The sequence below is a fragment of the Actinomycetota bacterium genome, assembly GCA_035697485.1.
GTDB lineage: Bacteria > Actinomycetota > UBA4738 > UBA4738 > HRBIN12 > JAOUEA01.
In genome coordinates, this window is the sequence record DASSCU010000056.1 from 53,360 (window position 1) to 110,472 (window position 57,113).

Annotated in this window: 54 protein-coding genes (2 of these 54 running past the window's edge); 36 read left to right on the plus strand and 18 right to left on the minus strand. The window is 70.0% G+C overall.

All coding sequences use genetic code 11. From position 1 onward, the window contains the following. The 6 genes from VFI59_13905 to VFI59_13930 form a co-directional block, all read left to right on the plus strand. Positions 1-846: the 3' portion of an ATP-binding cassette domain-containing protein gene (locus VFI59_13905; protein HET6714790.1), read on the plus strand. 120 nt of this gene lie to the left of the window's left edge; 846 of the gene's 966 nt are visible here — the last part of the coding sequence; its start codon lies beyond the left edge, outside the window; the stop codon is at positions 844-846. Further along, the gene (locus tag VFI59_13910) at positions 843-1,664 is read left to right on the plus strand and encodes an ABC transporter permease (protein HET6714791.1); all 822 of its coding nucleotides are present in this window, start codon (positions 843-845) and stop codon (positions 1,662-1,664) included. Before VFI59_13905 ends, VFI59_13910 begins: the two co-directional genes overlap by 4 nt. Positions 1,665-1,743: 79 nt before the next feature. Continuing rightward, on the plus strand, positions 1,744-2,139 hold the full coding sequence (locus tag VFI59_13915; protein HET6714792.1) for an SHOCT domain-containing protein: 396 nt from the start codon (positions 1,744-1,746) through the stop codon (positions 2,137-2,139). Between the two features lie 74 nt (positions 2,140-2,213). Next, complete coding sequence (locus VFI59_13920; protein HET6714793.1) at positions 2,214-2,888, plus strand: response regulator transcription factor; 675 nt, start codon at positions 2,214-2,216, stop codon at positions 2,886-2,888. A 3-nt stretch (positions 2,889-2,891) separates the two neighbouring features. Beyond that, the gene (locus tag VFI59_13925) at positions 2,892-4,295 is read left to right on the plus strand and encodes a HAMP domain-containing sensor histidine kinase (GenBank protein HET6714794.1); all 1,404 of its coding nucleotides are present in this window, start codon (positions 2,892-2,894) and stop codon (positions 4,293-4,295) included. A 15-nt stretch (positions 4,296-4,310) separates the two neighbouring features. Further along, a complete protein-coding gene (locus VFI59_13930; protein ID HET6714795.1) occupies positions 4,311-4,955 on the plus strand; it encodes a YdeI/OmpD-associated family protein in 645 nt (214 codons plus the stop codon). Here VFI59_13930 and VFI59_13935 read toward each other — a convergent pair. The 4 genes from VFI59_13935 to VFI59_13950 all read right to left on the minus strand — a co-directional run bounded on the left by VFI59_13935 (position 4,898) and on the right by VFI59_13950 (position 7,699). Further along, a complete protein-coding gene (locus VFI59_13935; protein HET6714796.1) occupies positions 4,898-5,356 on the minus strand; it encodes an SRPBCC domain-containing protein in 459 nt (152 codons plus the stop codon). The two genes, VFI59_13930 and VFI59_13935, sit on opposite strands and share 58 nt — an antisense overlap. A gap of 43 nt (positions 5,357-5,399) precedes the next feature. After that, complete coding sequence (locus VFI59_13940) at positions 5,400-5,741, minus strand: metalloregulator ArsR/SmtB family transcription factor (GenBank protein HET6714797.1); 342 nt, start codon at positions 5,739-5,741, stop codon at positions 5,400-5,402. 81 nt (positions 5,742-5,822) lie between these two features. After that, positions 5,823-6,689 (minus strand): universal stress protein, encoded by an 867-nt coding sequence (locus tag VFI59_13945; GenBank protein HET6714798.1) that lies wholly within the window; start codon positions 6,687-6,689, stop codon positions 5,823-5,825. Then, positions 6,686-7,699 (minus strand): TerC family protein, encoded by a 1,014-nt coding sequence (locus VFI59_13950; GenBank protein HET6714799.1) that lies wholly within the window; start codon positions 7,697-7,699, stop codon positions 6,686-6,688. Before VFI59_13950 ends, VFI59_13945 begins: the two co-directional genes overlap by 4 nt. A 262-nt stretch (positions 7,700-7,961) precedes the next feature. On the opposite strand from VFI59_13950, the gene VFI59_13955 reads away from it, so the two are divergent. The 7 genes from VFI59_13955 to VFI59_13985 all read left to right on the plus strand — a co-directional run bounded on the left by VFI59_13955 (position 7,962) and on the right by VFI59_13985 (position 14,032). Beyond that, positions 7,962-9,413, plus strand: a complete 1,452-nt coding sequence (locus tag VFI59_13955) for an AlkA N-terminal domain-containing protein (protein HET6714800.1) — start codon at positions 7,962-7,964, stop codon at positions 9,411-9,413. An 81-nt stretch (positions 9,414-9,494) separates the two neighbouring features. Beyond that, positions 9,495-9,743, plus strand: coding sequence for a hypothetical protein (locus tag VFI59_13960; protein HET6714801.1), 249 nt, complete (start codon positions 9,495-9,497; stop codon positions 9,741-9,743). A 124-nt stretch (positions 9,744-9,867) separates the two neighbouring features. Next, positions 9,868-11,169 (plus strand): APC family permease, encoded by a 1,302-nt coding sequence (locus VFI59_13965; GenBank protein ID HET6714802.1) that lies wholly within the window; start codon positions 9,868-9,870, stop codon positions 11,167-11,169. 10 nt (positions 11,170-11,179) lie between these two features. Beyond that, a complete protein-coding gene (locus tag VFI59_13970; GenBank protein ID HET6714803.1) occupies positions 11,180-12,478 on the plus strand; it encodes an ATP-binding protein in 1,299 nt (432 codons plus the stop codon). Continuing rightward, the gene (locus VFI59_13975) at positions 12,475-13,101 is read left to right on the plus strand and encodes a response regulator transcription factor (GenBank protein ID HET6714804.1); all 627 of its coding nucleotides are present in this window, start codon (positions 12,475-12,477) and stop codon (positions 13,099-13,101) included. The genes VFI59_13970 and VFI59_13975 overlap by 4 nt, the downstream gene beginning before the upstream one ends. A gap of 65 nt (positions 13,102-13,166) precedes the next feature. Next, positions 13,167-13,544 carry a hypothetical protein gene (locus VFI59_13980; protein HET6714805.1) on the plus strand — a complete coding sequence of 126 codons (378 nt, stop codon included), beginning with the start codon at positions 13,167-13,169 and terminating at the stop codon, positions 13,542-13,544. A 56-nt stretch (positions 13,545-13,600) separates the two neighbouring features. After that, positions 13,601-14,032: a hypothetical protein gene (locus tag VFI59_13985; protein HET6714806.1), complete on the plus strand. Its 432-nt coding sequence runs from the start codon at positions 13,601-13,603 to the stop codon at positions 14,030-14,032. Positions 14,033-14,115: 83 nt separating this feature from the next. Here the strand turns inward: VFI59_13985 and VFI59_13990 are convergent, their stop codons facing one another. Next, a complete protein-coding gene (locus tag VFI59_13990) occupies positions 14,116-14,466 on the minus strand; it encodes a metalloregulator ArsR/SmtB family transcription factor (protein HET6714807.1) in 351 nt (116 codons plus the stop codon). Positions 14,467-14,473: 7 nt separating this feature from the next. Next, positions 14,474-14,920: an SRPBCC domain-containing protein gene (locus VFI59_13995; GenBank protein HET6714808.1), complete on the minus strand. Its 447-nt coding sequence runs from the start codon at positions 14,918-14,920 to the stop codon at positions 14,474-14,476. Between the two features lie 161 nt (positions 14,921-15,081). Here VFI59_13995 and VFI59_14000 point away from each other — a divergent pair, with 161 nt between their 5' ends. Next, complete coding sequence (locus VFI59_14000; GenBank protein HET6714809.1) at positions 15,082-16,701, plus strand: oligosaccharide flippase family protein; 1,620 nt, start codon at positions 15,082-15,084, stop codon at positions 16,699-16,701. A 169-nt stretch (positions 16,702-16,870) separates the two neighbouring features. After that, positions 16,871-17,188, plus strand: coding sequence for a hypothetical protein (locus tag VFI59_14005; GenBank protein ID HET6714810.1), 318 nt, complete (start codon positions 16,871-16,873; stop codon positions 17,186-17,188). Between the two features lie 320 nt (positions 17,189-17,508). On the opposite strand, the gene VFI59_14010 is transcribed toward VFI59_14005, so the two are convergent. Then, the gene (locus VFI59_14010) at positions 17,509-17,985 is read right to left on the minus strand and encodes a TIGR00725 family protein (GenBank protein ID HET6714811.1); all 477 of its coding nucleotides are present in this window, start codon (positions 17,983-17,985) and stop codon (positions 17,509-17,511) included. Between the two features lie 103 nt (positions 17,986-18,088). On the opposite strand from VFI59_14010, the gene VFI59_14015 reads away from it, so the two are divergent. Further along, positions 18,089-18,562 (plus strand): hypothetical protein, encoded by a 474-nt coding sequence (locus VFI59_14015; protein ID HET6714812.1) that lies wholly within the window; start codon positions 18,089-18,091, stop codon positions 18,560-18,562. Then, entirely contained in the window at positions 18,559-20,280 is a 1,722-nt protein-coding gene (locus VFI59_14020; protein HET6714813.1) for an alkaline phosphatase family protein, read from the plus strand. Before VFI59_14015 ends, VFI59_14020 begins: the two co-directional genes overlap by 4 nt. Here the strand turns inward: VFI59_14020 and VFI59_14025 are convergent. The 5 genes from VFI59_14025 to VFI59_14045 form a co-directional block, all read right to left on the minus strand. Next, positions 20,271-21,632 (minus strand): alkaline phosphatase family protein, encoded by a 1,362-nt coding sequence (locus VFI59_14025; protein ID HET6714814.1) that lies wholly within the window; start codon positions 21,630-21,632, stop codon positions 20,271-20,273. The two genes, VFI59_14020 and VFI59_14025, sit on opposite strands and share 10 nt — an antisense overlap. Before the next feature lie 106 nt (positions 21,633-21,738). Beyond that, entirely contained in the window at positions 21,739-24,021 is a 2,283-nt protein-coding gene (locus VFI59_14030) for a DEAD/DEAH box helicase (protein HET6714815.1), read from the minus strand. A 36-nt stretch (positions 24,022-24,057) separates the two neighbouring features. Beyond that, positions 24,058-25,431: a sodium:proton exchanger gene (locus tag VFI59_14035; protein HET6714816.1), complete on the minus strand. Its 1,374-nt coding sequence runs from the start codon at positions 25,429-25,431 to the stop codon at positions 24,058-24,060. 28 nt (positions 25,432-25,459) lie between these two features. Then, entirely contained in the window at positions 25,460-26,407 is a 948-nt protein-coding gene (locus tag VFI59_14040) for an LCP family protein (protein ID HET6714817.1), read from the minus strand. Next, a complete protein-coding gene (locus tag VFI59_14045; protein HET6714818.1) occupies positions 26,404-27,129 on the minus strand; it encodes a hypothetical protein in 726 nt (241 codons plus the stop codon). Before VFI59_14045 ends, VFI59_14040 begins: the two co-directional genes overlap by 4 nt. Positions 27,130-27,255: 126 nt before the next feature. Here VFI59_14045 and nhaA point away from each other — a divergent pair, with 126 nt between their 5' ends. After that, on the plus strand, positions 27,256-28,692 hold the full coding sequence (gene nhaA, locus VFI59_14050; protein HET6714819.1) for a Na+/H+ antiporter NhaA: 1,437 nt from the start codon (positions 27,256-27,258) through the stop codon (positions 28,690-28,692). Here the strand turns inward: nhaA and VFI59_14055 are convergent. Further along, complete coding sequence (locus tag VFI59_14055; protein HET6714820.1) at positions 28,686-29,180, minus strand: NUDIX domain-containing protein; 495 nt, start codon at positions 29,178-29,180, stop codon at positions 28,686-28,688. The genes nhaA and VFI59_14055 overlap by 7 nt on opposite strands. A 137-nt stretch (positions 29,181-29,317) precedes the next feature. On the opposite strand from VFI59_14055, the gene VFI59_14060 reads away from it, so the two are divergent. From VFI59_14060 to VFI59_14100, 9 genes are all read left to right on the plus strand, one after another. Beyond that, positions 29,318-31,612, plus strand: a complete 2,295-nt coding sequence (locus VFI59_14060) for a sodium-translocating pyrophosphatase (protein ID HET6714821.1) — start codon at positions 29,318-29,320, stop codon at positions 31,610-31,612. A gap of 28 nt (positions 31,613-31,640) precedes the next feature. Continuing rightward, on the plus strand, positions 31,641-32,006 hold the full coding sequence (locus tag VFI59_14065; protein HET6714822.1) for an OB-fold nucleic acid binding domain-containing protein: 366 nt from the start codon (positions 31,641-31,643) through the stop codon (positions 32,004-32,006). A gap of 238 nt (positions 32,007-32,244) precedes the next feature. Further along, complete coding sequence (gene kdpF / locus VFI59_14070; GenBank protein HET6714823.1) at positions 32,245-32,331, plus strand: K(+)-transporting ATPase subunit F; 87 nt, start codon at positions 32,245-32,247, stop codon at positions 32,329-32,331. Continuing rightward, the gene (gene kdpA / locus VFI59_14075) at positions 32,331-33,995 is read left to right on the plus strand and encodes a potassium-transporting ATPase subunit KdpA (protein HET6714824.1); all 1,665 of its coding nucleotides are present in this window, start codon (positions 32,331-32,333) and stop codon (positions 33,993-33,995) included. Before kdpF ends, kdpA begins: the two co-directional genes overlap by 1 nt. Then, the gene (kdpB, locus tag VFI59_14080) at positions 33,996-35,984 is read left to right on the plus strand and encodes a potassium-transporting ATPase subunit KdpB (protein HET6714825.1); all 1,989 of its coding nucleotides are present in this window, start codon (positions 33,996-33,998) and stop codon (positions 35,982-35,984) included. Continuing rightward, positions 35,985-36,548, plus strand: a complete 564-nt coding sequence (gene kdpC / locus VFI59_14085) for a potassium-transporting ATPase subunit KdpC (protein HET6714826.1) — start codon at positions 35,985-35,987, stop codon at positions 36,546-36,548. Next, the gene (locus VFI59_14090) at positions 36,545-39,100 is read left to right on the plus strand and encodes a DUF4118 domain-containing protein (GenBank protein ID HET6714827.1); all 2,556 of its coding nucleotides are present in this window, start codon (positions 36,545-36,547) and stop codon (positions 39,098-39,100) included. The genes kdpC and VFI59_14090 overlap by 4 nt, the downstream gene beginning before the upstream one ends. Next, complete coding sequence (locus VFI59_14095) at positions 39,097-39,783, plus strand: response regulator (protein HET6714828.1); 687 nt, start codon at positions 39,097-39,099, stop codon at positions 39,781-39,783. Before VFI59_14090 ends, VFI59_14095 begins: the two co-directional genes overlap by 4 nt. Further along, complete coding sequence (locus VFI59_14100) at positions 39,780-40,613, plus strand: DUF4118 domain-containing protein (protein ID HET6714829.1); 834 nt, start codon at positions 39,780-39,782, stop codon at positions 40,611-40,613. The genes VFI59_14095 and VFI59_14100 overlap by 4 nt, the downstream gene beginning before the upstream one ends. Here VFI59_14100 and VFI59_14105 read toward each other — a convergent pair whose 3' ends face one another. Both VFI59_14105 and VFI59_14110 read right to left on the minus strand, forming a co-directional pair. Continuing rightward, the gene (locus tag VFI59_14105) at positions 40,614-41,333 is read right to left on the minus strand and encodes a TrkA family potassium uptake protein (protein HET6714830.1); all 720 of its coding nucleotides are present in this window, start codon (positions 41,331-41,333) and stop codon (positions 40,614-40,616) included. Beyond that, entirely contained in the window at positions 41,333-41,995 is a 663-nt protein-coding gene (locus tag VFI59_14110) for a TrkA family potassium uptake protein (GenBank protein ID HET6714831.1), read from the minus strand. Before VFI59_14110 ends, VFI59_14105 begins: the two co-directional genes overlap by 1 nt. Before the next feature lie 102 nt (positions 41,996-42,097). Between VFI59_14110 and VFI59_14115 the strand changes: the two genes are divergently transcribed. Both VFI59_14115 and VFI59_14120 read left to right on the plus strand, forming a co-directional pair. Continuing rightward, positions 42,098-42,232: a hypothetical protein gene (locus VFI59_14115; protein HET6714832.1), complete on the plus strand. Its 135-nt coding sequence runs from the start codon at positions 42,098-42,100 to the stop codon at positions 42,230-42,232. A 2-nt stretch (positions 42,233-42,234) separates the two neighbouring features. After that, entirely contained in the window at positions 42,235-42,789 is a 555-nt protein-coding gene (locus VFI59_14120) for a Crp/Fnr family transcriptional regulator (GenBank protein HET6714833.1), read from the plus strand. A gap of 83 nt (positions 42,790-42,872) precedes the next feature. Here VFI59_14120 and VFI59_14125 read toward each other — a convergent pair whose 3' ends face one another. Beyond that, on the minus strand, positions 42,873-43,235 hold the full coding sequence (locus VFI59_14125; GenBank protein HET6714834.1) for a hypothetical protein: 363 nt from the start codon (positions 43,233-43,235) through the stop codon (positions 42,873-42,875). Positions 43,236-43,554: 319 nt separating this feature from the next. Between VFI59_14125 and VFI59_14130 the strand changes: the two genes are divergently transcribed. Genes VFI59_14130 through VFI59_14150 form a run of 5 tightly spaced genes read left to right on the plus strand, consistent with a single transcriptional unit; the run spans position 43,555 to position 51,112 of the window. Continuing rightward, a complete protein-coding gene (locus tag VFI59_14130; GenBank protein HET6714835.1) occupies positions 43,555-45,099 on the plus strand; it encodes an ATP-binding protein in 1,545 nt (514 codons plus the stop codon). After that, the gene (locus VFI59_14135; GenBank protein ID HET6714836.1) at positions 45,096-45,785 is read left to right on the plus strand and encodes a response regulator transcription factor; all 690 of its coding nucleotides are present in this window, start codon (positions 45,096-45,098) and stop codon (positions 45,783-45,785) included. Before VFI59_14130 ends, VFI59_14135 begins: the two co-directional genes overlap by 4 nt. Positions 45,786-45,831: 46 nt before the next feature. Continuing rightward, a complete protein-coding gene (locus VFI59_14140) occupies positions 45,832-48,198 on the plus strand; it encodes an APC family permease (GenBank protein HET6714837.1) in 2,367 nt (788 codons plus the stop codon). 9 nt (positions 48,199-48,207) lie between these two features. Further along, a complete protein-coding gene (locus VFI59_14145; protein ID HET6714838.1) occupies positions 48,208-50,574 on the plus strand; it encodes an APC family permease in 2,367 nt (788 codons plus the stop codon). Between the two features lie 58 nt (positions 50,575-50,632). After that, complete coding sequence (locus VFI59_14150; protein HET6714839.1) at positions 50,633-51,112, plus strand: GNAT family N-acetyltransferase; 480 nt, start codon at positions 50,633-50,635, stop codon at positions 51,110-51,112. 5 nt (positions 51,113-51,117) lie between these two features. On the opposite strand, the gene VFI59_14155 is transcribed toward VFI59_14150, so the two are convergent. Beyond that, complete coding sequence (locus tag VFI59_14155; GenBank protein ID HET6714840.1) at positions 51,118-52,008, minus strand: SdiA-regulated domain-containing protein; 891 nt, start codon at positions 52,006-52,008, stop codon at positions 51,118-51,120. A gap of 103 nt (positions 52,009-52,111) precedes the next feature. Further along, on the minus strand, positions 52,112-52,792 hold the full coding sequence (locus VFI59_14160; protein ID HET6714841.1) for a DedA family protein: 681 nt from the start codon (positions 52,790-52,792) through the stop codon (positions 52,112-52,114). A gap of 185 nt (positions 52,793-52,977) precedes the next feature. On the opposite strand from VFI59_14160, the gene topA reads away from it, so the two are divergent. Next, entirely contained in the window at positions 52,978-55,515 is a 2,538-nt protein-coding gene (topA, locus tag VFI59_14165) for a type I DNA topoisomerase (protein ID HET6714842.1), read from the plus strand. Positions 55,516-55,521: 6 nt separating this feature from the next. Beyond that, positions 55,522-57,113 carry the 5' portion of a dTMP kinase gene (gene tmk / locus VFI59_14170; GenBank protein HET6714843.1) on the plus strand. Its footprint extends 448 nt past the window's final position, so the window shows 1,592 of its 2,040 coding nt (coding positions 1-1,592); its start codon is at positions 55,522-55,524; its stop codon lies off the right edge, out of view.

Sequence of the window (57,113 nt, forward strand, 5' to 3'; positions counted from 1 at the left end):
GGCGCGGGCAAGACCACGGCCGTGCGCGTGCTCGCGACGATCCTGCGCCCGGACGCCGGACGCGCCGAGGTGCTCGGTCGCGACGTCGTCCACGAGCCGGCGGCCGTACGTCGACGCATCGGGCTCGCCGGTCAGTACGCGGCCGTGGACCCGAACCTCACCGGCCGCGAGAACCTGCGGATGGTGGGCATCCTCGGTCAGTTGCCGCGGGCCGCGATCGCACCGCGCGCCGACGCGCTGCTTCGGCGCTTCTCGCTCGCCGATGCGGCCGACCGCCCGCTCCGTACGTACTCGGGCGGCATGCGTCGACGTCTCGACATCGCCGCGTCGCTGGTGCCGGAGCCGCCCGTGCTGTTCCTCGACGAGCCCACGACGGGACTCGACCTGACGAGCCGCAACGAGCTCTGGGACATGATCCGCGAGCTCGTCGGCGAGGGCACCACCGTGCTGCTCACGACGCAGTACCTGGAGGAGGCCGACCAACTCGCCGGTCGGGTCGCCGTGATCGACGGCGGCCACGTGATCGCGAACGACTCGCCCGCCCGGCTCAAGGCGAACCTCGGCGACACCGTGGTCGAGATGGACTTCGCCGACGATGCGCTCGCCGAGCGCGCGCGCATGTTGCTCGGTGGCGATGGGCTCGGCACGGTCGAGCGTGAACACCGCACGGTGAAGGTCTCGTCGAACCGTGGCGCGCACGTGCTGGTCGATGTCCTGCGACGGTTCGATGGCGACGGCATCGAGCCCGACACGCTCTCGGTGCGTGAGCCGAGCCTCGACGATGTGTTCCTTGCGCTCACGGGTCATCGCGCAGTGACGGAGGGATCGGAGGGAGGAGACGCGTGAGCGTTCCCGCCGTCGAGACCCGGATGGATGTCGCCCTCGACCGCCATATCCCGATGGGGGTGGTCCGCGACACGGCCGCGATCATCCAGCGGAACCTGATCGCCTATCGGCGGGTCCCGCAACTGCTCGTGTTCTCGACGATCCAGCCCGTGGTGTTCGTGGTGATGTTCCGGTACGTGTTCGGCGGCGCGCTCTCGGCCGCGCTGCCGCCCGGCGTCCCGTACGTCGACTACCTGATGCCCGGCATCTTCGTGCAGACCGTGGTCTTCGGTGCGATCGCCACGGCGATCGGGCTTGCGACCGACATGAAGAGCGGCCTGATGGAACGGTTCCACGCGCTCCCGATGGCCCGATCCGCGGTGCTCAGCGGTCGAACGCTCGCCGACACCGTGCGCAACGTGTTCGTCGTCGCGCTGATGATGGCCGTCGGGTTCCTCGTGGGTTGGCGCGTCCACACCGACGTCTGGGGTCTCCTCGCCGGCGCGGGGCTCGTGGTCCTGTTCGGGTTCTCGATGTCCTGGCTGTTCGCGACGGTGGGTCTCGCGGTCGGCGACCCGGAGACGGCCCAAGCGGCCTCGTTCCCCGTGCTCGCGCCGCTCGTGTTCGCCTCGTCGGCGTTCGTGCCGGTCGAGACGATGCCTGAATGGCTCCAGACCTTCGCCGAGCATCAGCCGGTATCCGTCACGGCCTCGGCCGTGCGGGCCCTCACGCTCGGAGGCCCCGCGGCGGGTGATGTGATCGCCTCGATCGTCTGGAGCGTGGGGTTGATCGCGATCTTCGGCACGATCTCCGTGCGCCTCTACCGTCGGGCGGTCTGAGGCAGGGCCTCGTCCGTTCCCAGCCCGTTCCCAGGCGTGCGTGCTCTCCTGGACGCGGGACGCCTCAGAAGGAGCGTCCATGAGAGAGGAGGTGATCGCGATGCCGACGCACGACATCGGTCCCGGATTCCGCGACGGTATCGAGCGAGGCTTCGACGGCGGGTTCCACTGGTTCGGCATCGTGCCCCTGCTGCTCTTCGCGGCGCTGATCGGCGTGATCGTGTGGGCGGTGATTCGGCTCACGCGAGAGGGCGGCGCCAGCGCCCTCGTCGGCGCCGGGGCCACCGGCGGCGCGATGGCCGCGCCGATGCCCGTCGCCCGGCCCGACGGTGCCATCGAGGAACTGCGGCTCCGCTACGCTCGCGGCGAGATGACGCGGGAGGACTACACGCAGCGGTTCGCGGACCTCGGAGGCGACCCGGCCGCTCGCGAACCGGCGACCGCTCCGCCCGAGACCCCGCCGGACGCCGCGTGAGCGACGCGGGCACGCGCGGCGACGCGGGCACGCGCGGCGGCGCGGCGGAGCCCTCGACCGATGGCCTCGCCCGCGTGCTCGTGGTCGACGACGAGTCGAACATCACCGATCTGGTCTCGACAGCGCTCCGGTACGAGGGGTTCGACGTCGCCACCGCGCGTGACGGGCGTGAGGCGCTCTCGACCGTCGAGGCGTTCCGGCCGGACCTGATCGTGCTCGACGTGATGCTTCCCGACGCCGACGGCTTCGAGGTGCAGCGCAAGCTGCTCGAGCGTGGCCGACCGACCCCCGTGGTGTTCCTCACGGCGCGCGACGCCACCGAGGACAAGGTGCGCGGCCTCACGATCGGGGGCGACGACTACGTGACGAAACCCTTCAGCCTCGAGGAGCTCGTCGCCCGTATCCGCTCCGTGCTGCGGCGGACCCAAGGAGAGACGCCCGCAGGGGATCGGCTGCGCTTCGCCGATCTCGAGATGGACGAGGGCTCCCACGAGGTGTGGCGTGGCGAGCTGCCGATCGAGCTCACGGTCACCGAGTTCAGCCTGTTGCGTTACCTGCTCGTGAACGCCCGGCGGGTGCTCTCGAAGGCCCAGATCCTCGACCACGTGTGGCAGTACGACTTCGGCGGCGACCCCGCGATCGTGGAGACCTACATCAGCTACCTGCGTAAGAAGGTCGACGTCGTCGAGCCCCACCTGATCCACACGGTGCGCGGGGTGGGCTATGTGTTGCGCCTGCCCCGGGAGTAGCGCGTGTCGCTGCGCGCTCGCCTGCTGCTCGTGACCGTCGGCCTGGTGGCAGCTGGGCTCGTGGTGGCGAACGTGGCCACGTTCCATTTCACGAGGACTTTCCTGGTGCAACGCGTGGACGATCAGCTCGCGGCCGCCCGGCCGTTCGCGGCCCAAGCCTTGATCGACCGCGGACCGTTCGGCGCGCCGCCGCCGGGGGTCGCCGTGCCACCCGGCACCTACGCGGAGTTCCGCGACGAGCGCGGCACCGTGATCGCCGCGACGACGTTCGGGTTCGAGGAGGAGGCGCCCCCGCCGCTGGCAGCCGAGCTGCCACCACCGACCGCGGGCGAGGACGGCGACGAGCGCACGGTGGCGTTCACGGTGCGAGAGGGTCGCTCGGCGTGGCGCGCGCTCGCGACCACCCTGCAGGGTGCGGGCACGCTCGTCGTCGCCGTTCCGCTCACGGAGACCACCGCGACGCTCCGCCAGCTCCTCGGGGTCGAGCTCGTGGCCAGCGTGCTCGTGCTCGCCGCGGCCGCCGGCTTCGCGTTCTGGCTCGTGCGTATCGGGCTGAAGCCTCTCGCCGACATGGGGGAGACGGCCGATGCGATCGCCGCCGGCGACCTCTCACGGCGCGTCGGCACGGCGGACCCCCGGACCGAGGTCGGTCGCCTCGGCATGACCCTCAACGGCATGCTGGCGCAGATCGAGGCCGCGTTCGGGCAGCGGAAAGAGAGCGAGGATCGCCTGCGCCGGTTCGTCGCCGATGCGTCGCACGAGCTGCGGACGCCGCTCACGTCGATCCGCGGCTACGCGGAGCTGTTCCGCCGGGGTGCCGATCAACGTCCCGAGGACCTCGCGAGGTCGATGGCGGCGATCGAGGCCGAGGCCGCCCGTATGGGTGTGCTCGTCGACGACCTGTTGCTCCTCGCGAGGCTCGATCAGGGTCGTCCGCTCGAACTCGAGCCGGTCGATTTCGGGGGGGTGGCGACCGAGGCCGTCGACGCCGCCCGGGCCGTCGATCCCGATCGCGAGGTCTCGCTCGAGATCGACGGCGACGTCGAGATCGTGGGCGACGCCGGGAAGCTGCGGCAGGTCGTCGACAACCTGCTCGACAACGTCCGCGAGCACACCCCGACGGGCACACCCGCGGGTGTGCGGGTGGCGCGCGAGGGCGACGACGTGACCCTCACGGTGGCCGACGAGGGCCCGGGGCTCACCCCGGAAGGTCACGTGCGCGTGTTCGAGCGCTTCTACCGAGACGACGGCGCCAGGTCGCGGGAGACCGGTGGCGCCGGCCTCGGCCTGGCGATCGTGGCCGCGATCGCCGAGGCGCACGGTGGCGACGTCCGCGTGGACGACGTGGATGCCGGGGCAGCGTTCACCGTGCGGCTGCCGGTGCGTGGGTCCCCACCGCCCCCTTGATGCCACACTGAGGCGATGGCCGAGCCGGAACTCGTGGAGGTACCCGATCGCGCCGCCTGGCGCCGGTGGCTGTCGCGTCGCCACCGCGGCGACGCCGGCATCTGGCTCGTGATCCACAAGAAGGGCTCGAGTGCCGGATCGCTCGTGTATGAGGACGCCGTGCTCGAGGCCCTTTGCTTCGGCTGGATCGACTCGAAGGCGAACGCACTCGACCCCGAGCGGTACAAGCTCTGGATGGCCCCTCGCAAGCCCAGGAGCACGTGGTCGGCCGTGAACAAGCGGCGCATCGAGTCCCTGCTCGCCGATGGGCTCATGACGAAGGCGGGCCTCGCGTCGATCGAGGCCGCCGAGGCCGACGGCTCGTGGAACGCCCTCGATCGCAGCGATGCGCTCGAGGTGCCCGACGACCTCGTCGCGGAGTTCCGACGCCACCGTGGTTCACGCGCCAACTGGGACGGGTTCCCCCCGGGCGTCCGCAAGCAGATCCTGGCGTGGATCTACTCCGCCAAGCGCGAGGAGACCCGAAGGAAGCGCGTGGCGGAGACGGCGAGCCTCGCCGCGCGGAACGAGCGCGCGAACCGGTGGAGCCTCACGACGACCGATCAGCCCGCCGCGCCGCCGAAGCGGTCGTCGAAGACGTGGGTCCAGCCGGGCTCGTAGTTCGCCCGATACGCCGCGCCGGCTTCCTCGCCGAGCCGCTCCCAGTGACGGTGGTGCAGGTCGACGCGGGTCGTGCCCTCGGTCGTCGGCGTGAACGTGACCTCCACCTCCGTGTACGGACGATCGGCGGGGCTGGGGTTCCAGTCGATCACCACCCTCGAGGGTGGGTCCCAGGTCGTCACGATGCCCCAGTCGGCCTCGACGCCGTTCGTGAGCACCTCGTAGATGCGTCCGCCCTCGCGTTCCTCGAACACGAGGCGCTCGGTCTTCGTGCCGTCGAACTCATCGGACCGGCCGTGGGTGTCGAGGGGCCACCAGGTGCCCATCCCGGCCGTGAAGAGGTGGAACGCGTCGGCCGGCGCCCTCGACACCGTGATGCTGCGATGGATCGGATCGATCATCGGGTCGCTCCTTTCGTGGTGGCGGCCCTGGCGGTGGCCGCTGTCACGGCCCGGGTCGCGAGACCCGTTCCTCGTGGTCGAGGGTCGCGGCGTAGGCGCCGAGCGCGTCGTCCCACATCGTCTCCAACTCCGCGCGGAGGGCCTCGAGCCCCGTCGGGCGCACGGAGTAGAGGCGTCGCACGCCATCGGGTCGGTCGATCACCAGGGCCGCCTCCTTCAGCACCCGCAGGTGTTGGGAGACCGCGGGCCGGCTCACCGGGAGCTGCGTGGCGATCTCGCCGACCGATCGCTCGCCGGCCCGGAGCATTCGGAAGACCTGCCGACGCGTGGGGTCGCCGAGCGCGTCGAAGGCCACGTCTGCGGCCCCTGACGGTCTGGTCCACATATCGGTAAGCTAACACTTACCGATATGGGTGTGCAAGAGGGTGGACGTCCACGTGGGTCGACCGATCGAAGAACGTCGAGCTCAGCGGCCGACGAGCGTCGCCGGGGCGTGTCGGATCAGGCGGTCGCTGACCGAGCCCATCACCTTGGCGCGGAAGCGTCCGAGCCCACGGGCGCCCACGACCACCAGGTCGGCCTCGCGACGCTCGGCTCCCTCGAGCAGGGCGGCGGCGGCGCCGCCCGCCGAGACCTCGATCTCGACCTGGAACCCCGCCGCACGGAGCACGTCGGCGGCCGTCTCCGCGTGGCGGTTGGCGAGCACCATCTCGTCGTCGGCCACCTCGCGGCCAAGGACGGACTCGCCGGCCGGACCCCCGGGGGGAAGCGCGAGCGGGGCGGCCGCCGTGATCACGGCGACCGTGCAACGGGTGGGGTCGGCCACCGCGGCGAACGCCGCGATCGAGTGCTTCGCTCCCTCGGAGCCGTCGGCCCCCACGACGACGCGCACGAGACCGCCGCCCTCGGGGGGGCGGTGCACCACGAGCACCGGACACGGCGAGCCCTGCAGCACCGAGCTGCTCACGCTGCCGAGCACCACGGAGTCGAGCCAGCTCTCCTTCCCGCTGCCGACGACGACGAGGCCGAAGCCCTCCGTCGCCGCGGAATGCACGATCTCGCTCGCCTCGTCTCCGTCCTCGACGCGCGCCTCGACCTGCTCGAAGCCTGCGTCACGCAGCACGTCAGCGGCCTGATTCGCGGCGCGCCGGGCGGCTGTATGTCCCTCCTCGGTGGAGAAATGCCCTGCCAGCTTGGCCTGGCGCATCGCGACGTCGAAATCGTTCACCGACATCACGACGACGCGGGTGCGTACCGGGTCGGCCAGCCGGGCGAGCATCGCGCCGGCGCGTTCCGACGGGGCCGTCCCGTCGGTCGCGAACAAGACGTTCATCGTGACTCCCGCGGGTCGTCGCCGCCCGGCACCTCGACGGATTCCACACCCGAACCGCCGAGCGCTTCGGGGTGAGCCTCAGCGAAGGCCCCGGCCTGCGCGCCCCTCGTCGAGCGGAGCGACGCGACGATCGAGACCGTGATCGCGACCGCGATGAACGTCAGCGACGCCCAGATCGGGATCTTGTACACGGTGCTCACGAGCATCTTGATGCCGACGTACACCAACACCACGGCGAGCCCGATCTTCAGGTACACGAAGCGGTGGATCATGCCGGCCAGCATGAAGTACAGCGCCCGCAGGCCGAGGATCGCGAACGCGTTCGACGTGAACACGATGAACGGATCGTCGGTGACCGCGAAGATCGCCGGGATCGAGTCGACCGCGAAGAGGATGTCGCTCGTCTCGATCAGCACCAGCACAGCCAGCAACGGAGTCGCGACGCGTCGTCCGGCATCGACGACCGTGAAGTGCTGCCCGTGGTACTCCGACGTCATCGGCACGACGCGCCGGAACAGCTTCAGCGCGGGGTTCCGCTCGGGGTGGACCTCCCCGTCGCGGTGCAGCGCCATCCGGATGCCCGTGAGCACCAGGAACGCGCCGAAGATGTAGATCGTGAAGTGGAACTGCTCGAGCAGGGCCGCCCCACCGGCGATGAACAGCGCACGGAAGACGAGCGCCCCGAGGATGCCCCAGAACAGCACGCGGTGTTGGTAGATCGCCGGCACGCCGAAGTACGTGAAGATCAACGCGAAGACGAAGATGTTGTCGACCGACAGGCTCTTCTCGATCAGGTAGCCCGCGAAGTACTCGCCCCCCGCCTGCGGACCGAGCCAGAAGTACACGAGCACACCGAACGCGAGCCCGAGCGAGATCCAGAAGATGCTGAACTTCGTGGCTTCCTTGAACGTGTCCTCGTGCGCCTCCTTGTGGAAGACGAACAGGTCCAGCGCGAGCAACCCCAAGATGAGGGCGAGGAACCCCGCCCAGGCCCAGATGCCGACGTCCACGCTTCAGACTCCTCTTCGATCGCCGCCCTTGCGCGCGCGAGGGCGTCCGCCTGACCGAAGGTCTCTCCGGTCCCCGGACGCGTGGCTCCGGCGACCGACGCCACCGGGCCGTGAGGCCGGGTTGACGGCGACGTCTGGGGGATACTCCCCCTCGGTTGTCCCTCGAAGGTAACGCATCGACCCGCCGGGTGTCGCGGCGCGAACCTCCGCGTCAGGAAGTCCGAAACCTGCCAGCGCGGTGTCGTCCCAGCGCGCTATACCCATGCCCGTGGACGGCTTCGAGGTCACGTACGCGGCGGTGAAGGCTCGTGAGCGGCGGCTCGACGGCCGCGTCTTCGTCGGTGTGACCTCGACCGGCATCTACTGCCGCCCGGTCTGCCCGGTGCCGATGCCCAAGCGGGAGCACGTCCGCTTCTTCCCCGCGGCGGCGGCAGCCGAGAGCGCGGGGTTCCGCGCGTGCCGCCGGTGCCGGCCCGAGGCGAGTCCGGATTCGCCCGACTGGGACGTGCGCGCCGACCTGGTAGGACGCGGCCTGCGCCTGATCGCCGAGGGCGTGGTCGACCGTGAGGGCATCGACGGCCTGGCCTGCCGGCTGTCGGTGGGCAGTCGCCACCTCCACCGCTCGTTCGTGCAGGAGCTCGGCACGGGGCCGCTCTCGGTCGCACGGTCGCGACGGGCGGCGCTCGCGAACCAGCTCCTCGAGCAGACCGACCTGCTGAGCACGGACTTCGCGTTCGCCGCCGGGTTCTCCTCCTTGCGCTCGTACCACGACACCCTGCGGCGCGTGTACGGTCGCACACCGACCGAGATCCGCCGCCGGCGTCCCGACGACGTCCGATCCGAGGCGCCGGAGCTGCGGCTCGCCTTCCGGCCGCCCTTGGCCGCGGACCGGTTGCTCGCCTTCCTCGCGGCCCGCGCGATCCCGGGCGTCGAGAGCGTGGCGGGTGGTCGGTATTCGCGGGCGGTGCGATCGCCGGCCGGTCGACCGGTCGTACTCGAGGCCGAGCCCCATCCGGTCGAACCGGTCGTGGCGCTTCGGGTGGTCGGCGTCGGCGACGACGTTCCCCAGCTCGCGGCCGTCGTGCAGTCGGTGCGACGCCTGTTCGACCTCGACGCCGACCCGGAGGCGATCGACGCGCGGCTCTGCGCCGATCCCGCCCTCCGCCGGCTGGTGCGTTCGGCGCCCGGGACGCGACTGCCGGGGACTATCGACGGCTTCGAGCTCGCGGTTCGAGCGATCGTGGGCCAGCAGGTCTCGGTGGCCGGCGCCCGCACGACCCTCGGCCGCATCGCCGAGCGGTTCGGGGCGCCGCTGCCCTCGCCGGCTGGACCGATCGTGCGCCTGTTCCCGACGGCCGAGCGGCTCGCCGAGGCTCCCAGCGATGGGTTCGGCATGCCCGTGGCGCGGGCCGACGCGATCGTGGCCGTCGCCCGCTCGGTGGTGGACGGATCGCTCGATCTCTCGGGCAGCGGGGAGCTCGAGCCGACGCTCCGAGCCCTCGCGTCGATCCGCGGCGTGGGGGAGTGGACCACCTCGTACGTGGCGATGCGCGCGTTGCGCGACCCCGACGCGTTCCCAGCGGGAGACCTCGGGGTGCGCCACGGGTTCGCCGCGCTGGGGCTTGCCGACGATGTCGCCTCGATCCGGGATCGCGCCGAGCGCTGGCGGCCGTGGCGGGCCTACGCGGCGATGCACCTCTGGCACGCCCGGTGATCGGCGTGGGCGCCTTACCTCCGGTTGCTGCGGGCCGGGCTGCTCGGGTCGCCCCTCACGATCTGGGCACAGACGATCCGCATGCGCCTCACACCCGAGGAGATGCGGGGCAGGGTCGTCGGCGTGCTGCGCACCCTGATGCAGTCGACCCCGCCGGTCGGCGGCGCCCTCGCGGGTGTGCTGCTCGGCGGCCCGGCGGTGGCCCTGCCGTTGCTCGTGATGAGCGGGGTGATGGCGGTCCGGGTTCGTCGGGCTCGTGACCCCCGGCCTCGCCCGCGACGGAGGGGAGAGCGTTCCCGCCGGCCGATATCGACTGTGTCGCAGCCCTAGTCGTTGGACCCCTCCGGGGCGGACCAAATGGTCCAAAGGGGGTGCGTCGAGCCTTCCTACGCTGGCCGTAGAAGGATCGGTGACGCGTGGAAGGCGGTGCGCCATGAGCACCATTCGAGGTTCGATGACCGTTCGCCAGGCCGCTTTCATCGGAGTGGGTGCCATGGTCGGGGCCGGCATCTTCGCACTGCTCGGCGAGGCGGGCGCCGTCGCCGGCGCGGCGGTCTGGCTCTCATTCTTGATCGCCGGGGCGATCGCCGCTCTCCAGGGCTACTCGTGGGCAAAGCTCGGCACGAAGTTCCCGTCGGCGGGTGGTCTGCTCGAGTACGTCACCAGGGGGTTCGGCGAGGGTCACGTCTCCGGCGCGACGTGCTGGCTCACGTTCGGCTCGAACGTGATCGTGACGGCGCTGGTTTCCGTCTCGTTCGGGAGCTACGCGGCGTCCATGTTCATCGGCGACGATGCGGCGGCGTGGTGGCCGAAGGTCTTCGCGGCGGTGCTGCTCGTCGGCATGCTGTGGATCAATATCGTCGGTTCGAAGGCGGTCGCCCGGGTGCAGAGCGTGATCGTGTGGATCGTCGTCGGCGCCCTGCTGTTGTTCTCAGCCGTCACGATCTGGAACATGGATCCCTCGCTGCTGTCGGTCTCGTCGTACCCGGGCGTGCGGGAGATCATGGCCAGCGTAGCGCTCACGTTCTTCGCGTTCCTGGGCTTCGGCGTGATCACGTTCACGGCCAAGGACCTGTCCGAGCCGACGCGGCAACTGCCGAGGGCGATGTACCTGGCCCTCGCGATCGCGACGGCGACCTACGTGGCCGTCGCCCTCGGGGTCTTCGGCACCCTGACGGTCGACGAGGTCATCGCCTCGGGTGGCACGGCGATCGCGGTCGCAGCCGACCCGAGCCTCGGTCAATTCGGCTTCTGGCTCATGGGCCTGGTCGGTCTGTTCGCGACGGCCGGCGCGACGAACTCGGGCATCTATCCGGCGAAGGGCTTGTCCGAGGAGCTCTCGACCAACGGGCAGTTCCCGCCCGTGATGGGTCGATCCCTCGGGAGAGCACCGATCGGGATGCTGATCATGGTGGCGCTCACGATCGTGCTCGCGGTCGGTTTCGATCTCAACGCGATCGCGAACATCGGTTCCGCCGTCGCACTCCTGATCTTCTCCCTCGTCACGGTCGCCCACCTGCGGATCCGTGGCCAGACCGGCGCACGACTGGTCCCGCTGATCGTCGCCCTGCTGGCGACGACGGTGACGCTCGCGATCTTCGCGGCCACGACCCTCGCCGAGGAGCCCGCAGCCACGGCGGCGCTCGTGGCAACGATCCTGGTGTCGATCGGCCTGGATCTCGGGTGGAAGCACCTGCGTCACAGCCGTGGTCCCGGGACGGAAGTCCCGTCGGGGACCGGGGTCGCGGCGGCGTAGCATCCGTCGCGTGACGTCGCGCTCGGACTCCCTGGCCCGCCCGCTCGCCGTCTTCGCCCTGCTCGCGCTCGTCGCGCTCGGTCTCGTCGCGGGCACCGGCGTCGCGGTGGTGCGCGACGTCGCGACCGACCAGGCGCTCGCCGAGGCCCGTCAGCTCACCGACGTCTCCGCCCGGCTGGTGGAACGCCGCCTCACCGGCGACGGCCTGCTCACGGGCGACGCCGCCGCGAGCGCCGCCGTCGCGCGCGTCGTGTTCGATGCCGTGCTGGTGGAACCGATCGTCCGCGTGAAGCTCTGGACGCGGGACGGCCGCATCGTGTATTCGGACGAGAGCCGCCTGATCGGCTCGGAGTACGAGCTTGACGAGGAGGATCTCGAGGTACTCGACGAGGGCGGTGTCGTCTCCGAGGTGAGCGATCTGAGCGGTCCCGAGAATCGGTTCGAGCGGGCGTTCGGCGAGCTTCTCGAGGTGTACACCCGCGTCGAGACGCCCGACGGGACCCCGTTGCTATTCGAGACCTACCAGCTCGCGTCGAGCGTCGCCGAGCGGCGGCGGGAGCTCGCGTCGACGTTCGTCCCGGTGCTCGTGGTCACGCTCGTGGCGCTTGCCCTGCTGATGGTGCCGATCGCGTGGATGCTCGCCCGACGGGTGCGGACGGCGCAGCTCGAGCGCGAACGCCTGATGCAGCGGGCGATCGAATCGTCGGATCGCGAGCGTCGACGCATCGCCGGCGATCTGCACGACGGCCCGGTCCAGGAGCTCGCGGGGCTGTCGATGCGCCTGTCGGCGTCGGCGGAGCAGGTTCCCGACGATGCGGCCGCCGACGTCTTGCGCGATTCCGCGTCGGCGGTGCGTGGGAGCGTGCGGACCCTGCGGTCCGCGGTCGTCGGCGTTTATCCGCCGAACCTGCAACAGGTCGGGCTCGCCGCATCGCTCTCCGACCTCGTGGCTCGCCTCGGGGCGCACGGCGTCGACGCCACGGTCGAGATCGATCCCGAGGCGACGTTCGGGCAGGAAGCCGACGCGTTGCTCTACCGTGCCGCGCAGGAGGCCGTGCGCAACGTCGAGGAGCACGCCGGCGCGAACGCGGTCAGCATCCGGGCGCGGGCGGAGGGACCGCTCGCGGTGCTCGAGGTCGAGGACGACGGGCGAGGCATCGACCCCGAGCGCGTGGAGCAGGCGAGAGGGGAAGGGCACGTGGGCCTGTCGATCCTCGAGGACCTGGTGGCCGACGCTGGCGGCCGGCTGCTCGTGAGGCCCGGCGGGACGGCGGGTACCGTCGTGCGCGTGGAGGTGCCGATCCGATGATCCGCGTGGTGATCGCCGACGACCACAAGGTCGTGCGCGTCGGGCTCGAACAGCTGCTGCAGACGTTCGACGACGTCGAGTTCCTCGGATCGGGAGCGGGCGGCGAGCAAGCCGTCGCACTGTGCGAGCAGCACCGCCCCGACGTGCTGCTGCTGGATCTCTCGATGCCCGACCTCGACGGCATCGAGGTCACGAAGCGGCTCAGGGACGCCTCCCCCGACACGAAGGTCGTCGTGTTCACGTCGTTCTCCGATCGTGAGCGCATCGTGCAGGCGCTCGACGCCGGCGCGGTCGGCTACCTGCTGAAGGACGCCGAACCCGAGGAACTGCACGCGGCGGTGCAGGCGGCGTCGCGGGGTGAGGCGCCCCTCACGCCGCGGGCCGCGGCCGCCCTGCTGGCGCACCGACGCGACCGGCCCGTCGAGGTCGAGCTCACACCCCGTGAGCGTGAGGTGCTCGGACTGGTCGTCGACGGTCTGGCGAACAAGCAGATCGCCCGGCGCATGGGCATCAGCGAGAAGACCGTGAAGGGCCACCTGACGAACCTCTTCCAGCGGATCGGGGTCGCAGACCGCACCCAGGCGGCGCTGTGGGCCGAGCGCACCGGCGCCCTGCGGGACTGAGTCGGGAGGGGTCCCGGGACCGAAGTCCCGTTGTGAGGGCCGCGCCGGCCTCGCACGATGGATCCATGCCTGGAACCCGCACCCGTGCCGTCGCGCTCGCGCTGGCGTTGATACTCGCCGCCGCGCCCGCGCATGCCAGCGACGAGGTGCGTCGTCGCGGCTCGTGTTCCGGCGGCCCCGGGGATTGGACCTTGCGCGTACGGCGGGATGACGGCGTCCTCCGCCTGCGCTTCAAGATCGACGACGTGCCCACAGGCCAGTCCTGGCAGCTCTTCATGTCCGACAACGGCACACGTATCTACTCGGGCACGAAGACGTCCGACGCCGGGGGCGAGGTGCGTGTCTCGAAGCGCACCACCAACCGTGCCGGTTCCGATCGCATCGTCGCGAGTGGCGTGAACACGAAGACCGGTACGACGTGCGAGGGGTCCCTCACCTACTGAGCCCTCGGTCCCGGGACCGTCGTCCCGTTGTGACCCCGACCGAGTTACGACGAACCTTGAGCCAGACGGCCGGACGCTCCGGCCGCGAGCCCGAGGAGGGGATGCAGATGATCGGCAAGTTCCTGCGAGTCGGAGTGGCCGCGATGCTGACGGTGTCCGTGGCCGGAGCCGTGCCCGCGCTGGCCAAGGACGGCGACGTGATCCGGCGCGGATCGTGCAGCGGCGCGACCGACTGGAAGCTAAAGCTCTCGCCCGAGGACGGCAAGATCGAGGTCGAGTACGAGGTCGACTCAAACCGGCGTGGCCAGACCTGGGCGGTGCGCATCGTGAAGAACGGGAACGTGATCTTCCGCGGGAACCGCACGACGAGCGGCCCGAGCGGCTCGTTCGAGGTTCGGGTCGTGACCTCGAACCCGGCAGGCAGCGACGTGTTCCGCGCTCGCGCGACGCACGCTGGGGAGACCTGCAGGGGCGGCGCGACCTTCTGATCGCGCAGCGATCGATCGCCTCTCCACAGGTGAGCACGAGGCCCGGCGCGGAGCGCCGGGCCTCGTGGCGTGTTCACCGGGCCTCAGCCTTCTTCGATCAGCCGGCGGAACGCCTCGAGTCGCTGGTCCCATGTGGCACCGATCGCGCGCATCCACGCTTCCGCCTCGGCGAACGGCGCGGTGCGCAGGGTGAAGCGGCGCTCTCGGCCGCTTCGCTCGCCCGATGCGAGGCCCGCGAGCGAGAGTTCGGCGAGGTGCTTCGAGGCCGCCTGACGCGAGATGCCGACCCGAGATGCGAGCTCCGTGGCGGTGAGGGGGCCGTCGATCGAGAGCTCCCGCACGATGGCCCGCCTCGTGGGATCGGCCAGCGCGCCGAAGACTCGCCCGGCCCGGTCGAGCCCGGCCGTCGTCGAAGGATCGACCGCGGAGGCCATCGTCCGATCAACCCTGCGTGAGGCTCATGTCGGGCGATTCCACGAGGGCCCTGAGCTCCTCGAGCTCCTCGGCCCATCCCTGGGCGTTGCCGGTGATCATCTCGTCGCGCTCGTCGTCGGCGAGGGCAGCGAACCCCTCTTCGGTGAGCACGAGGCGCGTGCCGCCCTCGGGGATATCGGTGAGCGTGATGGCGACCCGCGTGGACGGCCGGTCGGAACCCTGCATCCGCCACCGGAAGACGAGTCGTTCCCCGGGTTCCACCTCGTCGATCACGCCCTCGTCCTCCGAGTCCTGCCACGAGAACCGCACGGCGCCTCCGGGCCGAAGGTCAACCTCGGCCGCGTGCGTGGGGAACCATCGCACCAGCTCCGCCGGGTCGGTGAGCGCACGCCAAACCCGATCGCGCGGGGCGGCCAGGGTGAGCTCCTTGCGGATCGAGTCGGGAAGGTCCATCGGCGAATCGCCCCTTCGTCACGGGTGCCGCACGACGAGCAACCAGCTGGTTGCGGGAACCATACGCAACCCAGCGATTGCGTGTCAAGAGGGGCGATCGAGCGCGTCTCCACACGTTCCTGACGGTCAGGGGCCATCGGGTCCGCGATACTTGGCCGGTCATGGATCCCGAGGTCGTCGAAGAAGCCGTCGAGGTCGCCGAGGCGACCGAGCCGGTCGCCGTCGGCCCGAAGGGTTCCGATCAGCGGGTCATCCTCGGCAACACGGGTCAGAACGTGCTCGGCCTCGCGATCGGTGCGGTCGCGACGTTCGCCGCCCAGGTGATCATGACCCAGCGCCTCGGCGACCGCGCCTACGGCGTGGTCACCCTCACCACGCAGTTCGCGTTCATCGCCGCGGCCTTGACTCGCTTCGGCATGGACGTCGCGAACGTGCGCCTGGTGGCGATCCTCGTCGGCCGCGGCGAGGCGGCGCGCAGCCGTGCGCTCGTGCGCCGAGCGGGCGTGATCGCGGCCGCCTTCTCCGTGCCGTTCGGCGTGGTGGCGTGGGCGCTCGCGCCGTGGCTCGCCGAGACCTTCTTCAGCGGCAACGACGCCGCCGTGCCTGCGTTCCGCGCGGCGGCGGTGACCGTGCCGTTCGCCGCCCTCGCCTTCACGTACATGGGTGCCACGCGCGGCCTGAAGATCATGCGCTACACGCTCTACTCGCAGTGGACCGCCCAACCGATCGGCTGGATCGTCTTCACGGTCGGGTTCTGGGCGGTCTGGGCGGCGACGGCGGGCGCTGCCGGTTGGGCGTTCGCGGCGTCGTGGGCCCTCGCGCTCGCGATCGCCGTGTACGGGTGGCAGAAGGAGGAGCGCCGCTTCCCCCACGAGGTCACAGGCGAGGGCATCCCCGAGGAACGCACCGGCCCGCTGCTGCGCTTCGGTGCCCTTCGCGCCCCCGCCACGCTCTTCTCCCAGCTGATCTTCTGGACCGACCTGTTCGTGCTGTCACTGCTCTCGAGCGGCCAGGGCGCGGGGGCCGAGGGGCAGGTCGGGGTCTACAGCGCCGTGCTGCGCGCCGGGCAGGCGCTGTTCCTGTTCCTCACGAGCGTCTCGCTCACGTTCAGCCCCTTCGTGGCCGACCTGCACCACCGAGGGGAGCGCTCGAAGCTCGATGAGCTCTACAAGCAGGTCACGCGGTGGACGCTCGCCGCGACGATCCCGGTGCTGCTCGTGCTCGCGATCATGCCCGGCCCCGTGCTGCGCATCTTCGGCGCCGAGTTCGTGCAGGGGCAGACGGCTCTGCGCATCCTGATCGTCGGCATGATCGTGCCGGTCATGGTGGGCACGGTCGGGTTCATCCTGATCATGGCCGGGCGCACCGGCTGGGACCTGCTCGTCTACATCGGCGGGTTCGCGATCGACGTGGCCCTCGCCCTCGCCCTCGCGCGTCCTGAGGTGCTCGGCATCGAGGGCGCCGCGATCGCGCAGGCGGCCACGCTCACGTTCAGCGCGATCGCACGGCTGCTGTTGGTGCGTCGGTTCCTGCGGATCTGGCCCTTCGATCGGTCCTACCTGCGGTTGGTGGGGCCCACCGTGATCGGCGGCCTGGTGACGGCCGCCGCACACGCCGTGCTGCCCGAGGCTCAATGGCTCGTGAACCTGCTGCTTTCGGCAGCGTTCGGCACCGGGGCATATGCGATCGCGCTGCTCGCGATCGGGCTGAAGCCCAACGAGCGGACGACGGCGCTGCGCCTGGCCGGCAGGGTCGTCGGCAAGGGGGATGCCGCGGCCTGAAGAGTGCGTTTGCGCGCCGACGTGGGGCGGGCGCATGATGCACATGCGCCCGCACCCGACCGCTCGTCGAGAGGTGCGAACTGCGACCGATCACCGTGCCCGTCCGCGGACCTCCTCTTGAGCCTGTCGTCCTCGTTCCGGGCAGTGACGAGACGATCGGAGGATCTCCGTGTATCGCCATCGACAGCTCCTCACGGTGAAGGACATCGACGGTTGGAACGAGATCGTCGCCATCACCGACGACGTGAACACGCTCTGCGCCGAGCGCGGATGGACGCAGGGCAGATTGATGACGCGCGCGTTCGGCACGTTCAACGAGATGTGCCTGGAGATCGACTTCCCCGACCTCGCGACCTTCGAGCGTGAGATGAAGGAGTGGTTCTCCGACCCGGATGCGGGAACGTTGATGCGCCGGCTCGACGCCGTGCCGAGGCGCGACACGGGCTACGACGAGCTGTGGATGGAGGCTGAGCCGGTCAACGCGTGAACGGGAAGTGGGTTCCCGGTCGTGGGTGGTCCCCCCGACGACCCACGACCGGGACGGGTGGAGCCCGACGACCGGCCGGGCGGCGGTGAGCGTTTCCGACCTCCGCCGCACGACCGTGGCCGGGAGCAGATCCCGCGCCGTCGAGCCCCGCGGCCATCCGGCGCTCGAGCCCACGACGCGCGTGTAGGCGGCCGCGACGGGGTGGGCGAGCACAGCGGCTGGCCACTGCAGGTCCGGACGCGCAGGCTACGCCCGAGAGGGCTTGAGGGCGATACCGCAGAATCGCTAGGCCGCAGCGCCGATGTGTGCCGCTGACCGGCTCAGCTCCCGAGCGCCGCGCGGACCGCGTCGGCCGCGGTCTCGGCACGAACGAGCGGGTCGGCCTCCATGTCGTCGCGCCGCAGGTCCCAGGTGCCGAGTCCCACGACGCGCTTGCCCATCTTCAGGGCGAGCGCCACCTCGCTCAGCGTGCCGAACTCGCCGCCGACGGCGATCACCGCGTCGGCGCTCCGCGCGACCAGGACGTTGCGACCCTCACCGAACCCGGTGGTCACGGCGACGGTGAGGTGCGGGCTCGCGCCGCCGCGATCGTTGCCCGGCAGGATGCCGACCGAGGTGCCGCCCTCGGCCGCCGCTCCCGCGGCGGCGGCGTTCATCACGCCGCCGAGTCCGCCGCAGACGAGCACGGCCCCGGCGCGCGCGAGCCGTCGCCCCACGTCCTCGGCCATCGCGAGCTCCCACTCGGTGGCGTCGCTCGCGCCGATCACCGCGACGTAAGGGGCTTCCCGTTGGGCCATGCCGGTGAGTATCGCAGGGCGGGGCCCGTGGCCCTGCCACGTCGATGGTCGAGGGCGGTCGTCACAGGGCCGCCACACCCCCACTGTTAGACTGCCGCGCTCGATGGGCCTCCCAACTCGCTCCTGCCTCAGCGCGTCGTTCGGTGTGTTGCTGGGCCTCGCACTGCTCACGCTCTCGCTCGCCGCATGCACTGAAGACGGGGACCCGCCCGCGGGCGCCGAGGAGTCGCCACAGACGTCGCCGCCGCCCGTCACGAGCACCGATTCCTACGTCTTCACCGATGCCGCCGGCATCGAGGCCCGACTCACGATCGACGGCGAGGGCGCGATGCTCACGGTCGAGAACGACACCGGGGCGGCGCTGCCGCGGCCCGGCGTATACGTGCTCGACGCCCGCGACGGCGCCCGCGTCGATTGGATCGTGGTCGACCCCGCAAGCGCCCCGGAAGGGGAGAGCGAGTGGCAGGTGGAGCGTGCGGCCGTGCCCGAGCCCAAGCACATCGGCCTCGTCGTGTTGCTGTTCGGCGGCGAGGACTACGGTGCGTTCGTTCCGCCGCAGCCGGGGGCCGCCGCGTGAGGACTCGTCGCTCGCTCGCCGGTCCGATCGCGGCGCTCGCTCTCGGTGGTGCGTTCGTGCTGGCGCCCGGCACGGGCGCGACGGCGCCGGCGGCGACGGGGCTCTCGCAGACCCAGGCGATGCGGGCCCAGCTCGCAGCGACCGCCTGCGAGGTCCCGACGAAGCTGCTCGTGCGGGGCTGGCGCGGCCATCGCGCCGACCGAAGCGGCGACATCGACATCATCCCCCAGGAACCCGACTTCGTCGGCACGGGAGGACTGCCGCACTCCGGCCCGTGGGACTACGTCGGACAGGTGCCGCTGTTGCTCTACGGTCCGGGCCACATCCAGGCCCGAGGCGAGGTCGACCGCGTCGTCACGCTCGCCGACATCGCGCCCACCCAGGGCGAACTGGTCGACTTCCCGTTCGACGCGCCCGACGGCGCACCGCTCTCCGAAGCGCTCGTGCCCGGCGCGGACCCGCCGAAGGTGGTCGTCGTGGTGGTCTGGGACGGCGCCGGCCGATTCGTGCTCGACGAGTGGCCGAAGTCCTGGCCGAACCTTCAGGGCCTGATCGACGAGGGCACGTGGTACGAGGAGGCCGAGGTGGGGTCGTCGCCCCCCAGCACGGCACAGATCCACGCGACGATCGGCACCGGGGCGTTCTCCCGCAACCACGGGCTCGTCGCCCACCAGCTGCGCATCGGTGACCGGCTCACCGATCCGTGGGAAGCCGGCCCACGCTACCTCGTGGCCGCCACGTTCGCCGATCTCTACGACCGCGCGATGGGCAACCGTCCGGTCGTCGGGGCTCTCGCGACGGTGGCGATCCACCTCGGCATGATGGGCCACGGCTCGCTGTGGGGGGGCGGCGACCAGGACATCGCGGTGCTGCGCGAGCGGGAGGGGGCGGCGACCCTCGGCGCCGAGGGCATCTCGTGGAACCTCACCAGCAACGTCGCCCCCTACTACCGCATGCTGCCGTACGTGAACGACCTGCCGCCGATCACCGAGTACTTCGACGAGGTCGATCTGCAGGACGGGGAGGACGACGGCATGTGGCACGAACTCGCTCTCGACGGGGCCCGCGCCGAGGAGGCGTTGAAGACGCCGGCCCGCATCCCGTGGCAGACGAGGCTGATCGACGAGGTCGTGCAGCGGGAAGGATTCGGCGCCGACGGCGTGCCCGACCTGCTCTACATCAATTACAAGCTGATCGACGAGATCGGACACCTCTATTCGATGAACGCCGTCGAGATGCGCGATTCGGTGCAGGCGCAGGACGCCGGCCTGCCGAACCTGATCGATCTGTTGAACGAGCACGTCGGCGAGGGCGAGTGGGTGATGATGCTCACCGCCGACCACGGCCACACCCCCGACCCCGCGGTGAGCGGCGCGTCCGTGATCTCGCCGACCAGCGTCGCGAACCTGATCCAGGAGCGTTTCGACACCGACGGCGACGACGTGCGGATCGTGGAGTTCACGCAACCGACCCACATCTTCATCGACCTCGACGAGATGGAGCAGAACGGCACCACGCTCGAGGAGATCTCGGGGTTCCTGCTCACGGCCACGAAGGGCGACGTGCAGGGCGGGCAATACCCGGTCGCACCGACGGTGGCCGACGAGCCCGCGTTCATCGCCGCGTTCCCATCGGAGATGCTCGACACCCTGCCGTGCCTGGCCGGAAGGCTGCCCGACCACGGCAGCAAGGACGCCGCCCCCGTCGATCAGGGGTAGCGGATCTTCGGGTCCTCGGGGTCGAGCGACGCCGGCCACCCCGGGAACGTCTCCGGCCAGTCCCAGAAGTCGTTCGTGGCGCGTACGTGGCGTCCGGGCGAGGGCGGCCGCGGCCTGCGGTCGAAGTCGAACACGTGCTTGTAGTTGTGCGAGTTCGCGATGCGCGGGGTGAGATAGGGCAGGTCCCAGTTGTCGGCGATGAACCGCAGCGGCGAGGAGAACTCCGCGAACGCGTCGTCGATGTAGCCGCGTTTCGCGTAGGGCGAGATCACCATCATCGGCACGCGGAACCCGAGCTCCACGTCGTCGACCGTCGGCGGCGCCACGTGGTCGTACAGCCCGCCCCACTCGTCCCAGGTGATGAAGATCGCGATCGACTCCCACATCGACGACCGCATGAGGCCGTTCACGATGTCGGTGACCCAGTTGTGCGCGTGTCGCGTGCTGAACGGTGGGTGGTCCGACAGCTGGAAGCGCGGCGTGATCCAAGTGACCGGCGGCAGCGCCTCGGCCTCGATGTCGCGCATGATGTCGTCGACCGGCCAGATGTGTCGCTGCCACAGCTCGTCGTCGTGGAAGATGTCCTCGATCGACGAGTACGCCTGCCAGATGTAGCCGGCCTGATACGGATCGGCCGAGTAGTAGGCCCAGTCGATGTCGCGCTTCGACAGCTGGTGGCCGACCGTCTTCATGTCGAAGCATGTGGAGTGCCGGTCGAGGTTACCCCGCGCGTCCTCGACGTAGACGAAGACTTCGTCGCCGTATGCGTCGCACCCCCAGCTCTTGAACGCGCGACCGTCGTTCAGCTGCTTCACCTTGATGTTCTCGGGGTTGTTGATCGCCCCGCCGGCCTGGCCGGCGATCATGTACAGGTGGTTCGGGTACGACGGGCCCGCCACCGACGCGAAGAAGTTGTCACAGAGCACGTACTCGTCGGCCCACTGGAAGTAGCTCGGCACGTCGGGACGGTCGAACTGCGAGTAGGCGAAGGAGGGTCCGTACTCCCCGATCGCGAACCCGTCCATCTTCCCGTCGTTGTGCATCGCGTGCCACGACGCCGTGTCGTGGGGAAGATCGCCCGGGAGCCACTCAGGGCAGTGCCGCAGCCTGACCTCCTCGCCCCACCGCATGCCGGTGCGCGTGCCAGCGGCGCCCGGGTACCGCCCGAAGATGTTGTCGAAGCTGCGGTTCTCGAGCATCAGGTACACGACGCGGTCGATCGGCCAGCGCGTGGCGAGCTTCTCCGGCGGCATCGGGCTGAACGTCGGCCTCGGCTCGGGGCTCGTCGACAGACGGTCGCCGATGCACGAGGTCACGAGGAACCCGGCCGCGGCCGCGGCGGATCGGCTCATGAACTGACGGCGGGTGAGTCGGTGCGGGTACACGGGCGCCTCCGAGGCTACCGCAGCCTCGAGCGGGCCCCCTCACCGGAACCTCCGCACCACCGCCGGCACGATGCTAGCCCCAATGCTCCCCGAGGAACGCCGCCAGCAGCGCGACGGCCCCCTGCTTGTCGAGCGGCTCGTTGCCGTTGCCGCACTTCGGGCTCTGGACGCAGCTCGGGCACCCGTGCGTGCAGGGGCACTGCCTGATCGCCTCGAGCGTCGCCGTCAGCCACCGCTCGCTGGTCGCCGCGCCGCGCTCCGTGATGCCGGCCCCGCCCGGGTAGCCGTCGTAGATGAAGATCGTAGTGGCGCCGGTGTCGGGGTGCATCGGCGTCGAGACGCCGCCGATGTCCCATCGGTCGCAGGTCGCGACGAGGGGCAGCAGCCCGATCGCGGCGTGCTCCGCCGCATGGATCGCACCGGCCACGTCGCGTGGGCCGACCCCCGCGCGATCGAGCACCGTCTGGGGGATCGTCCACCACACCGCCCGGGTCTCGAGCTCGACCGGCGGCAGCGGCAGGGGGAACTCGTCGAGCGTCTCGTTCGTCGAGACCGACTTGCGCACGTAGCTCACGACCTGGTTCGTCACCGAGACCGATCCGAAGCATTGGACGACGTCCCCGATGGTTGACTGCGAACGTGTCTCCCCGATCGCGATGTCGGTGACGTCGCGGGCCTGCGTGTAGAAGTCGGGGTCGGCGTCACGCACGACGGCGATGCGCGAGACGAGGTCGAGCTCCTGCACGAGATACTGCTCCCCGAGGTGCAGGTAGACCGCGCCCGGGTGCAGGGTGGCGTAGGCGCGGTGCTCGTCGGCGGTACCGAGCAGCTCGCCGGTGCCGTCGATCACGATCGAGTAGACGTGGCCTCCGCCGGCGCGCACGTCGACCGCCCGATGGGGCTCGTCGCGGCCGCGATCGTGCCAGGCCTCCCGACGCCGGACGAGCTCGCCGCGGCTGGTCATCGCCTCGACCGAGGCTCGCACCTCACTGGTGTCGCCGAAGAACGCGAGCTCATCGTCGCGCAGCGGCACCTCCCGTGCGGCGCAGCGCAGATGCGGTTCCCGCACGTAGGGATTCGTGGGGTCGATCACGGCGGCCTCCGCCGGCTTGTCGAACAGATCCGCCGGATGGTGCACGAGGTACTGGTCGAGCGGGTCGTCCTGAGCCACGAGCACCGCGAGCGAGTCGGTGTCGCGCCGTCCGGCTCGTCCGGCCTGCTGCCACATCGCCGCGCGGGTCCCCGGGTACCCGGTGAGCACCGCCGCGTCCAGCGACCCGATGTCGATGCCGAGCTCGAGCGCGTTCGTCGAGGCGACCGCCAGCAGCTCGCCGTCGGCGAGCGCCCGCTCGATGCGCCGCCGATCCTCCGCCAGGTAGCCGGCCCGGTAGCTCGTGATCTTCTCCCGAAGCTGCGCGTCGCCGACCTCGCGCCGCGTCCACTCGGCGAGCAGCTCGGCTGCCCGACGAGATCGGGTGAAGCCGATCGCGCGGGTCCCGTCCCTCACGAGCTGCCCGAGGAGCCATGCGCTCTCGGCGAGGGCACTCCGGCGCGCACCGGTCTCCTCGTCCGCGAGCGGCGGGTTCCACAGGGCGAAGCGCTTCTCGCCCGACGGCGAGGCGTCGTCGGTGATCTCGACGACGTCGTCGAGGCCCGTGAGCCGTGTCGCGAGCTCGCCGGGGTTCCCGACGGTCGCGCTCGCGAGGCACCATCGCGGCGCGCCGCCGTAGTGGGCAACGAGGCGCCGTAGCCGTCGCAGCACCATCGCGACGTGCGACCCGAACACGCCCCGGCACACGTGGGCCTCGTCGACGACCACGAGCGACAGCCGCAGGAAGAAGTCCGCCCACCGAGCGTGATCGGCGAGCAGCGAGAGGTGCAGCATGTCGGGGTTCGTCATCACGAGATTCGCGTTCGCTCGGATCAGCGGGCGTTCCGCCTTCGGCGTATCGCCGTCGTAGACGGCCGCCTTCAGTTGCGGCAGCTTCAGTGCCCGCACCGCTCGCAGCTGGTCCCGTGCGAGGGCCTTCGTCGGGAACAGGTACAGCGCGGTGGACTTCGGCGTGGTGATCGCGGTCTCGGCGAACGCCGTGTTGTACACGAGGGTCTTGCCGCTCGCCGTGCCGGTGGCCATCACCACGTCGCGCCCCGCCCGCAGCGCCGTGAGGCCGTCGGACTGGTGTGGGTAGAGGCCGCGCACGCCCGTCAGGCCGAGCCTGGTCACGAGCAGCTCGGGCAGGTCGTCGGGGAACGGCTCGACGACCGGGTCGCGGGCGGGCAGGACCCGCACGTGCACGAGCGAGTCGCCCACGTCGGGATCGGCCTCGAGGTGCCGCAGGAACGCCGAGGGATCCACGCCGGAAGGCTACCGGCGGCGGGCGACGAAGGGCGCTCAGACCTGGCGTCGCGCGGCCACGGCTGCCGCGTCGGCCTCCCGTTCCCTGGCAAGCTCGTCGTAGGGCGCCCGGAACGCGTCGCGCGCGAGCTGCCGGTAGTTGAACCGGTCGGTCGCCAGCACCCAGACGCCGAGCACGAGGTAGACGATGCCCACGGCGACGCGCTCGATGCCGTGGTACTGCTCGGGCACGATGCCGCCGAGGATGAACTGGCCCCAGAACAGGGCGAAGAGGAAGACGGCCTCGCGCAGCGACATCGTGAGGCTCGAGATCACGGCGACGGCGAAGAACGACTGCGCGGCGGTGAGGAACAGCTCCTCGCGCTGCACGGTGTCGAGCGGGAGCCCGTGGAGCCCACCGGCGGCGATCGAGAAGACGATCGGCAGCGTGCCGACGAGCAGCGTCCACTGGTTGACCTTCGACGAGACGAGCGTGCCGAGGCCCGCGCTCGTGTTCAGTCGCCAGGCATAGAGACCGGCGATCAGCAGCTCGGGCGCCTCCGACGCGAGCGGTGCGACCCACTGCACGAGCAGGAACTCGCTCACCCCGAGGGCCTCGCCCGAGAGGACCAGGGCCTCGGCGAAACGCTCCGCAAACAGCAGGATCACCGCGGCGGCGAAGACCGCGATCGCCCCCACCGTGAGTCGCCGAGGCAGGGTGCCGAACGTGCCGAGGTACCTCGCCGGGCCGACGAGGTGTGGTTCCTCGGCCGGGGCCCTCGAGACCCTGATCGAGTAGGCGACGAAGATCGCGATCAGGATCGCCGCATCGACCAGCGTCACGGAGTGCTTCAGCGGCAGCGTGAGCGAGTAGATCGTGGCCACGGCCAGGTAGCCGATCTCGATCGAGTGCTCGCGGTCGAGGCGCACGCCTTCCCATCGGCCGTTCGCGGCCCTCACGAGGCGGTTGTTCCGCTTGAGCCGGAAGTAGGCGATGAAGATCACCATCGTCCAGCCGACGCCGATCAGCAGGCGGTTCGCACCGGTCATGTTCGCGAGGGCGAGATGGCACGGCGACTCAGTGCCGCCATCGAGCGGCAGGCACGCAGCCCCCGTCTGGGCGAACGACTCACCGCCCTTCTTCGCGAAGACGAAGTCGACCGCGTACTCGGGCAGCACGGCGATCAACGCGAGGATCGCGATCGCCAGCCCCGCCGAGATGTCGAGCTGTGCGACCTCGGCGGCCCACGAGAGCATGAAGGCGGCGCCGACGATCGCGACGCCGAACAGGAACGCCTCGATCGGATGGGAGATGTCCGGGTGCGTGAATCGCACGACGAACCCTGGGACCGTGAGCGCGAAGGCGACCGCGATCTCGATCTTGGCGCGCGCCGGGTGGACGTCGGTCAGGTCGTCGTGCAGGGTCGTCATGCGAGCGGCAGCCTACCCCGCGACGAGGTCAGTCGCTGGCGGTGGGGCTGGGCGGCACGTTCTTCTTGAACAGCATGCCGTCCTGCTTCGCGTCGGCCACGATCGCGCGCGCACGCGCCATGTCGAGCGTGACGACCGAAGTGCCGCCGACCATGCCGGTCCCGCCGGGCAGCACGACGTTCTGCACCTTCGCCGGCGGCACCTTCGAGGATGTGAAGGCGAGTGCCATGACCTCCGACAACGGGATCTCGGTCTCGATGTTTCGCATGCCTGCCCCGAGCCAGGTGAACAGGCGGGCCTGGTCGGCGCGGAACTCCTTCTTGAACTGCGTGAGCGAGGCCAGGATCAGCCGGCCGCCGTTCTCCTGCCGGCCGAAGTCGCCCTGCTCGAGGCTGTGACGGTCGCGCGAGAACGCGAGGGCCTCCGGTCCGGTGAACCGCTGGACCCCCGGCTGGAAGTCGCTGCGGGAGTACGAGTCGACCATCGGGAACGGCACGTCGACCGTGAGGCCGCCGACCGCGTTGATCATGTCGGTGAAGCCCCAGAACGTCGTGAGCGCCCAGTAGTCAATCGTGACGCCGAAGTTCTGCTCCATCGTGGCAACCATGAGCTCGGGACCGCCGTAGACCATCGAGGAGTTGATCTTGCCGCTGCCATGGCCGGGGATCGGCATGTAGGAGTCGCGCGGCACGCCGACCAGCACCGCCCGCTTCTTCGCAGGGTTCAAGAAGATCATGTGCAGCGAGTCACCGAGCGAACGCATCACGTTCTCGCCCTCGCGGGCCCCCGAGCCGATCGCGAGGATCACGACCGGCTTGGACCCGGTGAGCGACGGCGTGAACCCGGCGTGCGCCTTGCCCATCACGACGCCGGTCGACTGTGCCCGAGCGGCCACGGTGCCGCTCAGCGCGCCGAGGCTCGACCCCAGCACCCAGGCCACCAGGGCGACCAAGATGAACGTCGCGCGGCGCCTCACGATGCCTCGGCCTCCGACGGCTCGGCGCCGCCGCTCGCACCCGGCGAGCCCGACGCGCTCGGCTTCGGCTCGCGCTCCTCGTCGCTGCGCTGCACCGAGAACGAGACCACGAGCCACTCGCCGTCCACCTTCTCGAAGACGAACTGCCCCTTGCTGATCATCTCCACCTGGCCGTCGGCGCCCGTGCCGCGGGCGACGAAGCGCGCACTCCCCTCGACGGCGCGGGGAACACGCGACGGATCGAGGAGCACATGGACTTTGAGCGTGCTCGGCATCGGTTTGATCGACTCGAACGCCTCACCGGCCTCGGGTCCCGCCGTCAGCACCTCGAGATGAGCCTCGGCCGCGTCGCGGGCGTCGCCGGAGAAGAACTCGAACACGTCGTCGTACTCGCCGTCCATCCAGTTGCCCGGGTCGAGGAACGCCATGGTGTAGAGGTCGTCGAGCTGCTGCGTGACGGCCTCGGAGGGCGCCTGCGCAGCCGCGACGGCTGCCTGATGATTCGGCTTCGCCGAGGTCTCGACCGCCTTCGGCTTGCCGGCATCGAACGCGAACTCGGGGGTCTCGGGGGTGTCGTCGCGGACGAGGTCAGCCAGCGGCCCGGCCTCACCACCGGACAGCGAGAAGACCGCCACCACCGCGAGCGCGACGACCACGAGGGCGCCGACGATCAGGAGGGGCTTCTTCCGGGAAGGGGTGGCTACGTGCCGACCATCTGCCAAAACGTGCGGAGCCTACCGGCGGCGGGGGACCGCGCCAACGACATCGGCGTGAGATTTCCGTGACGGGTACGATGTGTGGCGTCGCAACAGGTGTGCCGGGAAGACTGGTCGGCGGGAGGAGTCGTCATGTCCGAACCGGTCGCTCCCGACGCGCCTTCGCCTTCCCGGCACGACGCCCTCGCCGAGGTCCGGCCTCCCTGGTCGAGGTCGGATCGGCTCGTGCCGAGGCGGGTCGTCCAGCCCTTGCAGGAATTCCTGCAGACCTCGACCGCGAGTGCTTCGCTGCTATTCCTGGCGGTGATCGTCGCGCTGGTGTGGGCGAATTCCCCGTGGAAGGCCGGCTACGAGGCGTTGTTCTCCACCGAGTTGGCGATCAGGATCGGCTCCCTGGTCGATCTCGACGAGGATCTGCACTTCTGGGTCAACGACGGATTGATGGCGTTGTTCTTCCTCGTGGTCGGCCTCGAGATCAAGCGCGAGGTCGTCTCGGGCGAGCTGCGGCAGCTCCGCGTCGCCGCCCTGCCGATCATGGCCGCGATCGGCGGCATGGTGGCGCCCGCCCTGATCTACCTGGCCGTCGCGGGTGGCGGCGAGACCGGCCGGGGGTGGGGTATCCCGATGGCCACCGACATCGCCTTCGCGCTCGGGGTGCTGGCCCTGGCCGCGTCGTACGCCTCGCCCAGGCTGAAGCCGCTGCTGCTCACGCTTGCGATCGTCGACGACATCGGCGCGATCATCGTGATCGCGATCTTCTACACGGGCGGTGTCGACGCGACCGCGCTGATTGCCGCGTTCGGGACCGTCGGGCTGATCGCGATCGCGAACGCGGTGCACATCCGGTTCATCCTCCTCTACGTGCTGCTCGGCGCGGCGCTCTGGTACGCGACGTATCAGGCGGGGATCCATCCCACGATCGCCGGCGTGGTCCTGGGGCTGCTGACTCCTGCGGCCCCGTTCCAGCGTCCGGCGGCGGTCAGCGAGCAGGCTCGTCGCACCGCCGACGAGACGAGCGACGATCCCACGGCGGTCGACGACGATGCCCAGTGGTGGATGCGGCTCGCGTGGCTCTCCCGTGAGGCGGTCTCGCCGCTCGTCCGAACCGAGCACGCGCTGCTGCCCTGGACGAGCTTCGTCATCCTCCCGATCTTCGCGCTCGCGAACGCGGGCGTCGAACTCTCGCTCACGCGGCTCGGGGCCTCGCTGACCGCCCCCGTCTCGGTGGGCATCTTCCTCGGCCTGGTGCTCGGCAAGCCGGTGGGTGTGCTCCTGGGCTCGTTCATCACGGTGCGCACCGGCTTGGGACGCCTGGGCGGGGACGTCGGCTGGGGCGATCTGACGGGCATGGGCATGACCGCCGGCATCGGGTTCACCGTGGCCCTCTTCATCGCCGAGCTCGCGTTCCCCCCTGGGCCGAGGCTCGACGAGGCGAAGACTGCCATCCTGGCTGCATCGCTGGTCGCGGGCGTCGCCGGCTACCTCATCCTTCGGGTGGCGCCGTCGCCAGGCGTCGATCCCGGCGACACCGTTCAGAGCGACGCCCTTCAGCGCGACGCCGCTCAGTAGGCCTGGAAGCGCCCGGTCTCGAGCCACGCTCGGTAGAGCTCGAACCCCACGCGCGTGGAGCGCAGCAGCGGTTGGGGCGGATCGTCGAGGTCGACCCAGGCGATCTCACCCATCTCCTCCCCGTCGCCCACCGGCTCGCCCCGCCAACGGCGCAGCACGAACCACAGCCCGAAGTAGTGCGTCACGTCGCCGTTGGGGTACGTCTCGAGGTGGTTGTCGACGCGCGAGATGCAGGCGAACGCCTCGAGGTCGGCGGGGTCGGCGTCGAGGCCGACCTCTTCGCGCAGCTCGGTGACGGCGGTGTCGGTGAAGCTCGAACCCCGCTCGGCGCCGCCCCCGGGGATCGCCCACATGCCGTTGTCGAGTCGGTGGGCCACCAGCACCCGGCCGTCGTCGCGCACGACCATCACGCTGGCACCGGGCCACAGCACGAGATCGGTGCCGACCTTCTGACGGACGCGCCACAGCGTGGTGCCCTCGAACCCCATCGCGCGACATGCTCCCATGAGCGTCGTCGTGCGCGGCATCCGCGCAGGTCGCAAGGGGAAGCGTTCCCTATACTGCACCGGTCGCCCGGCCTGCTCGGGCGCCCCAGAGAGGACTCCACCCGACTTCAGGAGGTTGCATGTTCCGCGTCCTTGCCCAGGAAGGCGGCCCGCTCGAGGTCACCTTCGGGTCGTTCGAGAACACGTGGCTCTGGATCGTGCTCGCGATCTCGCTCGTGGCGCTCGCCTTCGCCTGGTACCTGCGGGCGAAGGTGCTCGCTGAGGGCGAGGGCAGTGACAAGATGCGCGAGATCGCGACCGCGATCCAAGAGGGCGCGAAGGCCTACCTCAGGCGGCAGTTCAGCACGCTCAGCATCTTCCTCGGCATCCTGACCGTGGTGCTGTTCTTCGCGCTGCCCGTCTCCGACGCCGTCACGACGACCCTGCTCGGCATGTCACCGGAGCTGTCGATCCGGGTCGGACGTTCGATCGCCTTCCTGCTCGGCGCCGGCGCCTCGATGCTGACGGGGTACGCGGGCATGTGGCTCGCCGTGCGTGCCAACGTGCGCACAGCGAACGCCGCGAAGGAATCCGGCCTTCGCAAGGCGCTCACGATCGCGTTCCGCGCCGGCGGCGTCGCCGGCATGTTCACGGTCGGCCTCGGCCTGTTCGGGGCGACGCTGATCCTCATCATCTTCGAAGGCGACGCGACCAGCGTGCTGGTCGGCTTCGGCTTCGGTGGCGCGCTGCTCGCGATGTTCATGCGGGTGGGCGGCGGCATCTTCACGAAGGCGGCCGACGTCGGCGCCGACCTGGTGGGCAAGATCGAGCAGGGCATCCCCGAGGACGACCCGCGCAACGCCGCCACGATCGCCGACAACGTGGGCGACAACGTCGGCGACTGCGCCGGCATGGCGGCCGACCTGTTCGAGAGCTACGAGGTGACGCTGGTCGCCGCCTTGATCCTGGGTGCGGCGGCGTTCGCCGACAGTGAGATCGGCGCGATCGCGGGCGTGATGTTCCCGCTGTTCGTGCGCGCGGTCGGCGTCGTCACGTCGATCATCGGCATCATGGCCGTGACGCCGCGCTCCGAGGAAGAGCACGGCATGAAGGCGATCAACCGTGGCTTCTTCCTGTCGGCCGTGATCTCCGCGGTGGTCGTGATGATCATCTCGGTCACCTACATGGAGAGCTGGCGACCCGGCGTCGCGGTCGCGATCGGCCTGGTGCTCGCCTCGATCATCCAGATCCTCACCCAGTACTTCACCGACACGAAGTACAAGCCCGTGAAGGAGGTCGCCGACTCGACGGTGACCGGTCCCGCCACGACCGTGCTCTCGGGCTTCTCCGTCGGCCTCGAATCGGCCGTGTGGGCCGCGCTCGTGGTCGCCGGCACGATCATGGCTGCGTTCCTGCTCGCGGACCCGGAGTCCACGAACCTGTTCGCCGAGCGCCTGTACTTCATCGCGTTGTCGGGCATGGGCATGCTCACGACCGTTGGCGTCGTCGTCTCGATGGACACCTACGGCCCGATCAGCGACAACGCGCAGGGCATCGCCGAGATGTCGGGCGAGTTCGAGGGCCGGCCGGCGGAGATCCTCGGCGGCCTCGACGCCGTCGGCAATTCGACGAAGGCCATCACGAAGGGTCTTGCGATCGCGACCGCGGTGATCGCGGCGACGTCGCTGTTCGGCTCGTTCGAGGAGGCGCTGAAGGAAGCCGGGTTCACGTTCGAAGGCATCCGCATCGACCGGCCCGACGTCCTCGTCGGGCTCCTGGCGGGCGGCACGATCGCGTTCCTGTTCAGCTCGCTCGCGATCCGCGCGGTCGGCCGTGCCGCGGCGCAGGTCGTGGTCGAAGTGCGCAAGCAGTTCCGCGAGAACCCAGGCATCATGGACTACTCGGTCAAGCCCGACTACGCGCGGGTCGTCGACATCTGCACGAAGACCTCGCTGCGGGAGCTCCTCACACCCGGCCTCTTGGCGGTGCTCTCACCGGTGATCGCCGGCTTCCTTCTGAAGGAAGAGGCGCTCGGCGGGTTCCTCGCCGGCGCGATCGTCACAGGGCAGCTGATGGCCGTGATGTTGTCGAACTCCGGCGGCGCGTGGGACAACGCGAAGAAGTACATCGAGGAGGGCCACTTCGGCGGCAAAGGCTCCGACGCCCACAAGGCGGCGGTGATCGGCGACACGGTCGGTGACCCGTTCAAGGACACTGCCGGACCGGCGCTGAACCCGCTGATCAAGGTGATGAACCTCGTCGCGCTGCTGATCGCGCCGCTCGTCGTCCAGTACGCCGACGAGACCGCGGTGCGCATCGCGATCGGAGTGCTGGCAGCGGTGATCCTCGGGACCTCGATCTACGTGTCGAAGGCCCGCAAGTCCGAGCTCGACGCAGCCGCGGAGTTCGCCGACAAGGCCGCCGTGAGCGCCTGAGGTCGCGAACCGGGAGGGTGCAGACTGCATGAGCGCGCTCCGTCGCTGGCTCGATCGATTGACCGAGAGCGACGAGGCGCGCCTCGAGGCCGAGACCCAGGATTGGGCCGACTCCGTCCCGGGCAGCGTGCGCCTCGGCCTGGCGCCGATGCGTGAACGGGTGAAGATCGCGGGCATCATCCGGCGCATCACGGTGCTGCCGATGAGCGGTCATGAGTCGCTCGAGGCGCTGGTGTCCGACGGCACGGGTGAGGCGCTCGTCGTCTTCATGGGACGCCGCGGCATCGGTGGCTTCACGCTCGGCACCAAGGTCGTCGTCGAGGGTGTGCTGGGCGAGCAGCGCGGCGGCGGTCCCCCCAAGATGATCAACCCCCGCCTCGAGTTCAGCGCCTGAGGCGCCGCGCGATATATCCGCCTCCCGGCGCGGCGATCGCGCCGACCGTCAAGGGCGCGTGAAAGGCGCGCATCCGCACGTCAAGGGCGCGTCAAGACCACTGCCGGGCAACCACTTCGGTCCTACGCTGGCACCGTGGTACATCGAAAGAGGCCGCCGTGGCTGATGTGATCTTCGTGGTCGTGACGCTCGCCGCGTTCGCCACGCTCCTGCTGCTCGTGCGGGGGGTGGATCGGCTGTGACCGACGATGTCGTTGGCATCCTGCTGGCGATCGGGCTGATCGTCTACCTCGTGACCGCCCTCGCGTTCCCGGAGCGGTTCTGATGGCCGGCTGGATCCAGCTCGGAACGCTGGCCCTGCTCCTCGTGATCGTCTATCGACCGCTGGGCGACTACATGGCGTGGGCACTCGACTCCCCTCGCACGCTCCGCATCGAACGGCTCGTCTACCGCCTCGCGGGTGTGCGCCCCGACGCCGAGCAGCGCTGGTCGGGGTACGCGATCTCCGTGCTGGCGTTCTCGGCCGTCTCTGTGTTGTTCCTCTATCTGCTGCAGCGCGTGCAGCCGTCCCTGCCGCTCTCCCTGGGGTTCCCCGGCGTCGAGCCGAGCCAGGCGTTCAACACCGCCGCCTCCTTCACGTCGAACACGAACTGGCAGTCCTACGCCGGGGAGTCGACGATGGGTCACCTCGTGCAGATGGCCGGCCTCGCGGTGCAGAACTTCGTCTCGGCGGCGGTGGGGATCGCGGTCGCCGTCGCCCTGATCCGAGGCTTCACCAGGACCAAGAGCGAGACGATCGGCAACTTCTGGGCCGACCTCGTGCGCGCCACCGTGCGTACCCTGCTGCCGATCGCATGCATCGCGGCGATCGTGCTGCTCTCGCAGGGCGCGGTGCAGAACTTCAACGAAGCGCGTCAGGTCGCAACCGTGCAGGGAGCGAGCCAGTCGATCCCCGGCGGCCCGGTGGCATCGCAGGAGTCGATCAAAGAACTGGGCACGAACGGCGGCGGCTTCTACAACGCGAACTCCGCCCATCCGTTCGAGAACCCGAATCCGTTCACGAACCTGCTCGAGATCTTCCTGCTGCTGGTCGTCCCGTTCGCGCTCACCGGCACCTTCGGCAAGATGGTCGGCAACCGTCGACAGGGATACGCGCTCGCAGCGGTCATGGCGTCGTTGTGGCTCGGTTCGGTGCTGCTCGCGTGGGCCTTCGAGGCGCAACCCAATCCGCAGGTCGAGGCCGTCGCCGGAGCCGCCGTCGAGGGCGGCAACATGGAGGGCAAGGAGGTGCGGCTCGGCGTACCGGTGAGCGCGGCATGGGCCGCCTCGACGACGGGCACGTCGACCGGCGGGGTGATCGCCTCGCACGACTCGATGACTCCGTTCGGCGGGGGAGTCGTGCTCGTGAACATGATGCTCTCCGAGGTATCGCCGGGCGGGGTCGGCTCGGGACTGTACGGCCTGCTCGTGCTCGCCGTGCTCGCGGTGTTCATCGCGGGGCTCATGGTCGGCCGCACCCCCGAGTACCTCGGCAAGAAGATCGAGCCGACCGACATGAAGCTGGTCTCGCTGTACATCCTGTTGGTCCCCGCCATGGTGCTCGTGCTCACGGGCGTCGCCGTGGTGCTCGATTCCGCCGTCACATCGATCTTCAACCCCGGGCCACACGGACTCTCGGAGGTGCTGTACGCGTTCACCTCGGGCGCGAACAACAACGGCAGCGCGTTCGGGGGATTGAGCGCGAACACGACCTTCTTCAACACCGCGATCGGACTCGCGATGCTGATCGGGCGGTTCGGCTCGATCGTGCTGGTGCTCGGGCTCGCGGGGTCGTTCGCACGCAAACAGCAGGTGCCCGCGACGTCGGGCACGTTCCCGACGACCTCTCCGCTGTTCGTCGGCTTGGTGATCGGAGTCATCGTGATCGTGGCGGCGCTGACGTACTTCCCGGCCTTGTCGCTGGGCCCGCTCGTGGAAGGACTCTCGTAGATGTTCGACGTCAAGTTGCTCTGGCGGTCGCTCCCCGATGCCTTCCGCAAGCTCGACCCGCGCCGGATGTGGCGCAACCCCGTGATGTTCGTGGTCGAGATCGGCTCGGTGCTGACGACGGTCCTGTTCGTCCGCGACCCCTCGCTCTTCGCCGGGTCGATCGCCGTGTGGTTGTGGCTCACCGTGGTCTTCGCCAACCTCGCAGAGGCGGTGGCGGAGGGTCGGGGCAAGGCGCAGGCGGCCGCGCTGCGGGCCACCCGCACCGAGACGACGGCCCGACGCCTGTTGGCGGACGGGCGCGAGGAGCAGGTGCCCGGCACCCAGCTCGTCCCCGGCGACCGCGTGGTCGTCGAGGCCGGTCAGGTGATCCCCGGCGACGGCGAGGTCGTCGACGGCGTCGCCTCGGTCGACGAGTCGGCGATCACGGGCGAGTCGGCACCCGTGATCCGCGAGTCCGGCGGCGACAGCAGCGCCGTGACCGGCGGCACGAAGGTGCTCTCCGATCGCATCGTCGTCGAGATCACGTCGCGACCCGGCGAGACGTTCATCGACCGCATGATCGCGCTCGTCGAGGGCGCGCAGCGACAGAAGACGCCGAACGAGATCGCCCTCAACATCCTGCTCGCGAGCCTCACGATCGTGTTCCTGCTCGCGACCGTGACCCTGCAGCCGATGGCGATCTACTCGGGCGCCCCCCAGACGATCATCGTTCTCGTGGCGCTGCTCGTCTGCTTGATCCCGACGACGATCGGGGCGCTGCTCTCCGCGATCGGCATCGCCGGCATGGACCGGCTGGTGCAGCGCAACGTGCTCGCGATGTCGGGCCGGGCGGTCGAGGCGGCGGGGGACGTGAACACCCTGCTGCTCGACAAGACCGGCACGATCACGCTCGGCAACCGGCAGGCGGCCGAGTTCCTGCCGGCTCCCGGGGTGACCGTCGAGCAGCTGGCCGACGCGGCACAGATCACCAGCCTTGCGGACGAGACGCCGGAGGGTCGCTCGATCGTCGTGCTCGCGAAGGAGCGATACGGGCTCCGCGGCCGCGACCTCGAGGGCGCCGAGTTCGTGCCCTTCACCGCTCAGACGCGCATGAGCGGCGTGGACCTCGACGGGCGCAGCCTGCGCAAGGGAGCGGCGGACTCGATCCGCCGCTGGGTCGAGGAGCAGGGGGGGACGGTCTCCGAGGAGGTCGACACGATCGTCGCCGGCATCTCGGTGCAGGGCGGCACGCCGCTGACCGTGGCCGAGGACGATCAGGTGCTCGGCGTCGTCTACCTGAAGGACATCGTGAAGGAGGGCATGCGGCAGCGGTTCGACGAGCTCCGGGCGATGGGCATCCGCACCGTGATGATCACCGGCGACAACCCCCGCACGGCCGAGGCGATCGCGTCCGAGGCGGGGGTCGACGACTTCCTCGCCGAGGCGACGCCCGAGGACAAGATGGCGCTGATCCGCAGCGAGCAGGAGGGCGGCAAGCTCGTCGCGATGACCGGCGACGGCACGAACGACGCCCCGGCGCTCGCGCAGGCCGACGTCGGCGTCGCGATGAACACCGGCACGAGTGCGGCCAAGGAAGCCGGCAACATGGTGGATCTCGACTCGAACCCGACCAAGCTGATCGAGATCGTGGCGATCGGCAAGCAGCTGCTGATCACACGCGGCTCGCTCACGACGTTCTCGATCGCGAACGACGTGGCGAAGTACTTCGCGATCATCCCGGCGATGTTCGCGGCCGTCTATCCCGGTCTCGACACGCTCAACGTGATGCGGCTCGCCAGCCCGAACTCGGCCATCCTGTCGGCCGTGATCTTCAACGCGTTGATCATCATCGCGTTGATCCCATTGGCGCTGCGCGGTGTGCGATACACGCCGACCTCGGCGGGCGCCATGTTGCGCAGGAATCTCGGCATCTACGGGCTCGGGGGCATCGTGGCGCCCTTCATCGGTATCAAGTTGATCGACCTGTTGGTGGGAACGGTGGTGAGCTAGATGGGACGTGCGACCCTGTCGGCGTTGCGCATGTTGTTGGTGATGACCGTCGTGGTGGGCCTGCTGTATCCCCTGGCGGTCTGGGGGATCGGCCGAGTGGCCTTCCCCGACGAGGCCGACGGCAGCCTTATTACCCACGATGGTGAGGTCGTCGGCTCGTCGTTGATCGGCCAAGCTTTCGAGGGGCCGGCGTGGTTCGTCGGGCGTCCCGATGCGTACGATCCCGCGGCGAGCGCGCCGTCGAACCTCGGCCCCACGAACCCGGAGCTCGGCGCCCTGGTCGCCGAGCGGCTCGCCGCGATCGAGGACGACGCCACGGATGGAGCGGGCGTCCCGGTCGACGCTGTCACGGCGAGCGGGAGCGGCCTCGACCCGCACATCAGCCCCGCGTACGCTCGGTTGCAGGCTCCGCGGGTCGCCGAGGCCCGGGGCCTCGAGGTGGGCGAGGTGATGGCGTTGATCGAAGGGCGCACGGCCGATCGGACCTTTGGGTTCCTCGGGGAACCTCGCGTGAACGTGCTCGAGCTCAACCTGGCGCTGGAGGAGCTGGCCCCGCTGCCATGAGTGATCGTCGCCGCGGTGGGCTGCGCATCTACGTCGGCTTTGCGGCGGGCGTCGGGAAGACCTACGCGATGTTGAACGAGGGCCGCCGACGTCGTGACCGCGGCACCGACGTCGTCGTGGGTTTCATCGAGACCCATGGTCGTGCTCGCACCGCCGAGCAGGTCGCCGACCTCGAAGTGCTGCCTCGCCGCCTGATCGAGTATCGAGGCTCGACGTTCAAGGAGATGGACGTCGACGGACTCCTGGCTCGGGCACCGGAGGTCGCGCTCGTCGATGAGCTCGCGCACACGAACGTGCCCGGGTCTCGCAACGCGAAGCGATGGCAGGACGTCGAGGAGCTGCTGGCCGCGGGCATCGACGTGGTCTCGACCGTGAACATCCAGCACCTCGAGTCCGTGAACGACGTCGTCGAGCGCATCACCGGGGTCGCGCAGCGAGAGACGATCCCCGACGAGATCGTGCGGGCCGCCGACCAGCAGGAGCTCGTCGACATGACACCGCATGCGCTCCGTCGCCGCATGGCCCACGGGAACATCTACCCGCCCGAGAAGGTCGACGCGGCCCTCGGGAACTACTTCCGGGAGGGGAACCTCGGCGCCCTGCGGGAGCTGGCGCTCCTGTGGATGGCCGACCGCGTCGACGAGTCGCTGCACGAGTACATGCAGACCCACGACATCGAGGGTCCGTGGGAGACCCGCGAGCGGGTGCTCGTCGGCGTCACGGGTCGTCCCGATGAGGACGAGTCGCTGATCCGACGTGCCGCGCGCATGGCCACGCGGCGAGGGGGCGACCTGCTCGCCGTCCACGTCATCCCCGAGGACGGGGTGGCCGACGCCTCTGCGCTCGATGCGACCCGCAGCCTGGTCGGCGCACTCGGCGGCACGTTCCACGAGGTCGTCGGCGCCAACGTGCCCGATGCGCTCCTCGAGGTCGCCCGAGCCGAGAACGTCACGCAGGTGGTGCTGGGGGAGAGCGACCGGTCGAGGCTCGCCGAGCTGATCCGGGGATCGGTGATCAACCGAGTGATCCGACGTTCCGGCCCGATCGACGTGCACGTGATCTCGAGCGCCGCGCCGGCGGGCGGGGGCGCACCGAAGCGGCGACGGGCGTTGGTCGGGCTGCCGGCTTCCCGACAGATCGCGGGGTTCGGGCTCGCCCTCGTCGGACTGCCGCTGCTGACGATCGCGCTGAGCGCAGCCCGTGGATCCCTCGGCCTCACGGCCGACGTGCTGCTCTACCTGACGCTCGTGCTCGCGATCGGCGCCGTCGGCGGTATCTGGCCGGCCATCGCGAGCGCGGTGGCCGCCTCGCTCCTTCTCAACTGGTACTTCACGCCCCCGATCCACACCTGGACGATCGCCGAGCCGGAGAACCTGCTGGCGCTCGTCGTCTTCGTCGCCGTCGCGATCGCGGTGAGCGTGCTCGTCGATCGGGCAGAGCGGTCGCGGGCGGAGGCGGCTCGCGGCCGAGGTGAGGCCGAGGCGCTCGCGCGGCTGGCCGGATCGCTGGCGGCCGAGGAGGATCCGCTGCCGACGTTGGTGCGGCAGGTCACGGCGACGTTCGGGCTCGAGGGTGCCGCGGTGCTGACCCCGACCGCCGACCGAGGGTGGCGGGTCGAAGCCGCGAGCGGCGCGGTGATCGCGTCGCCCGCCGACGGCGACGAGTCGATCGATCTCGAGGACGACGGGGTGCTGGTCCTGCGCGGCCGCCACCTTCGCGCCGACCAGCGCCGAGTGCTGGCGGCGTTCGCGGCCCAGCTCACGGCGGCCGTGCGGACCCGAGCGTTGGAACGCGACGTGGCTGAAGCCGAGCGGGTCTCCGAGGTCAGCGACCTTCGGGCGGCGATCCTGTCGGCGGTCTCCCACGACCTGCGGACGCCGCTGGCATCGATCAAGGCGGCCGCGAGCTCGCTCCGCCAGCGCGACGTCTCGTGGAGCGAGGACGAGCGCGACGACTTCCTGGCCACTATCGAGGAGGAGACCGATCGTCTCACCGACCTGGTCGGCAACCTCCTCGACATGAGCCGCATCCAGAGCGGCATGCTCCGGCTCACCCCGAGCAGGGTCGGGCTCGACGAGGTCGTGTTGCGGGCGCTGGCCAGCCTCCCGGGTCGAGGACACGACGTCGAGGTCGACGTCCCCGAGGACCTGCCGCGGGTCGACGTCGACGCTGCCCTGCTCGAGCGGGTCGTGGCGAACCTGGTCGCGAACGCCCGGTCGTTCAGCCCCGTGGGCTCCTCGGTCGGTGTCTTCGGATCGGCGGCCGGAGGTCGGGTCGAACTGCGGGTGGTCGACCGGGGTCCCGGCATCCCGGCCGAGGATCACCAGCGGGTCTTCGAGCCCTTCCAGCGGCTCGGCGACCGCGCCGGCGTCGACGGCGTCGGTCTCGGTCTCGCGGTGGCGCGTGGGTTCGTCGAGGCGATGGGGGGCACCCTCACGCCAGACGACACCCCGGGAGGCGGCCTGACGATGGTGGTCGCCTTCCCGCTCGCCGCGCCGACCGACGCATCCACCGGCGCCGTGGCTGGGCCTTCCGCGGGGGTGGGTCGATGACCCGTGTGCTCGTCGTCGACGACGAACCCCAGATCGTGCGTGGGCTGCGCACGAACCTGCGGGCGCGTGGATACGACGTCGTGACTGCCCCGGACGGCGAGGAGGCGCTGGCGGCGGCCGCTCGTGAGCGTCCGGACGTCGCGATCGTCGATCTCGGCCTGCCCGGGATCGACGGGGTCGACGTGATCGAGGGCATCCGTGCGTGGAGCCGCATGCCGATCCTCGTGCTCTCGGCCCGTGATCAGGAGCCCGACAAGGTGCGTGCCCTCGACGCCGGCGCCGACGACTACGTCACCAAACCCTTCGGAATGGACGAGCTGCTCGCGCGCCTGCGCGCGGCGGAGCGGCGGTTGCAGCCGATGGACGAGGCGCCGGAGGTGATCACGGATGCATTCACCGTGGATCTCGGTGCCACCCGTGTGCGCACCGCCGACGGTGAGGTGCGACTCACGCCGACCGAGTGGCACGTCGTGGAGATCCTCGTCCGCAACCCGGGCAGACTCGTAACCCAGCGCCAGCTGCTGCAGGAGGTCTGGGGGCCGCACTACCACGATGAGACGAACTACCTGCGCGTGTACATGGCGCAGATCCGACGCAAGCTCGAGCCCGACCCGGCGCGGCCCCGGTACTTCGTCACCGAGCCGGGCATGGGGTACCGGTTCGAGCCGGAAGGAACCACATGACGACGTCACAGGCACCCGATCGTCCCGACCGCCACGAGGTCGGCGATGCGTCTCGGACCCGCCCGCGTCTCGGGGTATCGGGTCGCGTCGCGGCCGCATACGTGCTCGCGGTGGCCGGGACGGCCGCCATCGTGCTGGCCGCGCCCGCGATCCGCGAGCGGGTCGACCCGGTCGCGACGGGGTTCGGCTTCCTCGTGCTGGTCGTCGCATGTGTCGGCCTCGGCGGGCTCGGCCCGGGGATCGTGGCGAGCGTGCTGGGGTTCGCCGTGTTCAACTTCTTCTTCCTGCCGCCCTACGAGACGTTCGTGATCGAGAAGTCGCACGACGTGATCGTCTTGTTCGTCTTCCTCGGGCTCTCGGTGCTGATCTCCGTGCTCGTCGCACGGGCGGATGCGCGGGCCCGCGCCGCCGAAGCGCGGGCCGAGGAGCTCCGTCGCCAGCAGGACCTCAGCCGGTTGTTGGTCGAGCCGCAACCCGGCCCTCGGCCCTACGAGGGGGTGCTGCGGGTCGTCGTGGCGACGTTCGGCTTCCTCGACGGCGCCCTCTACGTGCAGGAGGATCCCGATCGCGGGCTCGTGGAGCAGGCCACGGTGGGAGCGGAGCCCGGGGCCGTGCCGCCGAGCGGCGGGGAGGGCGTGGAACGGCTCCCGCTCAACGTGGGCAGGCGCAACCTTGGGTTACTGGTGATGCGTGGGGTCCGCGAGCCCCTCACTCCGTCGGAACGCCGCATCTTGGAGGCGTTCGGGAACCAGCTCGCCCTGCTGCTCGAACGCGACCGCGCCCTGCGGGCAGCGATCGCCGCGGCGTCCGAGTCCTCCGACCGGGGTTGACTACTCGACGCCGCTCTCGCCGTCGATCGAGTCGGTCGGCACGCCACCGGGCATGTCGGCGCCCACGACCGCGTCGCGGAGGTCGCGCTCGACGGCGGCGCTCGCCAGCGCGAGCACCTCGTCGCCGGCCGCGAGCACGGTCTCGGGCTGCGGGATCACGACATGGCCTTCTCGCAGGATCGCCACGATCACGGAGTCCGCGGGCAGGCGTAGCTCGTAGACGGCGCGTCCCACCGACGGCGAGCCCTCTGGCAGCGTCATCTCGACGATCGACGTCTGGCCGCCCCCGAGCCGGATCAAGCGCACGAGGTCGCCGACCGTGACCGCCTCCTCGACCATTGCGGTGAGGATGTGCGGCGGCGAGACCGCGGCGTCGACGCCCCACTGCTCGGTGAACAGCCATTCGTTCTTGGGATGGTTCACGCGAGCCAGCGTCCGCGGCACCGCGAATTCCTGCTTCGCGAGCAGCGAGGTCACGAGGTTGTCCTCGTCGTCACCGGTGGCCGCGACGAGCACGTCGGCGGCCGAGAGCGCAGCGTCCTCGAGCACCGTGGGCTCGCACGCGTCGCCGTGCATCACGTTCACCTTCGGCGCCCACGCCTGGAGCTTCTCGACGAGTCCGCGATCTTGCTCGATCAGGGTCACCTCATGGCCGCGCTCGACCAGATCGACCGAGAGGTGCCTGCCGACGGCGCCCCCACCCGTGACGATGACCCGCATCAGTGGCGTTCCCCGGCCGGCTCGAAGACCTCGTCGAGCGCGTCCATGCCGTCCTTGGTGAGCATCACGACGAGGTAGTCGCCCGACTGGAGCGTGCTCTCCTCGGTGGGCAGGAAGCCGCCGCCCCCGCGTGACACACCGGCGAGCAGGATCTTGCCCGGCACGTTGAACGACATCACCGGTTTGCCCACCATGTGCGGCGCGACCGGCATGCGCATGCGCAGCAGCTCGCCGCCGCCGAGCGTCTCGCGGATCTCCTGGCGGTCGTGGAACAGCATCAGCTGGATCTGCTTGACGCCCCATCGCGTGGTGGCGACGGTCGGGATGTTGAGCCGCTCGTAGATGTCGGCGCGCCGAGGGTCGTAGATGCGCGCCACGACCTTGGGCACGTGGAAGTTCTCGAGCGCAACCCGGGCCGAGACGATGTTCGAGTTGTCCCCGCTCGAGACCGCGATGAATGCGTCGGCGTCCTTGATGCCCGCCTCCATCAGCACGTCGCGGTCGAAGCCCAGTCCGACGACGGTCGTCGCCCCGTCGCCCGGCGGGTAGCGGAAGAAGGCCTCGGGGTTCTTGTCGATCACCGTCACCTCGTGGCCGTCGCCGACGAGCTCGTTCGACAGCTCGGAGCCGACGCGACCGCACCCCATGATGATCACTCGCATCGCGGGGCATCCTAGACCACGGTGGGCGCGGCGGCAGTACGTCGCTCCGAGCTCGACGTGCGGGCCGGGTCGCGCGACGATGGGCGACGGGAGGAAGGTGACGTGAGCGCCCGAGACACGGACCGCGCGATGTGCGCGATGCGACGACACGAGTTGTTCGCCGGCGTCCCGGACGACACGCTCGGACGGATCGTGGCGATGGGGCGGATCCGCGCCTATCGGTCCGGCCGTACGTGACGATGCAGGGAGATCCCTCGCTCGAGGTGTTCGTGCTCCTCGAGGGGCGTCTCGAGATCGCCACGACGTCACCGTCGTCGGGCGCGAAGCTGCAAGGCCGGTTGGCGCCGGTGCGCCTGTTCGGCGAGATCGGGGTCTTCGCCGAGACCGAGCGCACCGCCTCGGTCCTGTGCCTCGAGGACGCGCGGATCTGGGTCCTCGAGCGGGACCCCTTCATCTCGCTGGTGAGCGAGGAGCCGTCGCTCGCGATCGGCCTGCTGCGGGCGTTCGCCAGGCTGGCGATCGCCAAGGAGACGAGCGCGGACGATCTCGTGTGGCTCCATCTGAAGGGTCGGCTCGCGAAGCGGTTGCTGCAGCTCGCGAACGACGACGGAGCCGACGGGGTGCGGGCGGTGCCGCCGATCTCCCAGGCCGACCTGGCGAGCCTGTGCGGGGTGAGCCGCGAGAGCGTGTCGAAGACCCTGGCGACCTTCAGCCGCCGGGGGATCGTCCGACGCGACGGTCGCCGGTACCTGCTGCTCGACCCCGATGCCCTCGAGCATCTCGCGCAAGGGTGACGGCTCGAGCCGACCCACCCTCGTACACGCGGCGACGGATCCGGCCGTGCCGGCCGGATCCGTCGTGTGCGACCCGCGGGAGGTCAGCAGAAGAGCTTCAGGGCGAGCCTCTCAGGGCATGCCGTCTTCGGAACGACCTCCGCGCCGCCGCCTGACGTCTCGTTCGCGGTCGCCTCCATCGCGCCCGCGTGATCCTTGGCGACGGTCTGGTCCGGCATGTCCACGAGGCCACGGCCGTGCAGGGCGAAATCGTTCGCCGGTGCCTCGACCTGGATCTCCGCGACCGGTGCCTTCAACGCCGGGCCGGTCTTCTCTCCGACGTCTCCCGCCAGCCCGATCGTGAGCACCGTGACGATCAGCACCATGACCGCCGCGATCCCCACCAACGCCCAGGGCGATCCTGTGTGAACCGACTGGCTCGGGTTCTGGATCCTGGTGGCGTTCATGGCCTCCCCTTCCGGTCGGTGGCTGCCTCGCTCGCAGCCCTCGGTCCGACCGTAGGAGCAGGAGGTCGGTGGGTCGGCGACCTGGGCCACAGGACGGCGGTGAAGTCGCTCACACCCGTGAGTGGAAGGGGTCCGGGGAAAGGACGGGGCCCGGAGGTCGGGCGGGCTGGAGGGCACCGTCCGGCCTCCGGGCTTGGTTCGGAGGAAGGTTCAACTCCTGCTCAGAGCATCGCCCGGGGCCTGTGAGAGGGGCGTGAAGGAACGCGGCCGGGGCGTGAAGATCACGTGAAGACCGATCCATGCCGATACGCATGGCACGATGGGTAACGCGATGGACCTGGGAGTGAACGAGCCGGAACGGCGCCGGTTCCTCGGCCTGCGCGCCCGCGGGGTCGTGATCGCCGTCGTCGCACCCGCGGCCGCCGGCGTGGCCTCGATCCCGCTCGCCCGCAATGGGCCGGCGGCCGCGATCGCGCTCTTCCTGCTGGGGATCGTGATCGCGGCCGTCGCGGGTGGCCTCTGGGCGGGTCTCCTCGCCGCGGTCCTGTCGTCGCTTGGGCTCGTGTTCCTGTCCGAGGCGCAGAGGCTTGCCCTGCAGCTCGAGGGCACTGAGGAGGCGGTCACCGCGGTGGTGTTCCTGACCGTGGCGCTCGTCGTCGGCATCCTGGTCGGGGGGGCCGCCGAGGATCGGGCACGGGCCAGCCGCCGAGAGCGCGAGGCGCGGCTGCTCGGGCACCTCTCGTCGAGGTTCGTCTCGGGCGAGGTCCCCGACCGGGTGCTGGACGACTTCGTGCGCGTGCTGCTCGAGCCGTTCGGGCTGGTCTCGGCCGAGGTGCACGTCGAGCTCGACGGCACCCAGCTCCGCGCGCGCGCGGTGCGCTCCGAGCTCACGCCCGGGGGTCCCGACAGCGTGGTGCCGCTCGTCGTCGGGCCGGTCTCGTTCGGCACGTTGCGGGTCGAGAGGCCTGCCGGGCGCAAACCGCTCGGGCCGCATGAGCAGCTGCTGCTCGAAGCGGCGTCGAAGCAGGCCGCCGCGGCGCTCGACCGTGCCCGGCTCGATGCCCGCGCCCGCTTCGCACAACTCGACGCGGAGACGAACCAGCTGCGCGCGGCGATGTTCAGCTCGGTGACCCACGACTTCCGAACACCGCTCGCGTCGATCAAGGCGGGAGTCACCAGCCTGCTCGACCCCAGCGTGGAGCACGATCCAGTGCAGGAGCGGGAACTGCTCACGACGATCCTCGAGGAGACCGACCGGCTCAACCGGCTGGTCGGCAACATCCTCGACCTGGCGCGCATCCGTGCGGGCGCGCTGATCCCCGCCCGCAACGAGGCGGGCCTCGACGAGATCGCCGAGGTCGTTGTCGCGCGACTCGTGCCGCGGCTCGGCGACGTGCGCGTCGTGCTCGACATCGACGACGACGTGCCCTCGGTCGCGGTCGACGAGATGCAGCTCGACCAGGTCATGACGAACCTGCTCGAGAACGCCGCACGACACTCACCCCCCGGCGACGAGGTCCATCTCTCGGTCGCTCCGACGGACGACACCGTGACCGTGCGGGTGACCGATCGCGGACACGGGGTTCCCGTGGGCGATCGCGAGCGCATCTTCGAGGCCTTCTACCGGGGCGCGTCGATCCCGGATTCCCCCGGCACCGGCCTCGGGCTCGCGATCGCGAACGCGATCGTCACGGCGCACGGCGGACGCATCTGGGTGGAGGATGCGGAAGGCGGCGGCGCGACCTTCGCGTTCGAGATCCCCGTCTCCGCGCCGCGTCTCGTGCCGGACGATGCGCGCGCGGACGACGATGCGCTCTCCGATGCCCGGGTGGGGGTCTCCACCGACCGGGAGGCACCAGCATGACCCTGGTCCTCGTGGTCGACGACGAGCCGCAGATCCGACGAGCGCTGCGCACGAGCCTCGAGGCCCACGGCTACGAGGTCGCGACCGTCGGCACCGGAGAAGAGGGCGTCGTGGGCGCCGCCGAGCAGGCGCCGGACCTCGTACTGCTGGACCTCGGGTTGCCGGACATCGACGGCACCGAGGTGATCCGACGCGTGCGAGGCTTCAGCGACGTGCCCGTGATCGTGCTGTCCGTGCGGGAGTCCCAGACGGACAAGGTGGCCGCGCTCGACGCGGGCGCTGACGACTACGTCACGAAGCCGTTCGGTATGGAGGAGCTCCTCGCCCGAGCCCGCGCAGCGATGCGCCGCAAGCAGTCCGACGAGCCCGCGGCGCCCGTGATGCGGTTCGACCGGGTCGAGGTCGATCTGCCCAAACGACTCGTGACCCTCGACGGGGAGCAGGTGCGCCTCACCCCGACGGAGTACGGCCTGCTCGAGGCGCTCGTGACGAACCCCGGGAAGCTGCTGACCCATCAGTGGCTGCTGCGCAAGGTGTGGGGGCAAGGCTACGGGACCGAGACGACCTACCTGCGCACCTACGTGCGGGCCTTGCGCAAGAAGCTCGACGACGACGCCCAGGCCCCGGCGCTGATCGTCACGGAGCCCGGGGTCGGCTATCGCTGGGTGGCCGAGATCGCCGGCTGACCCGTCAGACTCGTCGCGCGCGTCACGACGTGCGAGGATGCTCGCCGTGCCTGCAGAGCTGCAACTGCCTCGCAGGGTCGGTGGCGGCCCGCTGAAGCGCCTCTTCGTCGGCCGGGCGATCGCATCGGACAAGGCCGAACACCAGCTCCTGCCGAAGTTCCTCGCCCTGCCGGTCTTCTCGTCCGACCCGCTCTCCTCGAACGCGTACGCCACCGAGGAGATGATGCTGGTGCTGGTGGCGGCCGGCGCAGGCGCGCTCACGCTCCGGATGCCGATCGCGCTGGCGATCGCGGCGCTGCTCGCCATCGTCGTCACGTCGTACCGGCAGACGGTGCGTGCGTATCCGACCGGCGGCGGCTCCTACATCGTCGCGCGAGAGAACCTCGGCACGCTCCCCGGCCTCACCGCAGCCGCCGCGATCCTGACCGACTACGTGCTGACCGTGGCGGTGAGCATCACGGCCGGGACCACGGCGATCGCCTCCGTCGCTCCGGAGACCCTCGTGCCGGTGCGGGTGCCGATCGCGATCGGGCTCGTCGCCCTGGTGACGCTCGCCAACCTGCGGGGAGTGAAGGAGGCCGGCTCCCTGTTCGCGATCCCGACCTACGGGTTCGTGCTGATGATCGGGATCACCCTGGTCGCCGGATTCGTCGAATGCCTGGGTGGATGTCCGGTGGCGGATACCGCCGACCTTCCCCTCGAGGTCGAGCACACGCTCTCGTTGTTCCTGATCGCCCGGGCGTTCTCGTCGGGCGCCACCGCGTTGACGGGCGTCGAGGCGATCGCCGACGGGGTGCCGGCGTTCCGCAGACCCCAGGCGAGGAACGCCGCGACCACCCTCGCCGTGATGGGGGCGATGTCGATCACGATGTTCCTCGGCATCACGGCGCTCTCCGTGCTCTTGCACGTACGCATCACGGAGGACATCGCCCACGAGCTGCCGGTGCTCGCCCAGATCGGCGACACGGTCTTCGGCGGCGGCATCATGTTCCTGCTGCTGCAGGTGTTCACCGCGGGCATCCTGATCCTCGCGGCCAACACCGCATTCCAGGACTTCCCGCGGCTCGCCTCGATCCTGGCACGCGACCGGTTCATGCCCTCGCAGTTCCGCAACCGGGGTGACCGGCTCGTGTTCTCGAACGGCGTCGTCGTGCTCGCGGGGCTCGCGGCGCTGCTGATCTGGGCCTTCGACGCCAACCTGACCCGCCTGATCCAGCTCTACGTCGTCGGCGTGTTCACGGCGTTCACGCTGTCGCAGGCCGGCATGGTGCGGAGGTGGATGCGCACGAAGGAGGGGAGCTGGAAGCGGAGCGCGGTGATCAACGGCATCGGCGCTGTCACGACCGGCATCGTGCTCGTCGTCGTCACGATCACGAAGTTCGCCAAGGGCGCGTGGATCGTGATCGTCGCGATGCCGTTCATCGTGCTGTTCTTCTGGGGCGTGCATCGCCACTACGAGCACGTGGCGCGCGCATTGCAGGCTCGCCGTCTCACCGGACGTGACGCCGCGAGCGGCACGATGCTGCTGCTGGTTCCCGACCTCGGGCTGGCGACCCGCGACGCGGTCGCCTACCTGCGGGCGGTCCGTCCGGCCGCGTTCACCGCGCTGTACGTGGGTTCTCCCGATGCGTTCGAGGGCGTAGCGGCCGAGTGGTCCGTCGTCGCCCCCCGCATGGGCGCCCTGGAGCCGCTTCGCGGTGCCCACCGGCACCTCGTCAGGGCGGTCCGTGGGTACGTGCGGTCGATGCCCCGCCACGAGCGTGACCGGTTCCTCACGGTGGTGATCCCCGAGCTGCTCCCTCGCAACACCGTGTGGCAGTTCCTGCGCCATCGGGAGGCGTTCCTGCTCAAGACCGCGCTGCTGTTCGAGCCGCGCGTGGTCGTGACCGACGTGCCGCTCGTACCGTCGGAGGCCCGACCGAGCTGGCTGGGCGATCGCCCGCTCGAGCCGGAGCGCACGGTGGTGCTCGTCCCGGTCTCGGCGGTCCACGATCCGACGGTTCGCGCCGTGATCTACGGGAAGTCGCTGCACCCCACCGCGATCGAGGCCATCTACATGGTCACCGACCCCGACGAGGTCGAGGACGTGGTCGACGAGTGGCACGAGCGGCAGCTCGACGTGCCGCTCGTGTTGGTCGAGGCTCCGTTCCGCGACTTCGGTCCTCCGCTGCTCGAGGAGATCCGCGCGCACACATCCCGGGGCGACACGATCGTCACCGTGGTGTTGCCCGAGCTCGTGCCGCGGCACTGGTGGGAGAACCTGCTGCACAACCAGACGGCCCTGTTCTTCAAGCGGGTGCTCCTGTTCGAGCCGGGCGTGGTGGTCACCAGCGTGCCGTTCCACCTGTCCGCGCCCGAGGTCGGGTCCGACCCGACCTCCGACCCGACCGCCGGGGCACCGGCGACGACGTAGGCTGGCGAGATGGCCAGGACCGACCTTCCCGCGGCCTCGACCGGGGTGTTCAAGCGGGTCATGCTCGGCCGGGCTTTCTCGAGCGCGCGGCTCGAGCACACGCTGCTCCCGAAGATCCTCGCGCTGCCGGTCTTCGCGTCCGACGCGCTGTCGTCGGTCGCCTACGCCACGGGCGAGATCCTCCTCGTGCTCTCGATCGCGACCGCCGCCCCACAGGGATACGTGCTCCCGATCGCGGCCGCGGTGTCACTGTTGATGGCGCTCGTGATCGTGTCGTACCGCCAGACCGTGCGGGCATACCCGAGCGGGGGCGGAGCCTACATCGTGAGCAAGGAGAACCTTGGCCAGGCTCCGGGGCTCGTCGCGGCCGCGGCCCTGCTCTTCGACTACATGATGACCGTCGTCGTCTCGATCGTGGCCGGGGTGTTCGCGATCGGGTCGGCGCTGCCGGCCGCCAATGAGCACGCGGTCGTGCTCTCGATCTTCTTCGTGGCCTTCGTCACCCTCGCCAACCTGCGCGGCTCCAGGGAGTCGGGCGTGTTGTTCGCGATCCCGACGTACGGATTCGTGCTCTCGATCGGGACGTTGATCGCGCTCGGGCTCGGTCAGTGCCTCGGTGGCTGCCCGGCGGTGGGTGTCGAGGTCGAGCCGATCCACGACGCGGCGACGACCGCGGGCACGGTCGGGCTCTTCGTGCTCCTCAAGGCGTTCTCGTCAGGCGCCACCGCGCTCACCGGTGTCGAGGCGATCTCCAACGGCGTGCCGGCGTTCAAGCGCCCGCAGGCGCACAACGCCGCGACGACGCTCGCGATCATGGGCGGGATCGCGATCTCGATGTTCCTCGGCATCTCGTGGCTCGCCACACACATCGAGGGCGTCGTCGCGAGCGAAGAGCGCTCGGTGCCGGCGCAGATCGCGATCGCGGTCTTCGGCGAGGGATCGTTCGGCTTCTTCGTCGTGCAGGTGTTCACGGCCGCGATCCTGATCCTCGCCGCGAACACCGCGTACCAGGACTTCCCCCGGCTCGCGTCGATCCTCGCGCGCGACCGGTACCTGCCGAGCCAGTTCGTGAACCGCGGCGACCGACTCGTCTTCTCCAACGGCGTACTGGTGCTCGGGCTGTTGTCGGCGGTGATGATGTACATCTTCGACGCGAACCTGAACGCGGTGATCGGACTCTACGTGGTCGGCGTGTTCACCTCGTTCACGCTCTCGCAGTCGGGCATGGTGAAGCACTGGATCGTGGAGGGCCGCAAGGGCGACGCCGCGATGAAGGGATGGCGACGGTCGATCGTGATCAACTCGATCGGCGCGGTGACGACGTTCGTGGTGCTGATCGTGGTCGCGGCCTCGAAGTGGTCGAGCGGCGCCTGGCTTTCGATCCTGATCATGGCCCTGCTGGTGCCGATCTTCTACTCGATCCACCACCACTACATGAGCGTGCGTCGCCAGCTCAGCGCCGGTCGGGTCCGGCCGGGGGCCCCCGGCGAGAACCACGTGGTGCTGCTCGTCCGTGAATTCGACGTTGCGACCGCCGAGGCGGTGGGATACCTGCGGTCGTTCCGCCCGGAGGACATCCGGCCGGTCTTCCCGTGTCGCGAAGGCGAGGTCGCCCGCGAGGTGCAGGCGCGCTGGCGGTCGTTCGTCGGATCCGGCATCCCCGATCTGATGCCGATCGAGGCGTCTGGCCTGACATCGGGCATCCGGCGCGTGGTCGACGCGATCGATCGCGGACCCGACGACTTCGTCACCGTCGTCGTCCCCGAGCAGCTGCGACCCCAGGGCCTCTTCTCCTACCTCGTGCGCAGCCGCGATCTCGTGCGCCTGAAGGCCAGCATGCTGCGCACCCCCAACGTGGTCGTCACCGACGCCCCGGTCGTGCTCGCGGAAGGCTCGCCGTCGGGAGCCGGGGGCAAGCCGTTGATCCCGCAACGCACGGTGACGCTCGTCTTCCTCTCGTCGGTCAACGACGTGTCGGTGCGCGCCGTGAACTACGCGCGCACCCTCGACGCGACCGAGACGAGAGCGATCTACTTCGACCTCGATCCCGAGGCCGCGCTCTCGATCGGCGAGGAATGGTTCGACGTCGTCGAGGGCGTACCGCTCGACATCGTTGAGGCGCCGTTCCGCGACCTGTCGATCCCGATGCTGGCCGAGGTGCGTCGGTACACCGAGCGCGGGGACACGATCGTGAACGTGGTCGTGCCCGAGTACGTCGTGGCGAAGTGGTGGCAGCTCCCCCTGCACGGTCAGACGGCGCTCTTCGTGAAGCGTCTGTTCCTGTTCGAGCAACGCGTGCTGCTCACGAGCGTCTCCTATCGGCTCGAGACGGATCGGGCATCGGCCCGCTCCGCCGAGCGTGGGGCGACGAGCTGAGGCGCCCGCTGCGGTACGGTTGCCGATGCACGCGTGAGCCGACCGGGAGGCGAGCCAGGTGAACATCCGTCCGGCGACCGAGGACGATGCCGAGTTCCTGAAGACGATGCTGTTCGAGGCCGCCCGCTGGAACCCCGACTGGCCGGCCGAGCCGATCGACGAGGTGCTCGACGAGCCCGTGCTTCGCCGCTACCACGAGGGGTGGGGAAGGCCCGGCGACGGCGGGGTCATCGCGGAGATCGACGGCATGTCCGTCGGCGCCGTGTGGTACCGGCAGTTCACGGCCGACGAGCCCGGCTACGGCTTCGTCGACGAGAAGACGCCTGAACTGTCCGTCGCCGTGCAGCCGCTGCATCGCCGCAAGGGCATCGGCGGCACGCTGCTGCGCGCCGCGATGGTGCAGGCGCGCGAGGAAGGGTTCCAGACGCTGTCGCTGTCCGTCGCCGTGCACAACCGCTCGCGCATGATGTATCAGCGAGTCGGCTTCGAGAAGGTCGCCGAGGAGGGCGACCACTGGACGATGCTCGTCAACCTCTGATCGGCTCAGGGATAGACGAACTCGAGGAGACGCCCGTCGTTCTCGCCCGGATCGGTCTCGTTGTCGACCCCCTTGTCCACGATGAACAGATTGAACACCGCCGGATCGGCGGCGCTCCACGCGAGGACGATCCCCGCGCCGCGACGGAGGCCGGCCGCCGAGACGTCGATCATCCTGACCGGTCGACCCCGCATCGTCGTCTCCGCGATCGAATCGTCCCTGCTGCTCACGATCAGCAGGTGGTTCGATACCGGATCCACCGCCACGTCCTCCGGTGACCTCGATCCGAGCGGCTTCGTCGGGAAGCTCCGCACCCGATCGTCGCGGGTGTCGAACCTGTGGTCCCTTCCCGAGCGGATCAGGTAGACGCGGCTCTGTCGTGCAGAGGTGACGATCAGGGATCGTCTCTCAGCATGCCACGCGAGCCCTTCTGGGTCACGGCATCCGAAACGCTTGGTGTGCAGGATGACCTTGCTGCGATCGTCGCGGGTTCCGATGCGACCGTCCCGGCCGACCCGGATCCGAGCCACCTCGTTCCGATCGTCGTCCACGACATAGAGGATCTTCTTGCGGTCCCTCCAGGCGATGTCCTCGGGTTCGGGGGTGGATCTGACCACCGACCGCTTCCGCAGGAGGCCGCCGTGCCGAGCGGCGACGAAGAGGTTCGAGCCGGACCAGAGCGGCGCGATCTCGTCGACCTCGGCGTCGGAGATGAGGAGAGCGCCCGTCGAAGGTATGAAGGCGAGCCCGGTCGGGTCGGGACTGGCGGAAGACCATGCCGACGTGTCGGTGACGCGAACCAGGTCTGCCGTCACCGTCGGCGCTGCCTGAGCGCTCGAAGCGAGCGACACGACCAGCGCGGTCGTCATCATCGCGATCGTCCATCGCTTCCTCACGCGCGACCTCCTCAAATGCCTTAGCTGGGCGTCAGTGTTCGAGGGGTGGCGTACGCAAACATCGCGCCGTTGGGTGAGGTTCGCTACGGCCGATGGACCAGGCTCAGGCCGACGGTTCGAGCGGTCCGCCGGGGGCGTTCGCGGCGTCGAGGGCCGCGTACTCCTCACGCACCACCTTCCACCGTCGTCGCACGTACCAGACGGCCGCCACGACGCAGAGGGCGGCGATCGCCCATGAGAACGGCCGCAGGGCACGCTCGACCATCTCCCAGCGGTCTCCGAGCTGGTAGCCCAACCACGCGAGGGCGAACGTCCACGGCACCGCGCCGAGCAGCGTGTAACAGGTGAAGCGCCAGAACGGCATCCGGACGACACCCGCTGGCAGGGAGATGAAGGTGTTCAACACCGGCAGGACGCGGGAGAAGGCCACGGTCGCGTCGCCGTGCCGCTCGAACCACTCGTGCGCCTGATCGACCTCGCGAGGGCGGATCAGCAGATAGCGTCCGAATCGGTCGATCATCGGGCGGCCGCCGACCGCTCCTGCCCAGTAGGCGGCCCAGGAGCCCACCAGCGTGCCGATCGAGCCGACCGCGCCCACCGCCCAGAGCGAGAGCTCCTGCCCTTCGGCTGCGAATCCCGGCGCCGCGAGCGCGCCGCCGAACAACATCGTGACCTCGCTCGGGATCGGCACGCAGGCGGAGCTGAGGGCCATCAGCACGAAGATGGCGACGTAGCCGTAGCCCGCGACGGCGTCGATCACGAGCTGATGCAGCCACTCGAGCATGGGTATGGACCTCTCGGGCTCGGGAATACGGAGACCGTACCAGCGCGTTCTTCGGCCTCCGGAAGGGTGTCGGCAGCCATCCCTGAGCGGTGAAGCGTCCTCCCGATGGTACGGTCGCCGCCGGGTTCCCCGCCGACCGGTGGGCTTGACACCCTCACCCCGAGACCCGTAAAGGTTCCCCCGCCATGGCCAACGGAAAGACACTCGTGGTCGTCGAGTCGCCCGCCAAGGCGAAGACGATCGAGAAATACCTGGGCGGCGACTTCGCCGTCCGGGCTTCGTATGGGCATATCCGGGACCTCGGCAAGGGCTACGGGGGCCTCGGAGTCGACGTGGAGCACGCGTTCACGCCCGACTACGTCGTGCCCGAGGACTCGAAGCGTCACCTCGGCGAGCTGAAGAAGGCGCTCAAGGCTGGTTCGGGCGACCTGATCCTGGCGACCGACTACGACCGCGAGGGCGAGGCGATCGCGTACCACGTCGCCACCCTGCTGGGCGTCGACCCCGCGACCGCGAAGCGCGTCACGTTCACGGAGATCACGCGCGATGCGATCCTGGAAGCGTTCGGCCAACCGCGCGCGATCGACCTTCAGCTCTACGACGCGCAAGAGGCTCGCCGCATCCTCGATCGCCTCGTCGGCTATCGCATCTCGCCGCTGCTGTGGAAGAAGGTCCGCCCCGGTCTCTCGGCCGGCCGTGTGCAGTCCGTCGCGGTTCGGCTGATCGTCGAGCGCGAGCGCGAGATCCGAGCGTTCGTTCCCGTCGAGTACTGGAGCGTCGACGTGCGGCTCACGCCCGACGACGTCGAGCAGCCGTTCACCGCCCGGCTCACCCAGGTGCCCGAGGGCAAGGTCGCCGCGTCGCCCGACAAGAAGGGCGTGCTGCTCGCGGCCGAGGCCGACGCCGCGGCGCACGTCGAGCGGCTGCGCCGCGCGTCCTATCACGTCACGAACGTCGAGAAGAAGGAGCGCAAGCGCTCGCCGGCGCCGCCGTTCACGACGTCGACGCTGCAGCAGGAAGCCGCCCGCAAGCTCGGGTTCAGCGCCCGCAAGACGATGACGCTGGCCCAGCGTCTCTACGAGGGCATCGACCTGCCCGGCGAGGGCACGGTCGGATTGATCACGTACATGCGGACCGACTCCGTGAACATCGCCGACACGGCGGTTCGCGAGATCGCCGAGCTCGTGAAGACCGAGTACGGCGAGCGCTACACGCTCGCGGAGCCTCGCCGGTACAGGACACGCAGCCGCAACGCGCAGGAGGCGCACGAGGCAGTGCGCCCCACCAGCGTGATGCGAACACCCCAACGGGTCGCCGCCTCTCTCGATCGTGACCAGCGACGCCTGTACACGCTGATCTGGCAGCGAACGATGGCCACCCAGATGGCCGAGGCGCGATTCGACCAGGTTGGCGTCGACATCGCCGCGATCACGGCCGCGCAGCAGGGGGAAGCGAGCGACGGCGACCTCGAGTACGGGCTACGCGCCACCGGGCAGACGATGACGTTCGACGGCTTCATCCGCGTCTACAAAGAGGGCCGCGACGAGGGGCCCGACGAGGACGCCGAGAAGACGCTGCCGCTGCTCACGGCTGAACAGTTGTTGCGCATGCTCGAGGTGCTGCCCGAGCAGCACTTCACGCAGCCTCCGCCTCGCTACTCCGAGGCCTCGCTCGTGAAGACGCTCGAGGAGCTCGGCATCGGCCGTCCATCGACGTACGCGTCGATCATCGACACGATCCAGCGCCGCGAGTACGTGACGCTCGAGGAGAAGCGGTTCAAGCCCACCGACACCGGCGAGGTCGTCACCGACAAGCTGATCGAGCACTTCCCCGACGTGGTCGACGTCACGTTCACCGCGTACATGGAAAAGGAGCTCGACGACATCGCCGAGGGCGACCTGCGCAAGATTACGATGCTCGAGGAGTTCTACGGGCCGTTCGAGCGCGCGCTCGAGAAGGCAGAGCACAGCTTCGAGCGGTTCAGCGAGGAGCTCGACGAGGAGTGCCCGCTCTGTCCGACCGAGGGACGTGAGCCCGGGAAGCTCGAGGTCAAGCTCGGCCGCTACGGCAAGTTCGTGGGCTGCACGAACTACCCCGACTGCCGCTACATCCGCAACATGGACGGCAGCGTCCGCCCCGAGCCCGAGATGCTCGACGAGGTCTGCCCCGAGTGCGGGAAGCAGCTCCAGCGGCGCGTGGGCCGCTATGGGCCGTTCACCGGATGCAGCGGCTACCCCGACTGCCGCTACATCAAGAAGGACCCACCGGTCTCGACGGGGGTGACGTGCCCGCAGTGCGGTGAGGGTGAGCTGATCGAGAAGCGGAGCCGGTTCGGGTCGCTCTTCTACAGCTGCAGCCGGTATCCGGACTGCGACTGCGCCGTCGGGAACCCTCCCGAGAAGGACCGTCCGTGTCCGGAGTGCGGGTCCCTCCTGCTGCGCCGGCCGAAGTCGCTGAAGTGTTGGGGATGCGGTGCCGAGCTCGACCTGGAGTTCAACGTCACGAAGAACGGCGACGTCGAGGCCGAGACCGCGGCCCGCGAAGCGAAGGCCACCGCACGAGCGGCGCGCGCCGCCGCGAAGAAGACGGCGGCGAAGAAGAAGCCGACCGCGCGCAAGAAGAGCGCCGCCAAGAAAAGGACCCCGACGGCCGCCGCGAAGACGACGACGCCCGGCACGAAGACACCTCAGCCGGCGTCCGACGCTGCCGTTCCCGAGGCGTAGCAGGTCGTGGCTTCGGTCGCCGACGAGGTCGCCGCCCTCCGCGGAACCCGTCCGGCGACGTTCAAGGACCTACTGACGCATCCGGCGTTCTCGCGACTGCTCGCCGCGATGACCATCTCCTCGCTCGGCGACTGGGTCGGCTTCGTGGCCGTGACGACCCTCGTCACCCGTCTGTCCGGCTCGGTCGCGACGGCTGGCTTCGCGATCGGCGCCGTGATGATCGCTCGGATGCTGCCGGCGGTGCTCTTCGGTCCGATCGCGGGAGCCCTCGTCGACCGCGTCGATCGCAAGCACATCATGATGCTCTCCGACGTCGGCCGGGGCACGATGTATGCGGCGATGGCGTTCGTCGGGGAGCTGTGGGCCATCTTCCTGCTGTCCTTCGCGATCGAGTGTCTCTCGCTGCTGTGGAGCCCTGCCCGCGACGCCACCCTGCCGAACATGGTGCCGCGCCGCCAGCTCGGGAACGCGAACGCGATCGGACTGGTGAGCACGTACGCGACCCTTCCGCTCGGGGCGGCGGTCTTCTCCTTGCTCGCGGCCTTCAGCTCGTGGGTGGGCGCGCGCGTGCCCTGGCTCGGTGCTCGGCCCGAGTCCCTCGCCCTGCTGCTCGACGCGGGTACGTTCGCGTTCTCGGCGTTCATGGTCAGCCGCATCGCCTTCCCGCCCTCGGCGTCTCGCTCGCTCCACGGGCGGCTCGACCTGGGACGGGTCTGGCGTGATGTGGTCGACGGGTTGCGCTTCCTGCGCGAGGACTCGATCGCCTCCGCGATGACGGCGGGCATCGTCGTCGCGTTCGCGGCGGTCGGAGCGGTGCTGGCCGTCGGTCCGATCTTCGTGAGCACGCTCGACGCCGATGCCGCGGCATGGGGCATCATCGTCACCGCGTTCGGCATCGGGATGGGGCTCGGCATGGCGGCCGCGAACCAGGTCGCCAAGGTCGTCGACCGGGGGTTCGCGTTCGTCTGGGCCCTCGTTGCGGCGGCCGGCGCCCTGTTCGTGCTGGCGTCGATGCCGAACCTGTCCCTCGCCGCGGTGGTCTGCGTCTGGCTCGGCGCGTTCTGTGGCCTCGCGTGGGTCAGCGGCTACACGCTGCTGCAGGAGAACGTCGAGGACGAGTACCGGGGGCGGACCTTCGCGTCGCTCACGACGCTGTCCCGCCTCGGGCTCTTCATGAGCCTCACGCTGTTCCCTATCCTGTCGAGCGTCTATGGCGACTACGAGTTCTATGTCGGCGGCCAACGCTTCGATCTCTCGGGCACTCGGCTCGCGTTGTGGACGGCCGGGGCGCTCGCTGCCGTCGCCGGCCTCAACACGCGACGCCTGCTGCATCGCCATCGCCTGTCCCGACCGCAGCCACTCATGCTCGTGCCGAAGCTGAAGCGCCCGCCGTCGACCGGGCTGTTCATCGCCTTCGAGGGCGTCGAGGGCGCCGGGAAGGGCACACAGATCCGCCTCGCCGAGGAATACTTGCGTGATCAAGTACCTGAAGGGGTGCTCGTCACCCGGGAACCCGGGGGCACCGAGCTCGGGGAGAAGATCCGAGAGGTGCTGCTCGACCCCGAGACGGGCAAGCTCGACGCACGGAGTGAGGCCCT

Excerpts from the sequence above, each read along its gene's own strand:
- VFI59_13935 (HET6714796.1), bottom strand. The coding sequence starts at position 5,356 with ATGATCGATCCGATCCATCGCAGCATCACGGTGTCGAGGGCGCCGGCC.
- kdpC (HET6714826.1), top strand. The coding sequence starts at position 35,985 with ATGGGACGTGCGACCCTGTCGGCGTTGCGCATGTTGTTGGTGATGACC.
- VFI59_14025 (HET6714814.1), bottom strand. The coding sequence starts at position 21,632 with ATGAGCCGATCCGCCGCGGCCGCGGCCGGGTTCCTCGTGACCTCGTGC.
- VFI59_13945 (HET6714798.1), bottom strand. The coding sequence starts at position 6,689 with ATGAACGTCTTGTTCGCGACCGACGGGACGGCCCCGTCGGAACGCGCC.
- VFI59_14135 (HET6714836.1), top strand. The coding sequence starts at position 45,096 with ATGACCCTGGTCCTCGTGGTCGACGACGAGCCGCAGATCCGACGAGCG.
- VFI59_14065 (HET6714822.1), top strand. The coding sequence starts at position 31,641 with ATGAGCGCGCTCCGTCGCTGGCTCGATCGATTGACCGAGAGCGACGAG.
- VFI59_14090 (HET6714827.1), top strand. The coding sequence starts at position 36,545 with ATGAGTGATCGTCGCCGCGGTGGGCTGCGCATCTACGTCGGCTTTGCG.
- VFI59_13990 (HET6714807.1), bottom strand. The coding sequence starts at position 14,466 with ATGGCCTCCGCGGTCGATCCTTCGACGACGGCCGGGCTCGACCGGGCC.
- kdpA (HET6714824.1), top strand. The coding sequence starts at position 32,331 with ATGGCCGGCTGGATCCAGCTCGGAACGCTGGCCCTGCTCCTCGTGATC.
- VFI59_14035 (HET6714816.1), bottom strand. The coding sequence starts at position 25,431 with ATGACGACCCTGCACGACGACCTGACCGACGTCCACCCGGCGCGCGCC.
- VFI59_13955 (HET6714800.1), top strand. The coding sequence starts at position 7,962 with ATGCCCGTGGACGGCTTCGAGGTCACGTACGCGGCGGTGAAGGCTCGT.
- VFI59_14015 (HET6714812.1), top strand. The coding sequence starts at position 18,089 with ATGGGCCTCCCAACTCGCTCCTGCCTCAGCGCGTCGTTCGGTGTGTTG.
- VFI59_14110 (HET6714831.1), bottom strand. The coding sequence starts at position 41,995 with ATGCGAGTGATCATCATGGGGTGCGGTCGCGTCGGCTCCGAGCTGTCG.
- VFI59_14095 (HET6714828.1), top strand. The coding sequence starts at position 39,097 with ATGACCCGTGTGCTCGTCGTCGACGACGAACCCCAGATCGTGCGTGGG.
- kdpB (HET6714825.1), top strand. The coding sequence starts at position 33,996 with ATGTTCGACGTCAAGTTGCTCTGGCGGTCGCTCCCCGATGCCTTCCGC.
- VFI59_13975 (HET6714804.1), top strand. The coding sequence starts at position 12,475 with ATGATCCGCGTGGTGATCGCCGACGACCACAAGGTCGTGCGCGTCGGG.
- VFI59_13940 (HET6714797.1), bottom strand. The coding sequence starts at position 5,741 with ATGTGGACCAGACCGTCAGGGGCCGCAGACGTGGCCTTCGACGCGCTC.
- VFI59_13930 (HET6714795.1), top strand. The coding sequence starts at position 4,311 with ATGGCCGAGCCGGAACTCGTGGAGGTACCCGATCGCGCCGCCTGGCGC.
- VFI59_14010 (HET6714811.1), bottom strand. The coding sequence starts at position 17,985 with ATGGCCCAACGGGAAGCCCCTTACGTCGCGGTGATCGGCGCGAGCGAC.
- VFI59_13995 (HET6714808.1), bottom strand. The coding sequence starts at position 14,920 with ATGGACCTTCCCGACTCGATCCGCAAGGAGCTCACCCTGGCCGCCCCG.
- VFI59_14145 (HET6714838.1), top strand. The coding sequence starts at position 48,208 with ATGGCCAGGACCGACCTTCCCGCGGCCTCGACCGGGGTGTTCAAGCGG.
- VFI59_14125 (HET6714834.1), bottom strand. The coding sequence starts at position 43,235 with ATGAACGCCACCAGGATCCAGAACCCGAGCCAGTCGGTTCACACAGGA.
- VFI59_14105 (HET6714830.1), bottom strand. The coding sequence starts at position 41,333 with ATGCGGGTCATCGTCACGGGTGGGGGCGCCGTCGGCAGGCACCTCTCG.
- VFI59_13980 (HET6714805.1), top strand. The coding sequence starts at position 13,167 with ATGCCTGGAACCCGCACCCGTGCCGTCGCGCTCGCGCTGGCGTTGATA.
- VFI59_14160 (HET6714841.1), bottom strand. The coding sequence starts at position 52,792 with ATGCTCGAGTGGCTGCATCAGCTCGTGATCGACGCCGTCGCGGGCTAC.
- VFI59_13960 (HET6714801.1), top strand. The coding sequence starts at position 9,495 with ATGCGCCTCACACCCGAGGAGATGCGGGGCAGGGTCGTCGGCGTGCTG.
- topA (HET6714842.1), top strand. The coding sequence starts at position 52,978 with ATGGCCAACGGAAAGACACTCGTGGTCGTCGAGTCGCCCGCCAAGGCG.
- VFI59_14000 (HET6714809.1), top strand. The coding sequence starts at position 15,082 with ATGGATCCCGAGGTCGTCGAAGAAGCCGTCGAGGTCGCCGAGGCGACC.
- VFI59_14100 (HET6714829.1), top strand. The coding sequence starts at position 39,780 with ATGACGACGTCACAGGCACCCGATCGTCCCGACCGCCACGAGGTCGGC.
- VFI59_13965 (HET6714802.1), top strand. The coding sequence starts at position 9,868 with ATGACCGTTCGCCAGGCCGCTTTCATCGGAGTGGGTGCCATGGTCGGG.
- VFI59_14060 (HET6714821.1), top strand. The coding sequence starts at position 29,318 with ATGTTCCGCGTCCTTGCCCAGGAAGGCGGCCCGCTCGAGGTCACCTTC.
- nhaA (HET6714819.1), top strand. The coding sequence starts at position 27,256 with ATGTCCGAACCGGTCGCTCCCGACGCGCCTTCGCCTTCCCGGCACGAC.
- VFI59_14130 (HET6714835.1), top strand. The coding sequence starts at position 43,555 with ATGGGTAACGCGATGGACCTGGGAGTGAACGAGCCGGAACGGCGCCGG.
- VFI59_14055 (HET6714820.1), bottom strand. The coding sequence starts at position 29,180 with ATGGGGTTCGAGGGCACCACGCTGTGGCGCGTCCGTCAGAAGGTCGGC.
- VFI59_14120 (HET6714833.1), top strand. The coding sequence starts at position 42,235 with ATGCAGGGAGATCCCTCGCTCGAGGTGTTCGTGCTCCTCGAGGGGCGT.
- VFI59_13915 (HET6714792.1), top strand. The coding sequence starts at position 1,744 with ATGAGAGAGGAGGTGATCGCGATGCCGACGCACGACATCGGTCCCGGA.